The organism is Pannonibacter carbonis (genome assembly GCF_003012935.1).
In the GTDB taxonomy this organism is placed as follows: Bacteria; Pseudomonadota; Alphaproteobacteria; order Rhizobiales; family Stappiaceae; genus Pannonibacter; species Pannonibacter carbonis.
In genome coordinates, this window is sequence record NZ_PUDR01000009.1 from 208676 (window position 1) to 250872 (window position 42197).

The window sequence follows — 42197 nt, forward strand, 5'->3', positions numbered from 1 at the left end:
AATTTCCCCGGGGTCCGCCTATTTTCCCGGTAATGGGGGGGGGTGGCGGGCGGGGGGGGGGGCGGTCGCCCGCCCTGCGCGGCTGCGCGAGGCGGGCGACCGCGGAGGTCCTTACTTCATCGCCTGCAGGATCGAGACATAGTTGGCGACGGCCGCGCCGCCCATGTTGAAGATGCCGCCGATGGAAGCGTCCTTCACCTGGATGCCGCCGGCTTCGCCGGTCAGCTGCATGGCGGTCAGGACATGCATCGACACGCCGGTGGCGCCGATCGGATGGCCCTTGGCCTTCAGGCCGCCGGAGGGGTTGACCGGCAGCTTGCCGTCCATCTCGGTCCAGCCTTCCAGGATGGCGCGGGCGCCTTCGCCTTCCTTCACCAGACCCATGGCTTCGTACTCGATCAGCTCGGCGATGGTGAAGCAGTCATGCGTCTCGACGAAGGAGAGATCATCCAGCGACAGCCGGGCATTGGCCAGCGCCTTGCCCCAGGCGGTCTGGCAGCCTTCAAACTTCAGGATGTCGCGCTTCGACATCGGCAGGAAGTCCTGCACATGCGCCATGGCGCGGAAGGCAACGGCCTTCTTCAGCCCAAGCGCGGTGGCCGGATCGGTCAGCACCAGCGCCGCCGCCCCGTCGGAGACCAGCGAGCAGTCCGTGCGCTTCAGCGGGCCGGCGACGAAGGGGTTCTTGTCGCTTTCCTGACGGCAGAACTCGAAGCCGAAGTCCTTGCGCATCTGGGCGTAAGGGTTGTTGACGCCGTTCCGGTGGTTCTTGGCCGCAATCTTCGCCAGCGCGTCGGACTGGTCGCCGTGGCGCTGGAAATAGGCATCGGCGATCTTGCCGAACACGCCGGCAAAGCCCGCCGGGATGTCGCCCTCTTCCTTGAGATAGGAGGCTTTCAGGAGGTTCTGGCCGATTTCCGGTCCTGGCGTCGTCGTCATCTGCTCGACGCCGACCACGAGCACGAAACGGGCCGAGCCGGTGGCGATGGCGCGCACGCCCTGGTGCACGGCGGCCGAGCCGGTGGCGCAGGCGTTCTCGACGCGGGTGGCGGGCGTGAAGCGCAGCGCCGGATCAGCCTGCAGCACCAGCGAGGCGGTGAAGTCCTGCCGCGAGAAGCCGGCATTGAAATGGCCGAGATAGATCTCGCCCACGTCTTGCGGTTCGATGCCGGCGTCGATGATGGCATCCGTCGCTGCCTTGACGATCATGCTCTCGACAGTCTCTTCGGCATGCTTGCCGAAGGGCAGATGCGCCCAACCCACGATGGCTGCGGTCATGTTCCGGTTCCTTGTTCTCGGCTGCCTCTGCCGTTCGTGGCAGGTCACAGCCATGTTCCTCCGACCTTGCGGGATCGTTTCAGCACGGCCCGGCAGCGGCAAGCCCCAAATTGACTTTAACGTAACATAAGGCGGCGCATGGGGGTGTTTCCAGCCATCGAGGCATCCTCTCTTTGGTTGATATTGCGCTGCGGCATATTTTCTCGCGATGCGAGAGTTCAGGTCATACAGCTGTCACCTGACGCTGCGATAAGGGCGTCGTTGCGGAACAGGTTTTTGTTGTTTCGGTCATTGCAGAAAGTTTCCGAGCCGGGTGGTCTTCCGCCCGGCTCTTTTGCTTTCGGACGGCGAGGCGTGAAGCATCTTCCGCCAGCGCCGGATTTTGACTAACAGGGAGGGATACGGCTTTCGCCTTCCGCGATCGCTGACAGACCAGACCGGACACCCGACGAATGCCCGCGCGACTGCCTCTCTCCGTCTTCATCATCGCCCGCGACGAGGCTGACCGCATTGCGGACACCATTCGCTCTGTGAAGGACTGGGTGGATGAGGTGATTGTCATCGACAGCGGGTCGGTCGATGCGACTGTCGCGGTTGCCGAAGCTGAAGGCGCACGGGTGGTGTTCAACGCCTGGCCCGGCTACGGCCCGCAGAAGCGCTTCGGCGAGGACCAGTGCCGCAATGACTGGCTGTTCAATCTGGATGCTGACGAAGTGGTGACGTCCGGGCTTGCGGAGGAGATCCAGGCTTTGATGGGCGCGGGCGGCCATCTGGGGGCCGATGGCTGGCGGGTGATGATCCGTGATGTCTATGCCCACGAGGACGAACCGGCATCCTGGGCGTATGGATATCACCAGATCCGCCTCTATGACCGGCGCAAGGGCAGGTTCTCGGCGTCCACCGTGCATGACACGGTGCGCCCGGAGCCCGGTGCGCGGTTGGCGGATCTCAAGGGCGTTGTCGCGCACCACTCGATCCGCTCGCTGACATTTCAGGTCGAGAAGTACAATCGCTACTCGACGATGCAGGTCAACGACATGCGCGCCCGCAGCCGGTCATTGCCGCGCTGGCGCCTCGTCACCGAGTTTCCCTTTGCCTTCCTGAAGGCCTATGTGGCGCGCAAATACGTGCGGTATGGCTGGTGGGGGCTGATCCTTTCGGTCAACTACGCCCACGCGCGCTTCCTGCGCGTGGCCAAGGCCTATGAGGCCGATCTGGTCGACAGGCACAAGCCGGACCGCTGAGGCGCGCCGTTAGGCGGGCACCGCTTCCGCCTTCTGCTCGATGCGGCGGACCCGGATCGGCTGGCGCAGACCGGACAGGCGATCGAACTGCCAGAGCCGCTTGATCGTCGTTTCGGTCAGCTGGTGTCCGCGCGACAGTACGAGTTCGTGCGAGCCGTCGGTCAGAATGTCATCGACGAGCACATCCCCCGGATGTAGCACCCTGATATGGCAGGACACGATCTGGACCGACTGCGACTTGTCGATTTCTTCTGCAAGCAGTGTCTCGCGCACAATACCAAGCAGTTTTGGATCATATTGCTTGCGGTTGATGTTGAGCGCTTCGAAAGCCGCCAGGTCCAGACCGCTGTCCGGGCTGGCGTACCAGAGATCGGTTAGAAGCTTCAGGATCCGCGAGTTCAGCGGAATGTCCTTGCCGATGGGACCGTCTGACGGAAAGCCGGAGCCGTCATAGCCGCGGTTGGCATAGTAGAGGACCTCGGCAATTCGTTCGAACTGGGGAATGTTGCGTAGCAAATCACGGGTCTGCTCCGGTGCACGCGACAGCATTTCACGCTGCTGGTCTGTCAGCGACTTGGCGGAGCGATAGCGCGAAAGGATGTCCTTGGGAAGCAGTGCCTCGCCGAGGGGCGAGAACATCATCGCCATCTCGAGTTCCCAGGTCTTCTTGATCCCCAGGGCCTTCGCCACCTTCATCGCCCACTGGCGCATCACGGTCGTCTTGCGGAATGCGTCGCCATGAAACAGCGAGAGCATTTCGATCAGGATTTTCACAGAGCCGGCAAGGGTCTTTTCAAGCAGAGCCCGTTCCTTGATGACGCGAGTATGATGCGTGAGGCCATTGCGTATGGCTGCTTCCATCTCCTCGATTGCACAAGGCTTGTTCAGATACATAAGGACACTGGCATCGTTCACGGCGCGCTTGGCAACCTCGATTGTCCTGTCATTGGTCAGGAGGATGCGCGACGCAGCTGGAACTGTCTCGATCAGCCCCTTCAGGAACTCGATGCCATCTACCCCCGGCAGATGGAGGGACGCGATCACGACCGCGACTTGCGGATTGCTGTCCAGGAAGATTGAGGCTTCCAGTGCGCTTGCAGAGGTGGCGATCTTATATTTTTGTCCAAGCAGCTGCTGGAAGCTTGCCGTTACCTTGGCATCGCCGTCCACAACGAGGATCTGGTTTGACACATCCTGCATCTTCGATGCTCCTTTCGTGCCACCCTCTTGCCAAGAGGCCAGATTAAAGTTACGTACTCTGGCGTTCTATTTCGGCAAACTAGTAATCTGACGTAGGATAAAAAGAGGCTACAATTGCTAATAAATGATTTTTTCGTTTTCATTTTCAGCAGTAAGCTTTCCTGAGTATTGGTTTGTTCGCTAAAAATTTAATTCCTGGTCGAATGTGCGGCCTTCTCGCTTGTTCCACTAAGACCTCGGAGTTGCGTCGCTTCCTGCGAAAGGGCACAACAGCACCTTCTCGTGATCAGGAAGCCATCAATGCCCCAAGACGCCATGCTGTCGGCTGCCGCCGCTGAACCCGTCGATGCTCTCATCATCGGCGCCGGACCGGCTGGCCTCATCGCAGCAGATCATCTGTCGGCGGCTGGTCATGCCGTGACCATTGTCGACCGGATGCCGTCGCCGGCACGCAAGTTCCTGCTGGCCGGGCGGGGCGGGCTCAATCTCACCCATTCCGAGCCGATTGATGCGTTCATGACGCGCTATGGGTTAGCCGCTGCACATCTGGAGCCGGCAATCCGCGCCTTTGATCCCGAGGCGTTGCAGGCCTATGCGGCCGGGCTTGGGCAGGAAACTTTCATCGGCAGCAGCGGCCGCGTGTTTCCCAAGGCGATGAAGGCCTCGCCGATGCTGCGTGCGCTGTTGGCGCGACTGGGCGCGCGCGGCGTGCGCCTGGTGTCCCGCGCCGCCTGGGCCGGCTTCGCGGCGCCCGGGGCATCGCGGTTTCATCATCCGGACGGCGGCGAAACCGTCATAGCTGCCCGTGTCACGTTGCTGGCGCTGGGCGGTGCCAGCTGGCCCCGGCTGGGTGGAACCGGCGACTGGCTGGCGCCTCTTGCTGCCGAGGGCGTCGAGACCCAACCCTTGCGTCCGTCAAACTGTGGTTTCGTCGTGCCCTGGTCGGCCATGTTTGCCGATAAGTTTGCCGGAACACCGCTGAAGCGGATTGCTGTCCGCCATGGCACGATGAGCCTGCGCGGCGAAGCGATGCTCAGCCGGACGGGCATCGAGGGCGGAGCGATCTATGCCCTGTCATCGGCCTTGCGGGACACGCTGGAACGGGACGGGTCGGCGACCCTTTATATCGATCTGCGCCCGGACGTGGATACAACGACACTGGCTGCAAAGCTGGACCGGCCACAGGGCAAGCAATCGCGCTCGACTTTTCTGCGCAAGGCGCTCGGGCTTGCGCCGGTGGAAATTGCGCTGCTGCGCGAATGCGCAGCTGACGCCGTCAGCCCGGCTGATATTGCAGCCCGGATCAAGGCGCTTCCGATCACGGCCACGGCGACAGCCGGAATGGAACGGGCGATTTCCAGCGCGGGCGGCGTTGACTGGTCGGCGCTTGGCGCAGACTTTTCACTGACCGCTCGTCCGGACGTGTTCGTGGCCGGCGAGATGATTGACTGGGAGGCCCCGACCGGCGGCTATTTGCTGCAGGCCTGCTTTGCCACGGGGCTGGCCGCCGCGCGCGGCATGGACGCCCGGCTCAAGTCGGGAGAGGCCGAGGCATGACCGTTCTCTACATCGACGCAGACGCCTGTCCGGTGAAGGAAGAAGCCGCAAGGGTCGGCGTGCGGCATGGCCTGCGCATTGTCTTTGTCTCCAATTCCTGGATGCGGCTGCCGGATGAGCCCGGCGTCGAACGCGTGATCGTTCCCGGCGGCCTCGATCAGGCTGATGACTGGATCGCTGAAGCTGTTGTGCCGGGCGATGTGGTGGTGACCAGCGACGTTCCGCTGGCCGCACGCTGCGTCAAGGCTGGCGCGGATGTGCTCGGTTCGACAGGCAGGCCGTTTCACGATGTCGGCATGGCGTTGGCCATGCGCGATCTGAAGACGCAATTGCGCGAGGCCGGCGAGATCCGCGAGAGCGGCCCTGCCTTCTCCAAGCTCGACCGCTCGCGCTTCCTGCAGGCTCTCGAAAGCATGATCCGAAACGCGAAGCGCAAGTCGGCAGGATAACTCTGAGACACACAGGTCCGTCACAGCTGAAGGCCCCGCCGGTGAGGGCGAGGCCTTTCGGTGGCGGTTCGGCCGCCTGGGCTGTGGTTCGGAACTTTAAAACCGGTCCCGGTTGCTGAAAAGACGCATTGAAACGCTTGCTGAAAATGTCTGCTTGAAAGGGTTTGCGCCCGTTACTGGCAGAAGACGTGGCGGCCGCTGTGGGTGCGGAAGTAACCGGTGCGCGGATCGAACGAGCGATAACGCGAGCTGCAGTAACGGTACCATTCCGGGGTCCACGGAGCCGGGCGGTAGTAGACCGGCGCCGGAGCGACGTAGCCGGGAGCCGGGGCCATGTACATCGGTGCCGGAGCAGCATAGGACGGGGCGGCGAGCGCGGAGCCGATCACGGCCCCGGCAATCAGGCCGCCGGCAACGGCGGCGCCCGTGCCCCAGCCATGATGGCGGCGATGGCCAGCTTCGGCGGATCCTGCAGCAACGACCAGGAGGCCGGCTGTGAGGGTCAGGGCGGCGGCTGTCTTCATCATAGTATTCGACATGATGCTGTTCCTTCTGCTTGACTGTTCATCCGACTGGTCTTGCGAGGAGAGGCCTTCGCCTGTGTTTTCGTTTCCTCGTTTCGATGTGACCTAAGGTAACAGTTTCCCGAATTGCAGATGTGACTCCTGTCACGATCTGACGGCTTTTGCAGAAGGTGGGTGAATTGCAAAAATGTCCCCGCCAGAAGCCCAGCGGGGTGCCAGGCTGTCGGCCGTTGTCATGGCGGCGGTGAACTTGTTCCGTGTCGCCCCGGGCGCAGCGAAGCGAAGACCCGGGGTCTACTCATTCGCAGAGCGACCGTCGTGTCCGATGATTTGGAAGCTGCTCGCAAAAGAGCCGGCATATCGAATGGAAGCAGAGGCTCTGCAAGCGAGTAGGCCCCGGCTCGCGCTTCGCTTGGCCGGGGTGACGCCGAGGGGATCGTCAGCAAAAGGAAACCCCGCCAGAAATCCGGCGGGGTTGATATTTTAAAGTCTTTCGGCGATCTACGCCGGTCTCAGATCATGCCGCGGCGCTTCAGCTCGGCATGGGTGTCGTCGAGGGTCTTCTTGGCCGTGGCCACCAGCAGATCTGCCTCGTCATGGGAGAGCACCAGCGGCGGAGAGATGATCATGCTGTCGCGAACAGCGCGCATGATCAGGCCGTTGCCGAAGGAAATGTCGCGGCACAGGGTGCCGACGGTTCCGGTATCGGGGAAGGCCTTCTTGCGGTTGCCTTTTTCCGGGACCAGCTCGAGCGCGCCAATGAGCCCGGTCATGCGTGCCTCACCCACCAGCGGATGCTCGCCGAGTGCGCGCCAGCGCGCCTGCAGATAGGGCCCGATATCGTCCGCCACGCGCTGAACCAGCTTTTCGCGCTGGATGATCTCCAGATTGGCGAGCGCTGCGGCGGCGCAGGCCGGATGACCCGAATAGGTATAGCCGTGATAGAATTCGCCGCCCTTGTCGATGACGCCGGCCGCAACCTTGTCCGAGACCAGCACGCCGCCCATCGGCAGGTAGCCGGAGGTCAGGCCCTTGGCGATGGCCATCAGGTCCGGCTCGATGCCGAAGAAATCGGAGCCGAACCAGGTGCCGAGACGGCCGAAGCCGCAGATCACCTCATCAGCCACGAACAGGATGTCGCGCTCCTTGAGGATGCGCGACACTTCCGGCCAGTAGGTCTCTGGCGGAATGATCACCCCGCCGGCGCCCTGGATCGGCTCTGCAATGAATGCGGCGATCTTGTCCTCGCCATACTGGTCGATGGCCTTTTCCAGTTCCCGTGCGGCCCAGATGCCAAACTCGGCCGGGCTCATGTCGCCGCCTTCGCCGAACCAGTAGGGCTGCGGAATGTGGCGTACACCCGGAACCGGCAAATCGCCCTGCTCGTGCATCGCCTTCATGCCGCCAAGACTGGTGCCGGCCAGCGTCGAGCCGTGATAGCCGTTCCAGCGACCAATGATGATTTTCTTTTCCGGCTTGCCCATCTGGTCCCAGTAAAAGCGGACCATGCGGAAGATCGTGTCATTGGCCTCGGAGCCGGACGAGCAGAAGAACGTCCGGTTGAACTGCGGCGGAGAAATCTCCGCGAGCTTTTCCGCCAGTGCAATCACCGGCGGATGCGAGGTCTTGAAGAAGGTGTTGTAGTAGGACAGCTCGCCCATCTGCCGGTGAACCGCATCCGCGATTTCCTCGCGGCCATGGCCGACCTGCGCGCACCAGAGCCCGGCCATGCCGTCGAGAATGCGGTTGCCGTCGGAATCCGTCAGCCACACGCCCTTGGCAGATGTAATGATCCGGCTGCCTTCCGCGTTCAGCGCTTTTGTGTCGGTGAACGGGTGGAAGTGATGCGCCGCGTCCAGCGCGCGCAGCTGCGCGGTCGGATAGCGATTGGAAACAGCCGTCATGATGGGCTCCAGGTCAGGGGTTGGGGCGCGGGAGCATGTCCCGCGCCGATTTGTCAGACGTTGAGCAGCAGGTATTCCCGTTCCCAGGGGCTGATCACCGACATGAAAGTCTCGAATTCTTCCTGCTTGATCGCGCGGTAGGTGGCGAAGAACTTTTCGCCAAAGACGTCAATCAACTCCTCGCATTCCTCGAACAGGGCGAGGGCTTCCATCAGGCCGCGGGGCAGCGACTGCTGGATGTTGCTGGCATCCGACATGCGCGGCTCGTCCGGCTGCAGCTTGTTCTCGATGCCGAGATAGCCGCAGGCCAGCGAGGCGGCGATGGCCAGATACGGATTCGCATCCGAACCCGGGACACGATTTTCCAGGCGCCGGGCATTCGGCTTCGAATAGGGCACGCGCAAGCCGACAGTGCGGTTGTCATAGCCCCAGAACACATTCACCGGCGCCGCCGTGCTGCGCGAGAAGCGACGGTAGGAGTTCACGAAAGGCGCCATGATGCAGGTGACATGCGGCAGGTATTTCTGATGTCCGGCGATGAAGGACAGGAACTCGGATGTCGCGTCACCATCCTTGTTCGAGAAGATGTTCTCGCCGGTCTCGATGTCGGTCACCGACTGGTGAATATGCATGGCCGAGCCCGGCTGGTTCGACATCGGCTTGGCCATGAAGGTGGCATACATGTCATGGCGCAGCGCGGCCTCGCGGATGGTGCGCTTGAACAGGAATACCTGGTCGGCCAGTTCCAGCGGATGGCCATGGCGCAGGTTGATCTCCATCTGCGCCGCGCCTTCCTCATGGATCAGCGTATCGATCTCGAGGCCCTGCTTTTCCGACAGGTCGTAGATGTCGTCGATGAGGTCGTCGAACTCGTTCAGGGCCGAGATCGAATAGGACTGGCGGCCGGCTTCCGGGCGTCCGGACCGGCCCGTTGGCGGTTCCAGCGGATAGTCCGGATCCGTGTTCGGCCGTACCAGGTAAAACTCGATTTCCGGCGCCACCACTGGCATCCAGCCCTTTTCCTCGTAGAGTGCCAGGACGCGCTTCAGGACGTTGCGCGGCGCGGTTTCCACCGGAATGCCGTCACGGGTGTAGGCATCATGGATCAGCTGCGCCGTCGGATCGGTCTCCCACGGCACGGTGGTCAGGGTCGAGTAGTCGGGACGGAAATAGAGGTCACCGTCGATCGGATTGTGCTGGAAGCGTTCGTCATCCTCCGGATAGTCGCCGGAAATGGTCTGGGCGAAGATGGACGAGGGCATCGTCATGACCGGACCGGACAGGAACTTCTGCGTCGGCATCATCTTGCCGCGTGCCACGCCGGAAAGGTCCGGGACGATGCACTCGATGTCCTCGATCCCGCGTTCGGAAAGCCACATCTGCGCGGTTTCCATATCCGCCACCCCGCGCAGGCTGGTCAGGGTCGGGACTTTCTTCTTCTTGCTCACGGGTAGGCTCCTGAAAAGGCGTGTTCCGGTCCGCAGGCTCCTTGTCAGGGGCCACATCGGAAGCTGCCGCATCTTGCGCCGGTCGGCCGCGCCGTCAAGGCGCGCTGCCACCGGAACTGTGCAAGGGCTGCCGCCTGCCGGTCGGTCCGAAGCGTTCCTTCAGGTTGATTTTGTGATCACAAATCAGGGTTCGTCAATCCCCTTCTGCGCCGAAGGTTGCTTCCGGGGGTGTTCCGGTTGCGGCATGGGGCCAGGAGAGACCCGTTCGAGGAAGCTCATGCCTTCGCGGATGTCGGCACGGATCGCGTCGGCGAAGGCCTGTTCGTCCCGCGCACGGATGGCCCGGATGGCTTCCTTGTGGTGATCGATCAGGATCGCGGTGCCCACCCGGCCATAGACCGTGCGCATGTAGGGCGAGAACTGCAGCCACAGGCTTTCGACCAGAGGCTGCAACACGAGTGAGCGCGCTGCTGAATAGATCCGGAAGTGAAAGGCATGGTTGAGACGCAGATACGCTTCCGGGTCACCTGTGGCGATACTGACGTCCATCTTCAGGTCAATCTCTTCCAAGTCGCGCGCGGCTGCCTTGTCGAGAAAAGGCAAGGCACGGACGGCCAGTTCCGGCTCCAGCAACACGCGAGCGGTCAGGATCTCAGCGAACCGACCTTCCGTCATCTCAGGCACCTGAACCCGGCCGCTTGGCTTGAGATAGAGCGCGTTCTCGGCCGCAAGTCGCTGGATCGCCTCGCGAACAGGCATCGGGCTGACGCCAAGCTCCTGCGCCAGGCCGCGCAGCGTGACGGCTTTTCCAGGGATGAAACGGCCAGTGAGAAGGGCGGTCCTGAGGCTCTGCTCCACATGGTCGCGGGCGAGGCGCCGCGCGGGAACTGTAGCCCCGGTGGAAGAGGCAGGGGCATGGCCAGGGTCTGGGCCAGGGTCTGGTGCAGGGTCTGGGGGCTGGCTAGCGGCAGCGGACATGGGGCGAGGTCCTGAGGTTTCGGTCGGTGGTGTGGGCGCCGGGGCTATGGTGCGAAACGGCTGATCTGCCAGATCGCGGCGCAGCATCGAACTGTGATCCGCTTCCTTGACAGTCATTCCCAGACGTGATCACATTTTGGACGGTTTCGCAATTATCGAAAGCGCCGCAGCAACACCGGTCCCGTCGGGAACGGTCCGTGCAGCGGGCAGCCCTAAGGAGAGCCGACATGCAAACAGTCCCCCGCCAGACCTGGGTTCGCCCGGCCGACGAGGGCTGGGAAGAGGTGCTGGAAAGCTTCCTCGCCGAACATCCGGACATTGATACGTTCGAAGTCATCCTGCCCGATACAAACGGTGTGCTGCGCGGCAAATGGTTGCCCGGCAATGCCATCCGCAAGGTTTTCGAGGAAGGCGTCGCGCTGCCTTTCGCCCTTTTTGGCCTTGATGTCTGGGGTCGGGAGGTCGAGGAGACCGGTCTGCACATCGAGACCGGTGACATGGACGGCGTCTGCTGGCCGATTGCCCGGACACTCAAGATCGTGCCCTGGACCGAGCGCAAGACCGCGCAGGTGCTGATGCACATGTATGACCGCGCCGGCAGCCCCTTCCTGATCGATCCGCGCCACGTTCTCGCCCGCATGACCGGCAAGCTGGCCGAGCACGGACTTTCGGGCACGTCGGCCTTCGAGATGGAGTTCTATCTCTTCGAGGAGAGCGAGGGCGACTGGAGCGGTCCGCCCAAGCCGGTGTTCTCGACGCATCTGGGGCCCGCGCGCCAGAACATGTATGCCCTGTCGGATCTGGAATCGCTGATGCCGCTGGTCGACGAGATCCGCGCCGGCGCGGAACTGCAAGGCATTCTCGCAGATGCCGCCGTCTCGGAAGCGGCTCCCGGCCAGTTTGAACTGAACCTGCATCATCGCAACGATCCGCTGATGGCCGCTGACGATGCTGTCCTGCTGCGGCGGCTCGTGGCTGGCGTGGCGCGCAAGCACAAGCTGAAGGCGTCCTTCATGGCCAAGCCCTTCGCGGAATGGCCCGGAAGCGGCATGCATGTGCACGTGTCCATGGAAGATGAGACCGGCAACATCTTCGCCGATCCGGTTCATGGCGAGACGCGGCTGATGCATGCGATTGCTGGCCTGATCGACACGATGCCGCAGTCACTGCTGCTTTACATCTGTTCCTTCAACGGGTTTCGCCGCATGCAGCCGGGCTCCTATGCCCCGACATCGATCTGCTGGGGCTATGACAACCGCTCCGTTGCCTTGCGGGTCCCGGCGAGCAAGCCGTCTGCCTCCCGCATCGAGCACCGGATCGCCGGCGCTGACGCCAATCCGTATCTGGTGTTGACCGGCGTGCTCGCGGGCATGCTCGAGGGGATCAAGGTCAAGGCCGAACCGCCGCCGCCGGTGGAAGGCAACGCCTATGAGAAGGGCTTCAAGCGTCTGACGCCGTGGATGGATGAGGCGATCGATGCCTTTGTCGCTTCCGAGCGGATGAAGGAGGCTGTCGGGGCGCACATGCACAAGGTCCTGACGGATATCAAACGCGAGGAACTCAACGCATTTGGCCGCGAAATCTCGTCGCTGGAACGTCAGACATATCTGTAAGGAGCCGGAATGAACAAGGGGCGGGCCGAGCATGCCTGAAAAAACATCATGGCCCCTCCAACCAACTGTTGAGCCAGCAGGAATTCGCTTTTAGTCTCAGCCTCGGATGTCGCATCGGTGTCGCTGAAACTGGGCCAAGGGCGTTGAAAAAGTCCGCCGGGATTCGTGGCGCGAGGGGCTGGCGATCGTCAACCAGACAGGTGTGGAGTGGAGACGAGAAGCATGTTGAAGACCATTCTCATGGGCGCTGCGGCGCTTGCAGTCATCGCGGGCCCTGCGCTCGCTCAGGAACGCGTTGTAAACGTCTACAACTGGTCCGATTACATTGATGATGCTATCCTTGAGGAGTTTACCAAGGAAACCGGCATCAAGGTGAACTATTCGGTCTTTGACAGCAACGAGATGCTGGAGACCAAGCTGCTTGCCGGCGGCACAGGCTATGACGTCGTCGTCCCGACCGGGACCTTCCTCGGCCGTCAGATCCAGGCCGGCGTGTTCCAGAAACTGGACAAGTCCAAGCTGACCAACAGCAAGCACATGTGGAAGGAAATCGAGGCCCGTCTGTCCAAGTATGACCCGGGCAATGAATACGCCATCAACTACATGTGGGGCACGACCGGCATCGGCTACAACGTCGACAAGATCAAGGAGCGCATGCCGGATGCGCCGGTCAACTCCTGGGACATGTTCTTCAAGCCGGAGATCGTGTCGAAATTCGCCGATTGCGGCATTTTCGTTCTCGACACGCCGGAAGAAATCATTCCGGCTGCGCTGAACTATCTCGGTCTTGATCCGGACAGCAACAACGCCGAGGACATTGAAAAGGCCGGCGAGCTGCTGGTGTCGATCAAGCCCTATATCCGCAAGTTCCATTCCTCGGAGTATATCAACGCCCTGGCGAACGGCGATATCTGCATGGCTGTCGGCTGGTCCGGTGACATCCTTCAGGCGCGTGATCGCGCTGCGGAAGCCAACAATGGCGTCACCGTGCAGTACACCATCCCGCAGGAAGGTGCGCTGATGTGGTTCGACAACATGGCGATCCCGGCTGACGCCAAGAATGTGGCCGAGGCGCATGAGTTCCTCAACTACATCATGCGTCCGGAAGTGGCTGCCAAGGCCTCCAACTTCGTGTTCTACGCCAATGGCAACAAGGACAGCCAGGCGCTGCTGAACAAGGAAGTCTTCGAGGACACCGCAATCTATCCGGACGAGACCACCGTGCAGAAGCTCTACACGGTTTCGACCAAGGACGCGAAACTGAACCGGGTTCAGAACCGCGTCTGGACGAAGGTCAAGAGCGGAAGCTGACCTAGCGCGGGCCCGGACACACCGGGCCCGCACCACATCAGGGGGCGCCGCGGCAGGTGTGTACGGCTCGCCATTGGCGGGCGGCCGGAGCCGCTGGCGGGTTTGTGAGGGGATGGATTTTGGCCAAGAAACCCGTTGGACCGGTGCGTCGGGCCTTTGCGCCCTGGGAAAACCCGCAGTCCGTTCCTTTTATCGAATTTCGCAATGTTACCAAGCGGTTCGGTGATTTTGTCGCCGTCAACAATCTCAGTCTGAAGATCTACGAGCGCGAGTTCTTTGCCCTGCTCGGCGGGTCGGGTTGTGGCAAGACGACCATGATGCGCATGCTCGCCGGCTTCGAGACGCCGACCGAGGGCGAAATCTTCCTGGACGGACAGTCGCTCGCCGGCGTTCCGCCGTATCGCCGTCCGGCCAACATGATGTTCCAGTCCTATGCCCTGTTCCCGCACATGAGTGTGGAGGCCAACATCGCGTTTGGTCTCAAGCAGGATGGCATGGCCAAGGACAAGATGGCCGAACGCGTGGCCGAGATGCTGCGCCTCACCAAGCTCGAGAAATTCGCGCGGCGCAAGCCGCACCAGCTCTCCGGTGGTCAGCGTCAGCGCGTCGCGCTGGCCCGCTCGCTGGCCAAGCGCCCGAAGGTGCTGTTGCTCGACGAGCCGCTCGGCGCGCTTGATCGCAAGCTGCGCGAGGAGACCCAGTTCGAACTGATGAACCTGCAGGAAGAGCTGAAAATGACCTTCCTTGTCGTCACCCATGACCAGGAAGAGGCCATGACCATGGCCGACCGGATTGCGGTGATGGACGCTGGCGAGATCATCCAGGTGGCAACGCCGGGCGAAATCTACGAGATGCCGAACTCCCGCTTCGTGGCGGATTTCATCGGCGACATCAACCTGATCGAGGCTCGGGTCGTGGCCAAGGTCGAGGGCGGAACGCTGCTGCGGGCCGTCGATGGCTGGGGCGGGTTCGACATCGACACGATCCAGGAGACGTCCGCCGCTGTCGGCGATACCGTCTGGTATGCCATCCGCCCGGAAAAGATGCAGATCGAGGTCGGCCAGGCCGGTCCCCCCGCCGTGAACACGGTCGGAGCTGAAGTCTGGGACATCGCCTATCTTGGTGACGTCTCGATCTATCACTCCCGTCTCGGGGATGCGCAGACCCTGCGGTCTACCGTCGCCAACCGCACCCGTCTCGTCGAGCGGCCGATTGCCTGGGATGATCATGTCGTCCTGTGCTGGGCTCGCGATGCCGGCGTCATTCTCACCGCCTGACGGCCGATCCGGAAAGGGAGTGTGCCCATGGAAACGATCGGTGCGGACAAAGTGAAGTCAAGACTGGGACGCCTCTTCGTGATCGGCGTGCCTTTCCTGTGGCTGTTGGTGCTGTTCCTGGCGCCCTTCTTCATCGTCTTCAAGATTTCGCTGTCCGAAATCGCCGTCGCCATTCCGCCCTATGCCCCGACATTCGACTGGTCGGCCGGCGTGAGCGGTTTCTTCGAAACGCTGTCCGGCTTCAGCCTGGCCAATTATGTCTGGCTGACGGAGGACGACCTCTACTGGCGCTCCTACCTGTCCAGTGTGGTGATCGCCGGCACGTCGACGCTCCTGACCTTGCTGGTCGGGTACCCGATTGCCTATGGCATGGCCCGAAGCCCTAAGGCCTGGCGTCCGACCCTGCTGATGCTGGTGATCCTGCCGTTCTGGACCTCGTTCCTGATTCGCGTCTATGCTTGGATCGGCATTCTCAAGAACGAAGGGCTGCTCAATCAGTTGCTGCTGGCCATGGGCGTGATCAGCGAGCCATTGATCATCCTCAACACCAATTCGGCGGTCTACATCGGCATCGTCTATTCCTATCTGCCATTCCTGGTGCTTCCGCTCTATGCGAGCCTCGAAAAGATGGACGAGTCCCTGCTTGAGGCTGCGCAGGATCTGGGTTGCCCACCCTGGAAGGCATTCTGGACCATCACCTTCCCGCTGTCGCTGCCAGGCGTGGTCGCCGGCTGTTTCCTGGTTTTCATTCCGGCCGTCGGTGAATTCGTGATCCCGGATCTGCTGGGCGGGTCAGAGACCCTGATGATCGGCAAGACGCTGTGGATGGAGTTCTTCAACAACCGTGACTGGCCGGTCTCCTCGGCTGTAGCGGTGGTCCTGTTGCTCATCCTCGTGGTTCCCATCGTGCTGTTCCAGCATTACCAGCACAAAGCAGCGGAGAAGGCGGCATGAGGACTGGTCCTTCCTGGTTCAACGTCACCTCGATCGTGCTCGGCTTTGCCTTTCTGTATTTGCCGATCCTGATCCTGGTTGTCTTCTCGTTCAATGAGTCCCGGCTTGTGACCGTCTGGGGCGGGTTCTCCACCAAGTGGTACGTTGCGCTCCTGAACAACGATCAACTTCTGGAGTCCGCTTTCGTGTCGCTGCGGGTGGCCTTCCTGTCGGCGACACTGGCGACTGTGCTCGGAACAATGGCAGCGCTGGTGCTGGTCCGCATCGGCCGGTTCCGCGGCCGGACGCTGTTTTCCGGCATGATCTATGCACCGCTGGTGATGCCCGAGATCATTCTCGGCCTGTCATTCCTGCTGCTGTTCGTGGCGATTGACCAGCCGCGCGGCTTCTGGACGATCATCATCTCGCACACCACCTTTGCCATGTGCTTTGTCGCGGTGGTGGTGCAGTCGCGTCTCGTCGGCTTTGATCGTTCGCTGGAGGAAGCAGCGCTTGATCTGGGATGCCCGCCGGCCCGGACATTCTTTGTCATCACCCTGCCGCTGATCCTGCCGGGCGTGATCGCCGGCTGGATGCTGGCCTTCACCCTGTCGCTGGACGACCTGGTGATCTCCAGCTTCACCACGGGCCCGGGGGCAACAACGCTGCCGATGAAGATCTACTCCCAGGTGCGCCTCGGGGTGACGCCGGAAATCAACGCCGCTTGTACCATCCTGGTCGGGATCGTGACGGTGGCTGTCGTCATCGCGTCGCTGGCGACGCGGCGTCAGGAGATGCGCCGCGAACGGGACGAGCGCCGCGCCGCTGCGGCCACCGGTTGAGTGCTTCCAGGCAAGTGTTTTGAGAGGTAAAACCCGCCGATGCGTTGCATCTGGCGGGTTTTTCATTGTCTGCCGGATTACACAGGCTTTCCGCGAAATAGTTCGGGCATCAAGCATTGATAAAGACATCAAGGCTAGGGTGTTGTTGAGTGTCCTTGAGCACGTGTCGGTTGCATTTTCGCGACGGGTGGCGTGCAGGGGCGACCACGCAACATCGTGCCCCGGATTGCCGCGTGCCCATGTACAGATTACCGGATGCTGGTAACAGGCTGATCAGCCGGCTGCACAGAGACCCGGACCGCGCCTCGCTTGACGCGCTTTGGCAAGCCCTGCCGGGCGGCGCCGTTTCAACGCCGTTTCAGACGCCGGCGGTGCTTTCCGCGATGGCAGAACATGTATTTGCCGCTCAAGGCGCAGAGCTCCGGATTGTCGAGATCTGCGAAGCCGGCACCGGCCAGTCGGTGATGCTGGTGCCTCTGGTCGTGTTCCGGCGTGGTCCGGTCAAGATGGGCGGTTTTCCGGACTTCGGTCTCGTGGACCAATGCGCTCCTGTTCTTGCCGGCGACATCGAACTGGATGACGCGCTCACCGACCTGCTGTGGGGCTTCATCGAGGATGCCCTTTCTGACGTTGACCTGATCGATGTGAAAAAGGTCCCGCCACGCATTGCCGGTCGTTCCAACCCGTTGCATGCCCTTCCGACCGAGCTTGTGCAGGATCCGATCTATGCGCTCGACCTGACGGCGGGCGAGGGACCGGGCGGTTGGCGCCGCAAGCACGTCTACAAGGAAGCGCGCGGCAAGTACCGCAAGTTCGAGGCGGCCGGCATCCATTTCGTCGAGGCGCGGTCTGCTGCGGACCGTGCCTTTGTTCTCGATCAGCTCCGGCTGCAGCGGCAACATCGCTTTGAGGAAAAGCAGTGGTACAACACCCTCGAAGAAGAGCCTGCGCAGTCCAGTTACATTGACAGTCTCTTGCGTGAACATGGCCCGGACTGTCCGTTGCGGCTGTTTGCCCTCCGGGACGAGACCCGCGTTGCCGGGGCCATTTGTGCGCTGTCTCGAGGCCGCGCATTGTCCGCTATGCTCATATCCATGGGTGGTGAGGAATGGCGCCGCTTCTCGCCCGGGCTTGTCCTGTTTGCCCGATTGATCGACTGGGCTGGCCAGAATGGCTTCACCGAACTGTGCTTTGGCTCTGGCGTCCAGTTCTACAAGACCCGCTTTGGCGGTGACCCCTGGACGATCCACGCCTATGCCCGTCCCCTGACGACGGCAGGTACAGCCTACCTGGCGCTGCGGCGGCTGAAGGCAATTGCGCGCCGGCTGCGCGACGAGACGGCACGCCTTTCGGCACCTGGGGCACCTGCGCAAAGTGCCTGAGGCACGAACGAACCGGACGCTTGATTTTCCCGAGGATACGAGACGTGTCACTGCCCGCCGGCGGGGAGCCTTTCAATTGTGCTATCCCGCCTTCAGACAGTTGACGCGGCCGGAAAATACCGGTCTTGTTGCGTCGCAACCTGACCGCGGCGTCATGTCTGCGTGATGGCCCGGCCGGGAAGGGAGGAGTATCCTTTCGCAGATTGCCAGGGCGCATCCGTAGGTGCTGGAACGTGTGCCGGTCGGTTATGAGGAGACAACGATGAACAAGGTATACCCGAACGCAAAGGCCGCGCTGGATGGCCTTGTGTTTGACGGAATGACCATCATGGCCGGCGGTTTTGGCCTGTGCGGAATCCCCGAGAACCTGATCGTCGCCCTGCGCGACAGCGGCGTGAAAGACGTTACGGCGATTTCCAACAACGCAGGCGTTGATGATTTCGGTCTCGGCCTGTTGCTGCAGACGCGTCAGATCCGCAAGATGGTCTCGTCCTATGTGGGTGAGAATGCCACCTTCGAGAAGCAGTACCTGAACGGCGAACTGGAACTCGAATTCAACCCGCAGGGCACGCTGGCCGAGCGCATCCGCGCCGGCGGTGCCGGCATCCCGGGCTTCTACACCAAGACCGGTGTGGGCACGCTGATCGCCGAAGGCAAGGAACACAAGCAGTTCAACGGCGAGACCTTCATTCTCGAAACCGGCCTCGTGTCCGACCTGTCGCTGGTCAAGGCCTGGAAGGCCGACAAGGAAGGCAACCTCGTCTACCGCAAGACCGCGCGGAACTTCAATCCGATGATGGCGACCGCCGGCAAGGTGACGGTTGTCGAGGTTGAAGAGCTGGTCGAAATCGGCGAGCTGGATCCGGACCAGATCCACACACCGGGCATCTTCGTTGACCGCATCGTGGTCGGTACCTTCGAAAAGCGCATCGAAAAGCGCACCACCCGCGCCGCCTGAAGCCGAGGAGACTGAGCAAATGGCCTGGACTCGTGACGAAATGGCCCAGCGGGCCGCGCAGGAACTGGAAGACGGTTTCTACGTCAACCTCGGCATCGGCATCCCGACGCTGGTGTCCAACTACATCCCCGAAGGCGTGCATGTGACGCTGCAGTCGGAAAACGGCATGCTTGGCATGGGGCCGTTCCCGACAGATGACGAAGTCGACGCCGACCTCATCAACGCCGGCAAGCAGACGATTACCGAGCTGCCGCAGACCTCGTATTTCTCGTCCGCCGACAGTTTCGGCATGATCCGTGGCGGCCACATCGACCTGTCGATCCTGGGCGCGATGGAAGTGTCGGAAAAAGGCGATCTCGCCAACTGGATGATCCCGGGCAAGATGGTCAAGGGCATGGGCGGCGCGATGGATCTTGTCGCCGGCGTCAAGCGCGTGGTCGTCATCATGGACCACGCCTCGAAGGCTGGTGAGAGCAAGCTGCTGAAGGCCTGCACCCTGCCGCTGACCGGCGTTGGCTGTGTTGACCGCATCATTACCAATCTCGGTGTGTTTGATGTTACCCCGGACGGCTTGAAAGTTGTCGAGCTTGCCAAGGACGTAACCGAGGATGAAGTGAAGGCAGCGACGGAAGCCTCCCTCAAGTTCTGATTCTGTATTCAGGCGGATCAATTAATTGATCCGCCTGAATTTCTTCTTGACGTAACGTATGTTTTGTTTACCTCTGCAGCGATTTGCAAAGCGCTGTATATTTTTATTTTCTGTATTTTGTTCCGTTTTGGATCGTTTTCAGACCTCGGACGTCCGGGGCAAACGATCGCTAGTTAATTTCACTTTGCCGGCAATGTTTTTTCTTGCCCACATTCCCACCGCGAATCTCCGGTTTCCCTAGGTGGGAAATTAGGCGGCTCATTTTATGGCCTGGTTTACGGCCTCCGGATGATTTGCTGCGCTGCGTCAATCGGGCCGACATGATTTTCTGCCATGACATGCCGGCACGGATCGCATCACGCGATCAGGGGGGCATATGCGGAAACACCTGGCGAGATTGAAGATCTGGGCCTTGCGGCGGGTATCGAGCCTTCGCACGCGCTTCACATTCTTCGTTGTCTCGCTTTGTGCCATCATGATCGTCATCATGGTCGGAACGGCCAGCTACCTCGATTATCTCGACGAGGAGGCCAAGTCGCTCGCCAACATCCAGGCGATTGCCAACACCGTCAGCCGGTTGGCAACGCCGCAACTTGCCAATCACCACTACCTCATCCTGGCCCAGGAACTGGAGAGCATCGCCGCCAGTGGCATGATCGCTGTCGCCAAGGTCTATGATCCCAGGCGCACGATCCTGATTGATTCCGACCCGGCCACCAGTCTGTTCGACCGTGTTCCCGTAGATCCGTTGCTGCTCCAGGCAATCGAAACATCCCAGCCGATCGATGAGATCAGCGGGACCCTTGTCCAGGTGGCGATGCCAGTCTGGAGCCGCGATGGGCGCTATGTCGCTGGCGCCGTGCTGGTCAGTGCGCGTCACCCCGAGCTCTTCGAAATCCTGTCCCGGATCTGGCAACGCAATGCGGCCGTCGCTGTAATGTTGCTCGCCATGGCGGTTCCCGTGGTGCTTAAATTCGGCAATGGTTTCCTGAAGCCGATCAAACACCTGACCAGAGTTGCCCACCAGATCAGTGCGGGTGATTTCAGCGCCAGGTTTCCGGTTGAGCGCATCGACGAAATCGGCGTTCTTGCGCGTGCCTACAGCAACATGGTCGATGAAATCCGTTCCAACATGGAGCAGATCAACAAGCTCGCCTTCATGGACGGCGTCACGGGCCTGCCAAACCGGGAGTTCTTCCGCCAGCACTTCCAGCGTTGGCAACTTCTTTCAGACGGCAGTCCGCGCCGGATGGCCGTGCTGTTCATTGACCTTGACCGGTTCAAGCGGGTCAATGACAGCTTTGGCCACGATTACGGCGATCTGCTTCTCGGGCAGATTGCCGAGCGGTTTGAAGCGATCCTGCTGGGGCCGCAGATGCAGGGGCGACCTGGTGCCTTGCCGCATGGACCGCTGCGCCGCATGGCGCGCTTCGGGGGGGACGAGTTTGCGCTGATCATTCCGCTGCACGAGCAAGGTTATGGCGAAGCCACGGTTCTTGCCGAAAAGCTGCTGCAGGCGGTGGAGACCCCGTGCCGTGTCAATGGACAGGAACTGTCAGTGGGCGCGAGCATCGGTATTGCAGTTTATCCGGACGACGGCACTGATATGTCTGCGATCCTCAAGCACGCCGACATTGCGATGTATGCGGCCAAAGCCGCCGGTGGAAACGCATTGCGAATCTTCAATCGGACAGACGGTGATGTCCAGGCCCGCGAACGGCTGCGCATGGAGACGGAACTGCGGGTCGCGCTGGCCAGTGACCAGATCACCGTCTTTTTCCAGCCCAAGGTCGATTGTGCTGACGGAAAGATAACCGGCGCAGAGGTGCTGGCACGCTGGAACCATCCCAAGCGGGGACTTCTGGCTCCCGCAGCCTTCATCGAAATCGCCGAGGAGACTGGCCTTATCCTGCGGCTGGGCGACCAGGTACTGGAATTGGCCTGTCGTCAGGGGCGCGAGTGGATTGATGCGGGCCATCCCTTGCCCCTGGCCGTCAATGTCTCTACGCGCCAATTGGAATGGTCCGGCTATACGGACCGGGTTCTGGGAATTCTGCGGGACACCGGTTTTCCCCCTGAGATGCTGGAACTGGAACTGACCGAGACTGTCGCCATGGCCAATCCGGATCTTGTATGCGCGGCAACCCAGCGGCTGCGTGCGGCAGGGATCCGCTTCGCCATAGATGACTTCGGCACAGGCTACTCGAGCCTTGCCCATCTTCAGAACCTGCCGTTCGACACGCTGAAGATCGATCGCTCCTTCATTGCCGGTACGGGTGAGGAGGGGCGGCATCAGCGGATCGTCGAGACCATCCTGGCCATGGCCCGCAACCTGAACTACGAGGTCGTCGCAGAGGGGGTCGAGACGGAGGAACAACTGGCGTTCCTGCGTTCCTGTGGCTGCAAGACGGCGCAAGGTTACCTGTTCAGCAGACCAATGGCCGCATCGATGTTTACCGCCTGGCGACAGCCGTTCCTCGGCGCGACCAACCCGGGTACGCTCCGAGCGGGCTCCAGGACAGGTCAGGCCCGACCGGCCGCCGTCTGATCCGTGCTGGCGGACTTCCGGCTTGTCGCCGCATCCCGGTAGGTTCGGGCGCTGGTTCGGGCCAACAGGATAACAGGGACCAGTCCGACGAGAACAATGGCCAGCGCCGGCAGGGCGGCATCCTCAAAGGCCTCGCGCGATGCGGCCTCGAATACGGTTGTGGCCAACGTGTCGAAGTTGAACGGCCGCAGCAGGATGGTCGCCGGCAGTTCCTTCATGCAGTCGACAAATGTGATGAGCAGCGCAGACAACAGCACCGGCTTGAGCAGCGGCAGGTGCACTTCTGCAAGGATGCGGGTCGCGCGCCGGCCCAATGTCTGCGCAGCCATGTCGAGATGCGGCGATATCTTGTTGAAACCGTCCTCGACCTGCCCATGCGCCACCGCCAGGAAGCGCGCGGTATAGGCGTAGACCAGCCCGGCCCCTGATCCGAGCAACAGGAGCCCCGTGCCGAACCCGAAGACCTGCTTCATGACGGCATCAAGGCCATTGTCGAAGCGGGCCAGCGGAATGAGAATTCCGACCGCCAGAACGGTGCCCGGGACCGCATAGCCGATTGCGGCAATCCGGGCGGCGAGCCGCAATCCGCCGGACTTGCGCAATCGAACGGCATAGACAAGCACCACGGCCAGGGTGACGATGACAAGGCTGGCGATGATGGCCAGCAGGGTGCTGTTCCCCATGGCCTTCAGGAATGCCGGGTCTGTCAGTTGTTCCAGCCGGCGGCTCGAGCGCTCGGCCAGAAGGCTCGCCGGGACAACGAAACCCAGGAACACCGGCAGTGCGCAGGCTAGCATGGCGGCTCCTGCGCGCCATCCACTCAGGCGGTAGGGCGTTGGCGCGTGGTGCTTGCCGCGCGCCTGGTCGAACCGTTGCCGCGCCCTTGCGTGCCGTTCCAGCGTCAGCAACACAAAGACGACGACCAGCATCGCGCAGGCAAGCTGTGCGGCCCCGGCGAGGTTCGAGCGGTTGAGCCAGGTGTCATAGATCGAGAAGGTCAGTGTCTTGACGCCGAAGAAGGTGACCGCGCCAATGTCATTGAGGCATTCCATCAGCGCCAGTGACACGCCAACGGCAATGGCCGGGCGCGACAGCGGCAAGGCCACCCTGGCAAAGACGCGGAACGGCCCGGCTCCAAGAGTGCGGGCGACATCCAGCGTTCCGGCGGACTGCAGCAGGAAGCTCGCTCGCGCGGTCAGGTAGACGTAAGGGTAAAGTACCGCCGACATCACGAAGATCGCGCCGCCGAGCGAGCGCAACTCGGGGAACCAGTAGTCGCGCGCCGAGGTAAAGCCGAACGCGGAGCGGATCGCGGACTGCACCGGACCGGAGTATTGCAGCACTTCCACATAGGCGATGGCGATGATGTAGGTTGGCACCGCCAGCGGCACCAGCAGCGCCCAGTCGAACAGGCCCCTGCCCGGAAAACGGCACATGGTAACGAGCCAGGCCGTCGAGACCCCGGTTAGTGTTGTGGCAAGCCCGACGCCCAGCATCAGCAGGAATGTCGTCTTGAGCGAGCCTGGCAGGACGGTGGTCAGGAGATGGCCCCATACCCCGTCGGATGAACCTGAGGCCAGAACGCCAAGCGAGATCAGCGGCATCAGGACGATGGCCGCCGCAATCCAGGCGAACCCTTGCCACAGCCGGTCTCCGGTCCGGGCCGGCATCACGCCTGCGGACATGCGGGGCTGAACAGGTGAAGGGGAGGCATCAGTCATCGTTCTGCCATAAGCCTGCTGCGGCCTGTAAATGCAAGAGGGCGCCGCGATGGTTTCGCGGCGCCCGGAATTGACAGGTTCAGGTCAGGTCTCAGCTGGCCGGGCCATCATCGAAGCGGACCTTGTCGACCAGTTCGCTGGCAGCCTTGCGGTTCTTGGCCATTTCGGCCAGCGGCAGGGTGTCAGCCTTCAGCGTACCAAAGGACTTGACCAGATCCGACGGCTCGGTGCCCGGGGTGACGGGGTACTCGTGGCTTGCCTCGGCATAGATCTGCTGCGCCTTCGGGGTCGACAGGAACTCGACCAGCTTCAGCGCATTGTCCTTGTTCGGAGCATTCTTGGCCATGACAATGCCGGCAATGTTCACCTGGGTCCCGCGATCATCCGCATTCGGGAACAGGATCTTGGCGGAGGCGGCCCATTCCTTCTGCTCCGGCTCCTTCTCGTTCGTCATCATGGCACCCATGTAGTAGGTGTTGCCGAGCGAGATGTCGCATTCGCCGTTCTTGATGCCCTGCACCTGGCTGCGATCGTTGCCGGTGGGCTTGCGGGCGAGGTTGTCGCGCAGGCCAACAAGCCACTTTTCGGTCTCTTCGACGCCCTTGTGGGCGATCATCGAGGCAACCATGCCGATGGTGTAGACGTGCTGGCCCGAGCGGGTGCAGATCTTGCCCTTCCACTTCGGATCGGCAAGTTCCTCATAGGTGATCGTGTCCTGCTGGACGCGGTCCTTGGAGGCATAGATCACGCGGGCGCGCGTCGTCAGGCCGACCCAGTGACCTTCCGGATCCAGATAGGTAGCGGGAATGTTTTCCTTGACGACATCGGACACGATCGGCTGGGTGATGCCGGCCTGCTTGGCGCCATCGAGGCGGCCGATATCGACCGTCAGCAGCACGTCGGCCGGAGAATTTGCACCCTCGGCGGCGATACGCTCTTCAAGCCCTTCATTGGCGAAGATCACGTTGGTCTTGACGCCGGTTTCGGCAGTGAAGGCATCCAGAAGCGGCTGGATCAGCGTCGGCTGGCGATAGGAGTAGATGTTCACTTCACCATCGGCGAGCGCAGCAGGAGCGGAAACGGCCACGAAAGTGGTCGCCAGCAGCGCGCGGCGGGCGAGGGTCGAAAGTGTATTGAACGCCATGATATCCTCCAGTCGGCAGGGTTAAAGGCCCTGGGAACCCTGTCCTCGAAGGGAGGACAGCACGGACGGATATATGAGTGTAACGCTCCGGAAAGTCAAGAAAACTTGAGAAATCAATAGTTTAGAATTATTATAATGTGAATATGAGTAAAGCAAGCAGGTTTTTCAGTCGGTTCTGGCCGGCTCAGACAGAGCGTTGGTCCGACCGGGCAGTGGCGTTCCGCCGGCAAGAATATCGGCCATCCAGTCCCGGTCGATGTTCTGTCCGGTCAGAACGATCCCGACCTTTCGGCCAGCCATCCTGTCCTTCTCCTGCATCAAGGCGGCAAGCGCGGCTGCGCCCGCGCCTTCAGCCAGATTATGCGTCGACCGGAACAGCCGCCGCGTGGCGCGGCCAATGTCATGGTCGCTGACCCGCAGGATCCGTGCCGCTCCGCTGCGGATAACGGCCAGCGCGTTGGGATCAGCGACGCGCACTGCCATGCCGTCGGCGAAACTGAAGGCGCTGCCTGTGTCCCGGATGTGCCCGGTCTCGAAAGCTTGCGCATAGCCGTCGAACCGGTCGGACACGACGCCGACAACGTCGGTCTTCAGCCCGAGCGCATCACGGGCGGAAATCATGCCACAGATGCCCGATCCAAGCCCGATCGGCACATAGACGGCATCAAGCCGTGGAAAGGCCCGCAGGAACTCGAGCGCATAGCTGGCAACGCCGGCGACAAGATCGGCCTGGAACGAAGCGACAAAGGTCAATCGCCGGGACTGTTGCAACTCTTGGGCATGGGCTTTTGCCGCGTCAAAATCCTCGCCGAATTCGATCAGTTCGGCCCCGAGTGCCCGCATGGCGGCGTTCTTCTCCTTCGAGTTGCCTTTCGGCACGACGATGGTGCAGGTCAGGCCAAACTGGCGGGCTGCGAAGGCCAAGCTCTGGCCATGGTTGCCGCGTGTCGCTGAAATCACGCCACTGCCAGCGGGAAGCTGTTGCGCCAGTCGGGCCAGATGCACGAGCCCGCCCCGAACCTTGAAGGCGCCGACTGGTGTATGGTTCTCGTGTTTGACCGCGACTTCTGCCCCGACCGCCTCTGACAACAGCGGCCAGACATATTGCGGTGTCGGCGGCATGTGGCGATAGACGATGCGGGCGGCGTCTTCTAGGGCAGCAAGGGTCAGCATGGAAGATCCGTCCAATCGGAGGGCAACAAGATCCGCCAACCCTAGCCAATCGGGCTTGCGCCGGGAAGGTGCATTCAGGGCGTATCAAGCTGGGCGGCCGCCGCGTGCACCGGCAGCGTCACGATGGCAATTGCTGCATCGTCCGGGGATGTTGCAATGGCAAAGCCGAGCGCACCGCACATGGCCAGCATGCTGGTGTTTTCCTTCAGCACCTCGCCCTTGATTGTCTCGATGCCGTCGACCCGGGCATAGCGGATGATCAGTTTCATCAAGGCCCAGCCCAGTCCGCGCCCTTTCAGGTCCGAACGCACCATTACCGCATATTCCCCGGTCCGGTGGTCAGGATCGGCATGCAGCCGCACAACGCCGAGCAAGTCCCCGGTTTGCGGATCGATCGCAGCAAGCGCCATGGCCCGATCATAGTCGAGCTGGGTCAGGCGGCTGAGGAACTTGTGATTGAAGTCCTTTACGGGGGCAAAGAAGCGCAGCCGCAGGTCATCCGGAGAAATCTGTTCAAAGAAGGTCCGGAACAGGTCCTCATCATCGGGGCGCACCGGCCGCACGAACACTTCCCAGCCGTCCTTGAGCGGCAGGACTTGTTCCCATTCCTTCGGATAGGGCGCGATGGCGAGCCGCGAGGCACCGCTCCGGCCGGCCTGGCGGGCAGGTTCGCCAAGCACCACACGGGCATCCAGCGCGGTCACCCCGTTGGCGTCGACGGCAAGCGGATTGATGTCCAGTTCCTTCAGTTCCGGCAAGTCGACCGACATCTGCGACAGCTTGACAAGGGTGAGGGCAACAGCGGCACGGTTCTTCTCGGGCTGGCCGCGATGCGCCTGGAACAGGCGGGAGACGCGAGTCCGGCCGATCAGGTTGTCCGCAAGATTGAGATCGAGTGGCGGCAACTCATGCGCGACATCGGCTGACACCTCCACCGAGGTTCCGCCCTGGCCGAATACCATGACCGGTCCGAACAGCGGTTCGTCGGCAATCCCGGTGAAGACTTCCAGGGTCTGGCGGGCGTCGTGCATGGCCTGAACCGTGAAGCCATCGATGCGGGCCTGCGGGTACTTGGCCGTGATCGCGGCGGTCATGTCGCGCGCAGCCGTCTCGGCGGCTTCTGCGGTTTTAAGCCGCAGCCGCAGCCCGTCGATGTCAGACTTGAAGGGCAGGTCCGGTGACCAGACCTTGACCACCAGCGCGGCATGGCGGGTCAGGATGTCTGAGGCAAGCGCCCGGACCGCATCACTATTGGCGGCCAGATGCGTCTCGATCATCGGGATGTCATAGGCCGCCAGCAGATCGGCGGTCTCGCGCGGGTCGAGCATCGTCCGGCCGCCGGCCAGCACCTGGCGCAGCACGTCCCGGGCCTTGTCCGGTTCGGGGGTGAAATCCGCCGGCAGGCTGGGTGGTGCCGCCATCAGCGCCTCCTGGGCTTCGGCGCTGCGGATCTGGTGCAGCACAGCCCGGACGGCTTCTGCCGGGCTGGCAAACACCGGAACTTTCGCTTCATCAAGTGCGCTGCGGGGCAGGGGATCTTCGCCGATGAGGGCTGCGATCAGGGTCTTGCGCCGCCCAAGCCGCTTCATGTCTGCCTTTGCCGCTGCCGCAATGGCTTGTGCGATGTCGCCGGCCGGGATGAAGGGATTTGGCGCGGCCAGCACGAGGACGCCATCGGGCGCCGGATCGGCAAGAACCGCGCTGATTGCGGCGCTGAAAGCCTCGGGGCCAGCCGCCTCCGGCAGGGTCATCGGATTGCCGGGCACCGCTCCCGGCCGCCCGAGCGGCGCAAGCTCGGCGCGTGTCTCTTCGGCAAGTTCGGCCATTTCAGCGCCGCCCTGGATCAGCTTGTCTGCGGCAAGTGTCGCCAGGCTGCGGCCATTGGCAATGATTGCCAGCCTGCGGCATTGCGGTGCGCGCAGGCGAGTTAGCGTCTCGACCGCCTCGAACATCTCGTCGAGGTCGCCGACGCGCAGGATACCGGCCCGTCGCAGGGCACTTTCGAACACCGCATCGCGCTGCGTGACCTTCCCCGCGTGGGTCTTGCCGGTGGCAAAGGCATCACGGCTACGTCCTGTGCGCACCAAAACGACGGGCTTGCCGCGCGCGGCTGCACGGGCTGCCGACAGGAACTTGCGTGGATTGCTGAGGCTTTCGATGTGCAGCAAAATGGCCCGAGTGCGCAGGTCTGCGGCAAAATAATCGATGAGGTCGCCGACATCGACATCCGAGCGCTGGCCAAGTGCGGCAATGCCGGAAAACCCCAGTTTCCGGGCCTTGGCCCAGGTGACAGTGGCGTTGACGATGGCGCTGGACCGGGCAATCAGCGCCAGATCGCCGGCAAGTGGCGGATCCCGAGTCACCAGCAGATCGAGCTTGGCATGGGGCGCGGCCAGTCCGATGCTGCCCGGACCGATCAGGCGCAGGCGTTGCGGCCTTGCAGCGCGCAGGCAGGCGGCAACGGTCGCCTCGGGAAAGCTGTCAAAGCCGGCAGACGCAAACAGGACAACCCGGGCGCCGGTGATGCTGGCGGTCGTCACCAGATCTTCCGCCAGCTCGGCCGGTCCCAGATAGACGACCAGATCGGCGGCAAAGTCGAGGTCGGCAAGAGAGGCGGCGCTTGTGAGGCCGGCCGGATCGACGCCAATCGGATGTTGGATGTTCACCAGCGCGACGGGGCCAGCAAAGCCGGCCGCAGCGAGGCGCTTGAGGAGGTGCAGAAGAACCGCGTCGCCGTGCCGGTTCGGCCCCACGAAGGCGATGCTCGTTGGCTGGAAGGCTGCTTCCAGATTGCGGATCGTCACGGCGGCCTCCTTGAGCATGGCCCTGATGCTGGTTCATTTCGTCAGCAGTAGGACGACAATCAAGTCGGTACCCGGTTTGTATTTCGTTTGCGTGATTGCCGCAGGCCGCGCCTCCCCCGCCAGCGCAGGGCTATCGCATATGAAGTCTGGCACATAATCGATGTTAGGGACTGAGCCTAGAATCAAACCCGGTCGAGGCCTCTCCGCTCCCCTCCCCCTCGTGGGGAGGGGCTTGGGGGTGGGGGGAGCGGACTAAAATCCAGGGTTCACGTTCCTAACTTGGCTTTCATCAGACGCTTTATGACCAAACGACCTGCCGTGCCCCCCACCCCTTACCCCTCCCCACGAGGGGGAGGGGGGCTGAGACACCCCGAAAAGCGTCTGGCCACATATGCGATAGCCCTGCCCAAAGGGGGAAGGGCGGTGCAGTGAGACCTGTCTCAGTGGGCCATCAGAACCGGAACAGTCATGGCAGCCAGGATGTCACGGGTCGCGCCGCCGAACAGGAACTCGCGCACGCGGCTGTGGCCGTAGCCACCCATCACCACCAGATCGTTGCCATTGTCGCTGACATAGTTGAGCAGCGTGTCGGCAACCGAGGTCTGCGGGTTGGTCACCACGTCGACGGTCACGTTCAGGCCGTGGCGGGCGAGGTAAGTCGCCATGTCGGCGCCGGGCTCCCCGGCCATCTTGCGGCTTTTGTTGATGATCAGCACGGTCACCTTCTTGGCCATGGCGAGCATCGGCAGCGCCGCATGCACGGCCCGGGTTGCCGTCGGGCTGCCGTCCCAGGCGACGAGGGCGCTGTCCAGCTTCGGCGACGGCGCGCCGATGTAGGGCACCAGCAGCACCGGCACGCCGCTCTCAAACAGCGCGGTCTCGATCAGCAGTTCGCGCATGGGCTCCGGCTTGTCCGGGTTTTCCTGACCGACGACGATCAGGTCCGTCAGCCGGCAATGCCGCAGCACGGGCTCCATCGGTCCGCCGGTCATCAGTTCCGCCAGCCGGCCTTCGCTCTTGACGGCACCAAGGCGGGCCAGCTCGTTGAAGGCGGCCAGCGACGCCTGCGCGGCGGCCAGAGCCTGCTGCCGGCTGGCCTCGATGAAGTCCGCCGGCAGGGGAGCTGCGGCGAAAGCCGGGACGACCGGCTCGAAGGCCAGTGCAAGACCGGTCACATGCGCGTCGCAACGTCCTGCCAGGTCGATTGCATATTTGGCTGCCGTCTGGTCGCCGGCAAGATCGGTGATCGCCAGAATATCCTTCAAAGCCATGTGCTTCCTCCGTCCGTTGGGCTCCCCGTCGAGCCTGTCACATCCGACAATAGGTCCATTGTCGTGTCCAGACTTTGACGCGCATCAAGACGGAACGGATTCGGGCGGTGGATTCAGGCTGTGGCTTCAGGCCTGGGCGGCCTCCGCTGCCGCCCGGATCTGCGACAGCGAGGCCGCCGGTGTCAGCGCTTCGGGATCGATGAGCAGATGCAGCACCGCCGGCTTGCCGCTGGCCTTGGCCCGGGCGAGGGCGGGCCCGAACTCCGCCGTCTCCCGCACCGTCTCGCCATGGGCGCCATAAGACCGGGCAAGGGCGGCGAAATCCGGATTGACCAGCTTCGTGCCGGAGGGACGGCCGGGATAATGCCGCTCCTGGTGCATGCGGATGGTGCCATACATGCCGTTGTCGATCACCAGCACGATGACTGCCGCATTGTCCTGCACGGCCGTGCCCAGCTCCTGCATGGTCATCTGGAAGCAGCCATCGCCGGCAAAGCAGATGACGTTGCGCTCCGGGAAGGCGAGCTTGGCGGCAATGGCGCCGGGCAGGCCATAGCCCATCGAGCCGGACGTGGGGGCGGCCTGCGTGGCGAAGCGGCGGAAGCGGTGGAACCGGTGCAGCCAGGTGGCATAGTTGCCGGCGCCATTGGTGAAGATCGTGTCCGCGGCCATCTCGGCCTCGATGTGCTCCATCACGCCGGCCATCTGCAGCGCGCCCGGTGTCTGTGGCCTTGCGCCGGACCAGGCCAGATAGTCGGCATGTGCCTCGGCGGCCTGTCCGGTGTTCTTCGGCGCGGTCGGCGGCTGCAGACCTTCGACGGCCTTGCAGAAGCCGGTCGGTGCGGCATTGATCGGCAAGCTGGCGCGGTAGACGCGGCCCAGCTCCTCCGGGTCCGGATGCACATGCACCAGCTGCTGTGCCGGCTCGGGGATCGACAGCAGCGAATAGGACTGGCTCGGCATCTCGGACAGGCGGCCACCGACGAGCAGGATCAGGTCGCTTGCCTTGATGCGTGCCAGCAGCTTCGGGTTGGCGCCAATGCCGACATCGCCGGCGTAGTTCGAATGCAGGTTGTCGAACAGCATCTGGCGGCGGAAGGAACAGGCGACCGGCAGGTCGAAGCGCTCGGCAAAGCGCGTGAAGGCGGCCACCGCCTCCTCGGTCCAGCGGCTGCCGCCCAGGATGGCGATCGGGCGTTCGGCTGCCCACAGGCGCTTCTGCAGGTCGGCCATCTGCGTCAGGCCCGGATGGGTTTCCACCTGCCGCCAGGGCTGCGGTTGGCTCACCTCGGCAAGCTCCACCAGCATGTCTTCCGGCAGCGCCAGCACCACCGGACCCGGCCGGCCGGAGGTCGCGACATGATAGGCGCGGGAGATGAATTCCGGCACGCGTTCGGCGTGGTCGATCTCGGCCACCCACTTGGCAATGCCGCCGAACATCTGCCGGTAGTCGACTTCCTGGAAGGCCTCGCGCTCGCGCATGCCGCGCTCGATCTGGCCGATGAACAGGATCATCGGCGTCGAGTCCTGCGCTGCCACATGCACGCCGGCGGAGGCATTTGTGGCGCCGGGGCCCCGCGTCACCATGCAGATGCCGGGACGGCCGGTCAGCTTGCCATGCGCTTCGGCCATCATCGCCGCGCCGCCTTCCTGACGGCAGATGGTGATGGGGATGCGCGCATCATGCAGCGCGTCGAGAACGGCGAGATAGCTTTCGCCCGGCACGCAGAACACCCGTTCCGCGCCGTGGGTTTCAAGGGCCTCAACGAGGAGCTGCCCGCCTGTCTTCTGCGCCATGTCCGTCACCCGCCATCATTGCGGGGGCACCCCGCAAGGGAATCTCCCTGTGCTATAGCGCAGATCGGGTCGCCGGGACATTCAAGCCGGGGCGCACATGCACGGCTTTTCGCAATGGAGTTATTCCAATATGGAATGCGAACGGGCGATATGGTGTGATTTTTTCACTGATAGGGGCGGCCAAAACGCCGTTCTGGAATGAAAACGGCGCGCAGCAGAAGCCGCGCGCCGGTGTGCAAGCCCCTGTCAGGCGACTGCTTCGGCCGGAATGCGCAGCACCTGACCCGGATAGATCTTGTCCGGATGGCTCAACATCGGCTTGTTCGCCTCGAAGATTTCCATGTAGCGGCCGCCCTTGCCGAGCGTGTCTTCCGCGATCTTCCAGAGCGTGTCGCCCTTGGCAACCGTGTGGAACCGGGCTTCCGGCTCGGTCGTTGCGACGGTGATCTCTTCTTCCACCGAGGCGATGCCGAGCACGTTGCCGGCGGCCAGGATGAGCTTTTCGCGCGCTTCCTGGGTCGGGGCAGCGCCAGCGATCTTCACCTTGTCGCCCGAGACTTCCACCTTGATGTCCCCATCCAGACCAAGCGCGGCCACTTCCTTCTCGATGGCTTCAGCGCTTGCGGCCTCAGGCTCATCGCTGCCCCACAGCTTCTTGCCCGCATCCTTCACAAAATCAAAGAAACCCATGGTCGTGATCCACCCTTGAAAAATACTGCCGCCCGTTTGGTCGACCCTTACAAACATAAGCCTCGCCGGAGGGCGATAGCCCTTGGCCCGCCTCCGACGCCGCTCGTTACCCGGCAATAATAGCACTGGAAAATAACATTACTGTAGATGTAACGTTAGGGAAGCGCCGGAAATTTCCAGGCTGCCGGCTCACACATTGACCACAGTGACCACCTGGAACGTGTGCATCTCCCCGTCCTCGTCACGGATCGACACGTACTCTCCCGGCTCAAAGGCATGCGTGCCGAAGCGGTATCCAGCCTCGTCGTCATCCTCCCCCTCGATGTCATAGTGGAAGGCCCAGGAACCGCCCGGTCGATGGACCAGATGGCCGATTTCTTCCTCTTCGCTGCCCCAGAACCGGCGCACCCGGCAATGGGCCCGTGCCTTCTTCCAGGCGGCAGCATCGATATGGCCGGTCGCGTCCAGCGGTGCCGTGAATTCATAGCCATGCCGGGCGGATCCGTTGGGGTGGTCCTTGGTGCGGGCAAGGTTGAGGCGAATCTTCTTCAGGCCGAGACTGTCGGTCATGGGCGTATCCCTCCATGCGAACCGGCATCTTGCCGGTTTCATCATCCACCCCAGACTGTCACAGTTCTGTGCCCGTTCCTTGAGCAGGATCAAGTCGCCCTTGTCCGGCTTGGCACAGTCTGTCCGAGGGGCCGTTGCGGAGATCAGAATGCAGACCGGACAGTCCAGCGCCATCCAGGCCATGTTTCAGGGAGAAGCGCTTGCCGTTCTCGACAAGATCGTCGCGCGCACCCCGGATGCGTGCCGCATCGATACTCATGCGAATATCATTTTCCTGATCGGTCCGGACGCCTACAAGATGAAGCGGGCCGTGCGCTTCCCGTTTCTTGACTATTCAACGCTTGAGCTGCGCCGGACGGCTGTCGCGGCCGAACTCACCCGCAATCGCCTGTTTGCGCCCGATCTCTATCTCGGCGAAGCGTCGATCACGCGTGAGGCGGACGGCAGTCTTGTGGTCAATGGCGACGGTACACTGGTGGAACCGTTGGTGCACATGCGCCGGTTTGACGAGACGGCGACACTGGACCGACTGGCCGACACCGGCCCATTTTCCGATGCGCTGATGGACGCCCTGGCTGCCGCTCTGGCCACAGCCCATGCGAATGCTTCCTGCCGTGATGCCGATGCCTGGCTCGCCGATCTGGCGGCTTATGTGACGCAGAATGAGGTGGCCTTTCACGCGGCGCCGGAGTTGTTTGTCGCCGCGCAGGTTGATGCCCTGACAGTTGCGGCCCGCAGCGCGCTGAAGCGGATTTCGCCGCTGGTGCGATCGCGCGGCCGGCAAGGCCTCGTTCGTCTGGCCCACGGCGATGCGCATCTGGCCAATGTGGCGCTGATCGACGAGCAACCGGTTTTGTTCGATGCCGTCGAGTTCGACGAGGCCATCGCCACCGGGGATGTCCTCTATGACCTCGCCTTCACCCTGATGGACCTTGTCGAGCGAGGTCAGATGCGCCCGGCCTGTCATCTCCTCAACCGCTATCTCGACCTGTCCGCCTGGCAGGGTGGCGAGGAGGGGCTGGCCGCCCTGCCATTCTACTTGTCCCTGCGCGCGGCGATCCGGGCCAAGATCGCGGCCGCCAGCATCGGCATGCAGCACGATGACGCAGTAGCGCAAAATCAAAGGGGCGCGGCGCTTGCCTATTTCGACCTGGCACAAAAGGCACTGGAGCCGGCTATGCCGCGATTGATTGCTGTCGGCGGCCTGTCCGGGTCCGGCAAGTCGACGCTGGCGCATGCCCTCGCACCGGACCTGATGCCGCTTCCCGGTGCCAGGGTGCTGCGTTCGGATGTGGAACGCAAGCGTCGCCTCGGCCTGCGTGAGACCGAGCCTGCCCCGGCGGCGGCCTATACCCAGGCCGCCAGTGATACGGTCTATGCAGCGCTTTTGCAGAAGGCCCGTGCAGCGCTTGCTGCCGGCCATTCTGTCATCCTCGATGCCGTTTACGCAAAGCCCGAGGAGCGTGCCGCCGTTGCTGCCCTGGCGAATGCCATGGAACTGCCGTTCACCGGGTTCTGGCTAGAGGCTGATCCGGCAGTGCTGAAAGCGCGCGTCACCGCCCGCAAGGGGGACGCATCAGACGCCACCGCGGAGATCGTTGCCCGCCAGCTGTCCTATGACCTTGGCCCAATGGACTGGGTCGTCCTGCCGGGCGGAGCCGACAAGGCGACGACACTGGCTGCGGCAAGGGCTGCAATGCAGCAGCTCTAGAGCCCGGCCGCCCGCGCGGCGGCGGCTGCTGCGACCCCAAGGAACACGGCGATGATGTCTTTGCGCAGCACTGCCATGCCGGCAGCGGCTACGGCCAGACACAGTGCCGCCGGCAGGCCGCCCTTCAGCGCGATAGGAAGGATGGTGGATACGATGATCGCGCCGGGCAGGGACTCCAGCCCGCGCCGCACGCGCGGGGTCAGCGGCACCCGGCCCATGATCCAGTAGCCGCCCGCCCGCATGGAATAAGTCGCGGCTGTCATGGCCAGCACGGTGAGGAAGAACAGGCCATCGATGGTCCAGGCGCTCTCAGCCACGGGCCGGCTCCTTCGGTTCCGGGTCGTCGATGAAGGCCCCGGCCACAGCGCCGGCGATGGCACCGGTCAGCACGAACCAGTAGCCACCGATCAGTTGCCAGCTGGCCACCGCGACAACGGCCGCGACCAGCCAGCTCAGCGTCTGCCTCCGGCCTTTCCAGATCGGTACCAGCATGGTGATGAACAGCGCCGGCATGACGAGATCCAGCCCCCATTTCTGGGGTTCGGCAAAGAGCTGCCCGAGGTAGTAGCCCGGCACCACCGAAACGGTCCAGAGCAGCCACAGCAGGATGCCGCTGCCGAAATAGACACCCCAGTCGCGCCCGCCATCAGCGTGGTAGCGCAGCGCCAGCAGCCAGTTCATGTCGGTCAGGAAATAAAGGCCAGGATAGACTTGCCAGGCCGGTGACTGGCCAAGCCAGGGGCGCAAGGAGGCTCCCAGCAGCAGCATGCGCAGGTTCACCGCCGCCGCGATGCCCGTCATGGCAATCAGCACGGTGGGCGTGACCGGATCGCGGTACAGCTCCATGGCGACAAACTGCGACGCCCCGGCAAAGACGAAGGAATTGATCAGCATCGTCTCGGCAATCGTCAGCCCTTTCTGGGCGCAGACGGTGCCAAACACGGCGGCAAAGGTGATGATGCCCGGTACGAGCGGCACGGTGAGCCGCGCCCCCAGCCACATGCCTTCGGCGGTAATCGGTGCCCGTCCTCCCATCAGCCGAACACACCCCAGATCATGCGTGCGCCGGTGAAGAACAGGAAGGCTGCAAACACCAGCCGCAGTTTGGCCGGCGGCAGCGTGTGCGCCAGCTTGGCGCCGATAGGGGCGGAATAGACCGAAGTCGGGACGATCAGCAGGAAGGCGACCAGATTGACATAGCCGAGCGAAAGCGGCGGCAGGTCCGGATGGCCCCAGCCATAGTAGATCGCCAGCAGGGTGCCGGGGATTGCGATGATCAGTCCAATGGCGGACGCCGTGCCGACGGCCTGGCGGATCGGATAGGAAAACAGGGTCAGGATCGGCACGCCGAGGGTGCCGCCGCCGATGCCCATCATCACCGAGATGCCGCCGATGATGACGCCGAGCAGCTCACGCAAGGGCGCGCCCGGCAGACTGTCGGCAATCCCGGTGCCTTCCTTGCGCAGCACCATGTTGAGGGCGACCAGCAGGGCAACCGTACCGAAGATCAGCGTCAGCATGCCGCCGGAAACGTTGCCTGCCAGGACGCCGCCGGCAACCGTGCCTGCCATGATCGGCAGCCACCAGCGCTTCAACAGGTCCTTGTCTACGCTGCCGCGCTTCATGTGCGCCCGCGCCGAGGAGGCCCCGGTGACGATGATCGTGGCCAGCGAGGTGCCGACGGCCAGGTGCATCGTGACGCTGTCGGCAACGCCGATCAGCGGCAGGACGTAATAGAACATCGGCACGATGACGATGCCACCACCAACCCCCAAGAGACCGGCGATGATGCCTGTAACAAAGCCGGTGGCAAGCAGCGTGCCGGCGAGCAGCGCCAGCGTTGCAATGGATAGATCGTCCATGAAGACCCCGAACGGCCCTGGCCTGACCAGCGTGCAGCCCGCATCCATTGCGGGAGGCCACGCCGGTTCGAGCTGGCCGGAATGCGATTGTTGTTCCCCTTTGAACACAGACGACCGTCAGCCGCCAGACGCACATGCATCCGGACCGACGAAGGTCTATGCTCTCACTCCACTCACACCGCCCGCGCGTCCGGGGCAGACGGATCGCGAAACAGCTGAATGGAAGGCCAGACCACTATACGTTGCTCCAGCCGTTTGGCCAGATGCGTTTGGCTGAGGTGAAGGCGTTTTTCCGTGAGGGCGAAGATCAGGGGATCAGTTGAAACTGCATCTCGGTCGCGCGCAATTGCTCAACGCCAAGGTAATGCAAACCTTGCGAGATCCTAGGATGAATTTTCCGGAAGATGAATGGTACAGACGGGTGGATTCCGCAGCGCATCTTAAAAAGCATTTGAAATCAATACTTTAAATCAGGTCCCTTCGCTCGTTTGTAGCAAGGAAATGTAGCAGTTTCAATCTGCATTCAGGCGGTTAAATGGGGAGCGGTCACTTTATGGATGACACCCTTTGAAACCCCGAAGTGATCTGCGATCCTCTGAAGAGACCACCCCTGCTCCCTCAAGGCCCTAGCTTCCTGTTCCTGTTCGTCTGTCATCACTGGCTTGCGACCGAACCGGACGCCATTATCTTTGGCCTTGGCGATACCGTCCATTTGCCTTTCCTTGCGTATATCCGCTTCGAACTGAGCGAAGACGGCCAGCATCCCTAAAAAGGCTTTCCCAGCTGCGTCGCTGGTATCAAGGGACTGGTCTAGGACCCTGAGCGCCACGCCTTTACCCTCGAGCTCCCTGACGAGTGATAGGAGGTGTTCTGCTGAGCGTGCCAGTCGGTCAATGCGCGAGATGACGAGGGTGTCTCCCTCCCGAGCATAGCGCAGGCACTCGGCAAGCTGGGGTCGTTCTGTGTCGAGCCCGGAGCGCTTTTCGGAGAAGACCTTCTCACACCCTGCTTTGGCGAGCTTGTCGAGTTGCACTTCCAGCGACTGACCGACCGACGACACACGGGCATATCCAACAAGAGCCATGCTCATTCACCTTCATCTTAAACGTTTATGACCCTTACTTTATGAACGGAAAATGACCAGCCCGTCAAGCCCCGGCAAGCGTGGTCATGAATGTATACTTAGTGACCAAGGCGGGAGCGCTGTTTGTCGGGACTTGGAATGCCAAGGCAGGGATAGGGGACAGGGCGTTGTGCAGGACCAAGGCGTCACAAGCGGTGGGGCTCAAGGGAGAGAGACGGCACCCTTGGCGCTCCCATGATAGGCCATGCAAATATATCGAGAAGCCTTGGGGGTACGTACGGGGGAACTCAGGGGGTCTATGTATATACAAATGCCCCAACAGATTTTTTTCAAAATTAGATGACGTATTTCCGAATAAAAGAAAAATGAAGAGGCGGCAACACAAGGTCACCGCCCCCCATTTCAAATCAAGGCGCTAATAATAGCTGCGATACCGAAAAGGCACATGGCTACATTAACGTTGATTTTTACGGTTACCGTCAAGGAACGCTTCATGCGTCCGCCCTCCGGGCCGCAGCGCTGCCAGCCCATAGGGTTAGCGAAATGCGCGTCTTATCCAACAGATAACCCGCTGTTGGGAGTGATCGGGGCACCGTTGGCGCTACGTATCGCCTCAAGTACATCCCGGTAGGACCGCAGTTATCCGGTCCGGTTGGTCTCGTGGCTTTGAGACTCCGTGCCAGGCTGCGACCGGGCGGCAAGTTATCGAAGATGAGGTGCCTACCCAGTCCTTAGGGAGATTCATCCTCGGCCTACCGTGAAGATATCAAACCATTCTTGTTGACGTGTGTCGAGCGCGTAAGTGCACTTATATTGCTGCGGGCGCGTAAATGACAAGATTTCCAAGCGCAACCAAGATAGAGTTTTCTGGCTGACTTTGGTGTCCCAGATAGGCTCAGTTTCAATTCAGCGGTTAGTGTAGGCGGCAAAGAGCCCAAGCAGTGACGAGAGGGACGCTCAATTTGGGAAGGCACGACACCGTTGATACAAACCATGGCCTGCTTTTTTGGGGGTGTTTTTCACACAGGCCGGGCCGTCCGCTTGGTCTGGAGCCGTGTACTTTGGTCCCTCCTATAGGTGCACCCCTAGGACCCCCATAGAGCCCTCATGGCCCTCTCAGGTCCAAGCCAGCTTGAGCCTAGGTCCAGCCTAAATCCCCATGGGGTCCAAGCTGAGATCGAGACCAAGCGAGCCTGAGAGGGCCATGAGCGGTCACTGCCATGACCTATGAGCGCTCTATGCAACTCCCAAAGTCCCTTGGTGTGTCCATGAAGACCATGAGTGCACCATGAGTGTCTCTAGGTGTCTTAAGGTTGCCCCATAGATTAAACATAAACAAATACACTATATGAAATATAACCTAGGCCAACAGCCTAGATTATCCATGTTTCCCCTTAGCATCCATATGCTTCCCAAGGCCCCTATAGGATGCCTCATAGAGCCCATATGCTACCAAGGGTGTCTCATGATCAATAAGGCCCATTCCTATTAATTAATAATCAGCATCATCGTCTTCATTCGCTCGGTAGCCATAGTAACCGGCACCAAGGTCTTCATCTTCTAGCATCTCCTGAATAGCCTCTCGTCCGCCCTCAGAGATTTCAACGTGACCAAGCAAGTTCAAAAGTAAATCCTCGGATCGGTTACCCATAACAATAACAAGCGCCCTAGCGCACATGTCAGGGTTTTTATGAAAGCGCTTGATGACGTGTTCAGGGATTTTATAGGCTATTTCTCTAGCGATATCATCAAGCTCATCTTCGCTTAAATTCTGACCAGTACGGGCATCCATTCTTTTTACATCAATCCAACTTAGACCATCAGTATTGCCATGATGCTCGTCTTCTCTAATCACTCGTCGCATCTTCGCTACGGTCGACTCACTAACAAGCGTTGAGGCCACGATATCGCTTTTGGAGTGCAGCCAAGTTCCATCTGAGGATCGCTGCTTACACAACCTCCAAGCCGCTTCAGTGCGTTCGGAAGGGCTTAGGCTTTTCTTGCCTTTGCTATTCTCATAGATGGACGCCACCTGGGCTTCACTGGCCGTCCCTGCAAACACCTTCACGGGTACTGAGTCGATGCCAAGTTCAAGCAAGGCTGCCAACCTGTGGTGACCATCAACAACGACAAAATGACAACCCACCTCAGGCCGCTCATATGGAAATACAAGGATTGGGTCCATGTCCTCAGGATTGCCACGGGACAGACCAGACTTCAGGTCGTGCATGTGTCGCGTATCAATGCCCTCGGGACGCGGCTGGAATACCTCAGGGTACACAAAGATAAGCTCGGCGGATACCGCCTGTCTTTCAGTGTAAGGGGGAGCTTCCGGCCTGCCATTATCGAGAATTGATAGCTTTTCACCATCGGAAATTACGCTATTTATCCAGTTCACTACGTTCATAATATTTATTCCTAATAAAAAACAACACCACGATGTCGAAGTGTTATTTCATTTGACATAATTTTGAGAATGATTAACCGGGATCGAATCCTAAACAGGAGCCAATGGCATGTTCGATTACAGTGTTTCATTTGATTTTGAGGACGGACAAACCACCACAAGAACCCTTAAGGCCAGTGACGATTGGTCTGTGTGTCTCATGGCCCTAGGCGTTCAAGCCATGATCGACGCAAGCGACTTCAATGTTGATTGGAGCGCTGTACGGTCGGTCGCTTTGGAGGCGTGATAGGGCGCGGATTGGGTGCGGCTATGTGCGGGACCCAAGCGGCCCCGTGCGCCCCTTATGCGTTATAGTGTACCCTAATTCAGATGGCCTGGGATCGCCTAGAATGCCCGAAGGGCGCCTTTAAATGATTTGATATAGGATGGTAGAGAAAACCCGCTACCGCGTCCTATGGCCCTTTAAAATCGATTCTAGGGCCATTCACCAGAGCCCGGCCCGTGCGCTACCTATCCATTTAAGTAGTGCCTAATTTAATCGGGCAAATCTGATCCGGGGCCCGCCGCGTGCGGGGCATTGCGGTCCTGCCGTCGCCTATGGCGTAATGAGTACCTAATTCAATCGGGGGCTGTTCTGAGCCGGTGACGCGCTGGGCAAGGCAGTGCCTAGAAGGCGTTAGGAGGGCTGCTGAGTGGCAAAAGGCTTGAGGTGATCTAAATGGACGCCTTTGAATAGCATCGAATCCATGGCCGTTTTCAGGGCCATTGTGCGCACATCACCATGCCCGTACCTGTCGGCTTCCCCGCCAAGCGCTCGCCCTTGAAGCATTTCCACGTCCTGTATCAAGACACGGGCTTCAGCTGCGAAGTCAGCGAAGTTATGACGAAAGCTTCTGAATGAGACTCTGGGGCGATCTATGCCAATAGACTTCAAAAATGACCTGAAGTGGATTGAATAGTTCGAAGACAGCTTCGCCTTTCCGCCCTCTGTGGCTTCCGGGAATAGCCTTAAGTACCCCTTGAGCCGCTGGCTTTCTACATAGTCGAGGAATCCCAGAGCGATTAGCCGAGGGTGGATGGGTAGAATCCGCTTGGATGTCTTATTCTTGAGGCTCTTACCCTCATCGTTCGCATTGATTGAGATGCAAGGAATGCCTGTGACGTGAATAACATCACTGCAATGAAGTTGAAGTATCTCGTTTGGTCTAGCACCTGTGTGCAGCCCAATCAACGGCGTCCAGTAATAATGGCTATTATACATCATAAAAGTACCGTGTGTCTTCCAGTGAATACCTGAAAGACATCCAGTGAACATTGGCGCTGAGAAGATTTGGTTAAGCTCGCCAATCTTGAAGGGCTCCCACTGGTCTTTTTCTGAGACACCTTTGGAGCGAACCGCCATGCCTTCAAAGATATTTCTCAATGAATCCAATTGGTTACGCCTGCTCCAGTCGAAAAGGGACGAGAGTGCGCGGAGGTCTGTGTTGATGGTGGCATTTGCAAGCCGGGGCAGCTCAAGTCGCCTAGATTCCTCCGCAACTTGTCCGATTGGCAGAGACTTGAGCCGACTCTTTTTCCGCCAATTTGGTGCCACGTCCATCAACCAGCTCTTGAAGCGTGCCGCGTCTGACTTGGTGTAGTCAGTGATAGGCTTGTCTCCAACCAGTTCGATAAATGTGTCTACCGACGATACAAACTTGTCCCGTGTTTGGTCTCGCCAAATGTCTCTAAGCTACCCCCGGAAAATCGGACAGTGACGGAAGCTACGATCTGACGTCTGCTGGTCTCCAAGAACGAGGAGATCAGGACATGAAGAAACGCAGGAACCATGATGCTGGGTTCAAGGCCCGCGTGGCGCTGGAGGCCGT

Annotated in this window: 34 protein-coding genes; 14 read left to right on the top strand and 20 right to left on the bottom strand. The window is 61.4% G+C overall.

Translation table 11 applies throughout. The features are described from left to right. Positions 1–111 precede the first annotated feature (111 nt). Entirely contained in the window at positions 112–1278 is a 1167-nt protein-coding gene (locus C8348_RS14320) for an acetyl-CoA acetyltransferase (protein WP_106754020.1), read from the bottom strand. A 452-nt stretch (positions 1279–1730) separates the two neighbouring features. Between C8348_RS14320 and C8348_RS14325 the strand changes: the two genes are divergently transcribed. After that, entirely contained in the window at positions 1731–2522 is a 792-nt protein-coding gene (locus C8348_RS14325; protein WP_106754021.1) for a glycosyltransferase family 2 protein, read from the top strand. Positions 2523–2531: 9 nt separating this feature from the next. Here C8348_RS14325 and C8348_RS14330 read toward each other — a convergent pair whose 3' ends face one another. Then, positions 2532–3722 carry an HD domain-containing phosphohydrolase gene (locus C8348_RS14330; protein WP_106754022.1) on the bottom strand — a complete coding sequence of 397 codons (1191 nt, stop codon included), beginning with the start codon at positions 3720–3722 and terminating at the stop codon, positions 2532–2534. Positions 3723–4022: 300 nt separating this feature from the next. Here C8348_RS14330 and C8348_RS14335 point away from each other — a divergent pair, with 300 nt between their 5' ends. Beyond that, complete coding sequence (locus C8348_RS14335; RefSeq protein WP_244294015.1) at positions 4023–5279, top strand: BaiN/RdsA family NAD(P)/FAD-dependent oxidoreductase; 1257 nt, start codon at positions 4023–4025, stop codon at positions 5277–5279. Then, on the top strand, positions 5276–5728 hold the full coding sequence (locus C8348_RS14340; protein ID WP_106754023.1) for a YaiI/YqxD family protein: 453 nt from the start codon (positions 5276–5278) through the stop codon (positions 5726–5728). The genes C8348_RS14335 and C8348_RS14340 overlap by 4 nt, the downstream gene beginning before the upstream one ends. A gap of 173 nt (positions 5729–5901) precedes the next feature. Here the strand turns inward: C8348_RS14340 and C8348_RS14345 are convergent, their stop codons facing one another. The 4 genes from C8348_RS14345 to C8348_RS14360 all read right to left on the bottom strand — a co-directional run bounded on the left by C8348_RS14345 (position 5902) and on the right by C8348_RS14360 (position 10582). After that, complete coding sequence (locus tag C8348_RS14345) at positions 5902–6267, bottom strand: BA14K family protein (RefSeq protein WP_106754024.1); 366 nt, start codon at positions 6265–6267, stop codon at positions 5902–5904. A gap of 497 nt (positions 6268–6764) precedes the next feature. Continuing rightward, on the bottom strand, positions 6765–8156 hold the full coding sequence (locus tag C8348_RS14350; protein ID WP_106754025.1) for an aspartate aminotransferase family protein: 1392 nt from the start codon (positions 8154–8156) through the stop codon (positions 6765–6767). A 53-nt stretch (positions 8157–8209) separates the two neighbouring features. Next, on the bottom strand, positions 8210–9661 hold the full coding sequence (locus tag C8348_RS14355; protein WP_106754070.1) for a glutamine synthetase family protein: 1452 nt from the start codon (positions 9659–9661) through the stop codon (positions 8210–8212). 126 nt (positions 9662–9787) lie between these two features. Beyond that, positions 9788–10582 (bottom strand): GntR family transcriptional regulator, encoded by a 795-nt coding sequence (locus C8348_RS14360; protein ID WP_106754026.1) that lies wholly within the window; start codon positions 10580–10582, stop codon positions 9788–9790. A gap of 227 nt (positions 10583–10809) precedes the next feature. Between C8348_RS14360 and C8348_RS14365 the strand changes: the two genes are divergently transcribed. From C8348_RS14365 to C8348_RS14405, 9 genes are all read left to right on the top strand, one after another. Further along, entirely contained in the window at positions 10810–12195 is a 1386-nt protein-coding gene (locus tag C8348_RS14365; RefSeq protein WP_106754027.1) for a glutamine synthetase family protein, read from the top strand. 225 nt (positions 12196–12420) lie between these two features. Then, the gene (locus C8348_RS14370; protein WP_425270823.1) at positions 12421–13506 is read left to right on the top strand and encodes a polyamine ABC transporter substrate-binding protein; all 1086 of its coding nucleotides are present in this window, start codon (positions 12421–12423) and stop codon (positions 13504–13506) included. A gap of 119 nt (positions 13507–13625) precedes the next feature. Continuing rightward, complete coding sequence (locus C8348_RS14375; RefSeq protein ID WP_106754029.1) at positions 13626–14783, top strand: ABC transporter ATP-binding protein; 1158 nt, start codon at positions 13626–13628, stop codon at positions 14781–14783. 27 nt (positions 14784–14810) lie between these two features. Beyond that, on the top strand, positions 14811–15737 hold the full coding sequence (locus C8348_RS14380; RefSeq protein WP_106754030.1) for an ABC transporter permease subunit: 927 nt from the start codon (positions 14811–14813) through the stop codon (positions 15735–15737). After that, positions 15734–16558: an ABC transporter permease gene (locus tag C8348_RS14385; protein WP_106754031.1), complete on the top strand. Its 825-nt coding sequence runs from the start codon at positions 15734–15736 to the stop codon at positions 16556–16558. Before C8348_RS14380 ends, C8348_RS14385 begins: the two co-directional genes overlap by 4 nt. Before the next feature lie 383 nt (positions 16559–16941). After that, entirely contained in the window at positions 16942–17940 is a 999-nt protein-coding gene (locus C8348_RS14390) for a GNAT family N-acetyltransferase (protein WP_157950437.1), read from the top strand. Between the two features lie 262 nt (positions 17941–18202). Further along, positions 18203–18898, top strand: a complete 696-nt coding sequence (locus C8348_RS14395) for a CoA transferase subunit A (protein ID WP_106754033.1) — start codon at positions 18203–18205, stop codon at positions 18896–18898. Positions 18899–18917: 19 nt separating this feature from the next. Further along, a complete protein-coding gene (locus C8348_RS14400; RefSeq protein ID WP_106754034.1) occupies positions 18918–19547 on the top strand; it encodes a CoA transferase subunit B in 630 nt (209 codons plus the stop codon). A gap of 376 nt (positions 19548–19923) precedes the next feature. Continuing rightward, a complete protein-coding gene (locus C8348_RS14405; protein WP_208983762.1) occupies positions 19924–22095 on the top strand; it encodes a putative bifunctional diguanylate cyclase/phosphodiesterase in 2172 nt (723 codons plus the stop codon). Here C8348_RS14405 and C8348_RS14410 read toward each other — a convergent pair. The 8 genes from C8348_RS14410 to C8348_RS14445 form a co-directional block, all read right to left on the bottom strand. Continuing rightward, positions 22071–23780: an ABC transporter permease gene (locus tag C8348_RS14410; protein ID WP_244294016.1), complete on the bottom strand. Its 1710-nt coding sequence runs from the start codon at positions 23778–23780 to the stop codon at positions 22071–22073. The genes C8348_RS14405 and C8348_RS14410 overlap by 25 nt on opposite strands. Before the next feature lie 127 nt (positions 23781–23907). Beyond that, a complete protein-coding gene (locus C8348_RS14415; RefSeq protein WP_106754035.1) occupies positions 23908–24960 on the bottom strand; it encodes a Fe(3+) ABC transporter substrate-binding protein in 1053 nt (350 codons plus the stop codon). A 165-nt stretch (positions 24961–25125) separates the two neighbouring features. Next, positions 25126–26133 (bottom strand): threonine dehydratase, encoded by a 1008-nt coding sequence (locus C8348_RS14420; RefSeq protein WP_106754036.1) that lies wholly within the window; start codon positions 26131–26133, stop codon positions 25126–25128. Positions 26134–26207: 74 nt separating this feature from the next. Next, positions 26208–28937, bottom strand: a complete 2730-nt coding sequence (locus tag C8348_RS14425; RefSeq protein WP_106754073.1) for a bifunctional acetate--CoA ligase family protein/GNAT family N-acetyltransferase — start codon at positions 28935–28937, stop codon at positions 26208–26210. A gap of 440 nt (positions 28938–29377) precedes the next feature. Next, positions 29378–30208, bottom strand: a complete 831-nt coding sequence (locus tag C8348_RS14430; RefSeq protein WP_106754037.1) for a universal stress protein — start codon at positions 30206–30208, stop codon at positions 29378–29380. A 126-nt stretch (positions 30209–30334) separates the two neighbouring features. Then, positions 30335–32005, bottom strand: a complete 1671-nt coding sequence (locus C8348_RS14435; protein WP_106754074.1) for a thiamine pyrophosphate-binding protein — start codon at positions 32003–32005, stop codon at positions 30335–30337. 246 nt (positions 32006–32251) lie between these two features. Next, complete coding sequence (gene lysM / locus C8348_RS14440) at positions 32252–32695, bottom strand: peptidoglycan-binding protein LysM (RefSeq protein WP_106754038.1); 444 nt, start codon at positions 32693–32695, stop codon at positions 32252–32254. Positions 32696–32884: 189 nt separating this feature from the next. Further along, a complete protein-coding gene (locus C8348_RS14445) occupies positions 32885–33265 on the bottom strand; it encodes a hypothetical protein (protein WP_106754039.1) in 381 nt (126 codons plus the stop codon). Between the two features lie 148 nt (positions 33266–33413). Between C8348_RS14445 and C8348_RS14450 the strand changes: the two genes are divergently transcribed. Further along, the gene (locus C8348_RS14450) at positions 33414–34976 is read left to right on the top strand and encodes a bifunctional aminoglycoside phosphotransferase/ATP-binding protein (protein ID WP_106754040.1); all 1563 of its coding nucleotides are present in this window, start codon (positions 33414–33416) and stop codon (positions 34974–34976) included. Here the strand turns inward: C8348_RS14450 and C8348_RS14455 are convergent. The 5 genes from C8348_RS14455 to C8348_RS14475 form a co-directional block, all read right to left on the bottom strand. Then, positions 34973–35293 carry an AzlD family protein gene (locus tag C8348_RS14455; protein ID WP_106754041.1) on the bottom strand — a complete coding sequence of 107 codons (321 nt, stop codon included), beginning with the start codon at positions 35291–35293 and terminating at the stop codon, positions 34973–34975. The genes C8348_RS14450 and C8348_RS14455 overlap by 4 nt on opposite strands. Continuing rightward, entirely contained in the window at positions 35286–36011 is a 726-nt protein-coding gene (locus tag C8348_RS14460) for an AzlC family ABC transporter permease (protein ID WP_208983764.1), read from the bottom strand. The genes C8348_RS14455 and C8348_RS14460 overlap by 8 nt, the downstream gene beginning before the upstream one ends. Next, a complete protein-coding gene (locus tag C8348_RS14465) occupies positions 36011–36838 on the bottom strand; it encodes a sulfite exporter TauE/SafE family protein (protein WP_106754075.1) in 828 nt (275 codons plus the stop codon). The genes C8348_RS14460 and C8348_RS14465 overlap by 1 nt, the downstream gene beginning before the upstream one ends. Before the next feature lie 523 nt (positions 36839–37361). After that, on the bottom strand, positions 37362–37928 hold the full coding sequence (locus C8348_RS14470) for a recombinase family protein (RefSeq protein WP_244294017.1): 567 nt from the start codon (positions 37926–37928) through the stop codon (positions 37362–37364). 1486 nt (positions 37929–39414) lie between these two features. Beyond that, on the bottom strand, positions 39415–40329 hold the full coding sequence (locus tag C8348_RS14475) for a ParB/RepB/Spo0J family partition protein (RefSeq protein ID WP_106754043.1): 915 nt from the start codon (positions 40327–40329) through the stop codon (positions 39415–39417). Between the two features lie 109 nt (positions 40330–40438). On the opposite strand from C8348_RS14475, the gene C8348_RS21985 reads away from it, so the two are divergent. After that, entirely contained in the window at positions 40439–40615 is a 177-nt protein-coding gene (locus C8348_RS21985) for a hypothetical protein (protein WP_157950438.1), read from the top strand. A 390-nt stretch (positions 40616–41005) separates the two neighbouring features. On the opposite strand, the gene C8348_RS14480 is transcribed toward C8348_RS21985, so the two are convergent. Then, positions 41006–41929, bottom strand: a complete 924-nt coding sequence (locus C8348_RS14480) for a site-specific integrase (protein WP_108724196.1) — start codon at positions 41927–41929, stop codon at positions 41006–41008. Positions 41930–42197: the final 268 nt, after the last annotated feature.

Coding starts and splice junctions, on each gene's coding strand:
- C8348_RS14320 (WP_106754020.1), bottom strand. CDS start 1,278: ATGACCGCAGCCATCGTGGGTTGGGCGCATCTGCCCTTCGGCAAGCAT.
- C8348_RS14325 (WP_106754021.1), top strand. CDS start 1,731: ATGCCCGCGCGACTGCCTCTCTCCGTCTTCATCATCGCCCGCGACGAG.
- C8348_RS14330 (WP_106754022.1), bottom strand. CDS start 3,722: ATGCAGGATGTGTCAAACCAGATCCTCGTTGTGGACGGCGATGCCAAG.
- C8348_RS14335 (WP_244294015.1), top strand. CDS start 4,023: ATGCCCCAAGACGCCATGCTGTCGGCTGCCGCCGCTGAACCCGTCGAT.
- C8348_RS14340 (WP_106754023.1), top strand. CDS start 5,276: ATGACCGTTCTCTACATCGACGCAGACGCCTGTCCGGTGAAGGAAGAA.
- C8348_RS14345 (WP_106754024.1), bottom strand. CDS start 6,267: ATGTCGAATACTATGATGAAGACAGCCGCCGCCCTGACCCTCACAGCC.
- C8348_RS14350 (WP_106754025.1), bottom strand. CDS start 8,156: ATGACGGCTGTTTCCAATCGCTATCCGACCGCGCAGCTGCGCGCGCTG.
- C8348_RS14355 (WP_106754070.1), bottom strand. CDS start 9,661: ATGTGGCCCCTGACAAGGAGCCTGCGGACCGGAACACGCCTTTTCAGG.
- C8348_RS14360 (WP_106754026.1), bottom strand. CDS start 10,582: ATGTCCGCTGCCGCTAGCCAGCCCCCAGACCCTGCACCAGACCCTGGC.
- C8348_RS14365 (WP_106754027.1), top strand. CDS start 10,810: ATGCAAACAGTCCCCCGCCAGACCTGGGTTCGCCCGGCCGACGAGGGC.
- C8348_RS14380 (WP_106754030.1), top strand. CDS start 14,811: ATGGAAACGATCGGTGCGGACAAAGTGAAGTCAAGACTGGGACGCCTC.
- C8348_RS14385 (WP_106754031.1), top strand. CDS start 15,734: ATGAGGACTGGTCCTTCCTGGTTCAACGTCACCTCGATCGTGCTCGGC.
- C8348_RS14390 (WP_157950437.1), top strand. CDS start 16,942: ATGGCAGAACATGTATTTGCCGCTCAAGGCGCAGAGCTCCGGATTGTC.
- C8348_RS14395 (WP_106754033.1), top strand. CDS start 18,203: ATGAACAAGGTATACCCGAACGCAAAGGCCGCGCTGGATGGCCTTGTG.
- C8348_RS14400 (WP_106754034.1), top strand. CDS start 18,918: ATGGCCTGGACTCGTGACGAAATGGCCCAGCGGGCCGCGCAGGAACTG.
- C8348_RS14405 (WP_208983762.1), top strand. CDS start 19,924: ATGCGGAAACACCTGGCGAGATTGAAGATCTGGGCCTTGCGGCGGGTA.
- C8348_RS14410 (WP_244294016.1), bottom strand. CDS start 23,780: ATGTCCGCAGGCGTGATGCCGGCCCGGACCGGAGACCGGCTGTGGCAA.
- C8348_RS14415 (WP_106754035.1), bottom strand. CDS start 24,960: ATGGCGTTCAATACACTTTCGACCCTCGCCCGCCGCGCGCTGCTGGCG.
- C8348_RS14420 (WP_106754036.1), bottom strand. CDS start 26,133: ATGCTGACCCTTGCTGCCCTAGAAGACGCCGCCCGCATCGTCTATCGC.
- C8348_RS14430 (WP_106754037.1), bottom strand. CDS start 30,208: ATGGCTTTGAAGGATATTCTGGCGATCACCGATCTTGCCGGCGACCAG.
- C8348_RS14435 (WP_106754074.1), bottom strand. CDS start 32,005: ATGGCGCAGAAGACAGGCGGGCAGCTCCTCGTTGAGGCCCTTGAAACC.
- lysM (WP_106754038.1), bottom strand. CDS start 32,695: ATGGGTTTCTTTGATTTTGTGAAGGATGCGGGCAAGAAGCTGTGGGGC.
- C8348_RS14445 (WP_106754039.1), bottom strand. CDS start 33,265: ATGACCGACAGTCTCGGCCTGAAGAAGATTCGCCTCAACCTTGCCCGC.
- C8348_RS14450 (WP_106754040.1), top strand. CDS start 33,414: ATGCAGACCGGACAGTCCAGCGCCATCCAGGCCATGTTTCAGGGAGAA.
- C8348_RS14460 (WP_208983764.1), bottom strand. CDS start 36,011: ATGGGAGGACGGGCACCGATTACCGCCGAAGGCATGTGGCTGGGGGCG.
- C8348_RS14465 (WP_106754075.1), bottom strand. CDS start 36,838: ATGGACGATCTATCCATTGCAACGCTGGCGCTGCTCGCCGGCACGCTG.
- C8348_RS14470 (WP_244294017.1), bottom strand. CDS start 37,928: ATGAGCATGGCTCTTGTTGGATATGCCCGTGTGTCGTCGGTCGGTCAG.
- C8348_RS14475 (WP_106754043.1), bottom strand. CDS start 40,329: ATGAACGTAGTGAACTGGATAAATAGCGTAATTTCCGATGGTGAAAAG.
- C8348_RS21985 (WP_157950438.1), top strand. CDS start 40,439: ATGTTCGATTACAGTGTTTCATTTGATTTTGAGGACGGACAAACCACC.
- C8348_RS14480 (WP_108724196.1), bottom strand. CDS start 41,929: ATGGACGTGGCACCAAATTGGCGGAAAAAGAGTCGGCTCAAGTCTCTG.